The sequence below is a fragment of the Okeania sp. SIO2F5 genome (assembly GCF_010692685.1).
GTDB classification, from domain to species: domain Bacteria; phylum Cyanobacteriota; class Cyanobacteriia; order Cyanobacteriales; family Microcoleaceae; genus Okeania; species Okeania hirsuta.
Genome location: NZ_JAAHGU010000035.1, coordinates 1 through 57658, shown reverse-complemented (window position 1 = coordinate 57658; position 57658 = coordinate 1). Strand labels below are relative to the sequence as shown.

General features: G+C 37.0%; 41 protein-coding genes, 2 tRNA genes and 1 pseudogene. 22 read left to right on the top strand and 22 right to left on the bottom strand.

Translation table 11 applies throughout. The features are described from left to right. Nucleotides 1-243: 243 nt before the first annotated feature. Both rph and F6K27_RS14165 read left to right on the top strand, forming a co-directional pair. Nucleotides 244-972, top strand: a complete 729-nt coding sequence (gene rph, locus F6K27_RS14170) for a ribonuclease PH (RefSeq protein ID WP_124145236.1) — start codon at nt 244-246, stop codon at nt 970-972. 130 nt (nt 973-1102) lie between these two features. After that, entirely contained in the window at nt 1103-1276 is a 174-nt protein-coding gene (locus F6K27_RS14165; protein ID WP_287276711.1) for a hypothetical protein, read from the top strand. Between the two features lie 116 nt (nt 1277-1392). On the opposite strand, the gene F6K27_RS14160 is transcribed toward F6K27_RS14165, so the two are convergent. From F6K27_RS14160 to F6K27_RS14150, 3 genes are all read right to left on the bottom strand, one after another. After that, entirely contained in the window at nt 1393-2040 is a 648-nt protein-coding gene (locus F6K27_RS14160; protein WP_287284484.1) for a tellurite resistance TerB family protein, read from the bottom strand. Nucleotides 2041-2551: 511 nt separating this feature from the next. After that, nucleotides 2552-3733 (bottom strand): aldo/keto reductase, encoded by a 1182-nt coding sequence (locus F6K27_RS14155; protein ID WP_353735985.1) that lies wholly within the window; start codon nt 3731-3733, stop codon nt 2552-2554. Nucleotides 3734-3756: 23 nt separating this feature from the next. Continuing rightward, nucleotides 3757-4257: an AP2 domain-containing protein gene (locus F6K27_RS14150; protein ID WP_124147515.1), complete on the bottom strand. Its 501-nt coding sequence runs from the start codon at nt 4255-4257 to the stop codon at nt 3757-3759. Nucleotides 4258-5459: 1202 nt separating this feature from the next. On the opposite strand from F6K27_RS14150, the gene F6K27_RS14145 reads away from it, so the two are divergent. Then, nucleotides 5460-5612, top strand: coding sequence for a hypothetical protein (locus F6K27_RS14145; protein WP_287276708.1), 153 nt, complete (start codon nt 5460-5462; stop codon nt 5610-5612). 562 nt (nt 5613-6174) lie between these two features. Here the strand turns inward: F6K27_RS14145 and F6K27_RS14140 are convergent. Continuing rightward, nucleotides 6175-7572: a TldD/PmbA family protein gene (locus tag F6K27_RS14140; RefSeq protein WP_287276707.1), complete on the bottom strand. Its 1398-nt coding sequence runs from the start codon at nt 7570-7572 to the stop codon at nt 6175-6177. 249 nt (nt 7573-7821) lie between these two features. Here F6K27_RS14140 and F6K27_RS14135 point away from each other — a divergent pair, with 249 nt between their 5' ends. The 3 genes from F6K27_RS14135 to F6K27_RS14125 all read left to right on the top strand — a co-directional run bounded on the left by F6K27_RS14135 (nt 7822) and on the right by F6K27_RS14125 (nt 11568). Further along, on the top strand, nt 7822-8151 hold the full coding sequence (locus tag F6K27_RS14135; protein WP_287276706.1) for a hypothetical protein: 330 nt from the start codon (nt 7822-7824) through the stop codon (nt 8149-8151). Between the two features lie 99 nt (nt 8152-8250). Next, on the top strand, nt 8251-8766 hold the full coding sequence (locus F6K27_RS14130; RefSeq protein WP_287276705.1) for a DUF1361 domain-containing protein: 516 nt from the start codon (nt 8251-8253) through the stop codon (nt 8764-8766). Nucleotides 8767-9582: 816 nt separating this feature from the next. After that, nucleotides 9583-11568: an ABC transporter ATP-binding protein/permease gene (locus tag F6K27_RS14125; protein WP_287276704.1), complete on the top strand. Its 1986-nt coding sequence runs from the start codon at nt 9583-9585 to the stop codon at nt 11566-11568. Nucleotides 11569-12048: 480 nt separating this feature from the next. Here the strand turns inward: F6K27_RS14125 and F6K27_RS14120 are convergent, their stop codons facing one another. From F6K27_RS14120 to F6K27_RS14110, 3 genes are all read right to left on the bottom strand, one after another. Next, a complete protein-coding gene (locus F6K27_RS14120; RefSeq protein WP_124145909.1) occupies nt 12049-12903 on the bottom strand; it encodes a carbohydrate ABC transporter permease in 855 nt (284 codons plus the stop codon). 145 nt (nt 12904-13048) lie between these two features. Next, a complete protein-coding gene (locus F6K27_RS14115) occupies nt 13049-13933 on the bottom strand; it encodes a carbohydrate ABC transporter permease (protein ID WP_124145908.1) in 885 nt (294 codons plus the stop codon). Nucleotides 13934-14307: 374 nt separating this feature from the next. Continuing rightward, a complete protein-coding gene (locus F6K27_RS14110; protein WP_124145907.1) occupies nt 14308-15459 on the bottom strand; it encodes an ABC transporter substrate-binding protein in 1152 nt (383 codons plus the stop codon). A gap of 372 nt (nt 15460-15831) precedes the next feature. On the opposite strand from F6K27_RS14110, the gene F6K27_RS14105 reads away from it, so the two are divergent. The 3 genes and pseudogenes from F6K27_RS14105 to pbpC all read left to right on the top strand — a co-directional run bounded on the left by F6K27_RS14105 (nt 15832) and on the right by pbpC (nt 19614). Further along, on the top strand, nt 15832-16083 hold the full coding sequence (locus F6K27_RS14105; RefSeq protein ID WP_287276703.1) for a BrnT family toxin: 252 nt from the start codon (nt 15832-15834) through the stop codon (nt 16081-16083). A gap of 305 nt (nt 16084-16388) precedes the next feature. Continuing rightward, nucleotides 16389-16963 (top strand): annotated as a pseudogene (locus F6K27_RS14100) (Uma2 family endonuclease). Between the two features lie 239 nt (nt 16964-17202). Then, a complete protein-coding gene (pbpC, locus tag F6K27_RS14095) occupies nt 17203-19614 on the top strand; it encodes a penicillin-binding protein 1C (RefSeq protein WP_287276702.1) in 2412 nt (803 codons plus the stop codon). A gap of 367 nt (nt 19615-19981) precedes the next feature. Here the strand turns inward: pbpC and F6K27_RS14090 are convergent, their stop codons facing one another. Next, nucleotides 19982-20845, bottom strand: a complete 864-nt coding sequence (locus F6K27_RS14090) for a DUF72 domain-containing protein (RefSeq protein ID WP_287276701.1) — start codon at nt 20843-20845, stop codon at nt 19982-19984. 297 nt (nt 20846-21142) lie between these two features. Beyond that, on the bottom strand, nt 21143-21943 hold the full coding sequence (gene cpdA / locus F6K27_RS14085) for a 3',5'-cyclic-AMP phosphodiesterase (RefSeq protein WP_287276700.1): 801 nt from the start codon (nt 21941-21943) through the stop codon (nt 21143-21145). Between the two features lie 269 nt (nt 21944-22212). On the opposite strand from cpdA, the gene F6K27_RS14080 reads away from it, so the two are divergent. Together F6K27_RS14080 and pruA are read left to right on the top strand one after the other, a co-directional pair. Next, nucleotides 22213-22284 (top strand) — tRNA-Cys (locus F6K27_RS14080). 819 nt (nt 22285-23103) lie between these two features. Next, nucleotides 23104-26082 carry an L-glutamate gamma-semialdehyde dehydrogenase gene (gene pruA, locus F6K27_RS14075; RefSeq protein ID WP_287276699.1) on the top strand — a complete coding sequence of 993 codons (2979 nt, stop codon included), beginning with the start codon at nt 23104-23106 and terminating at the stop codon, nt 26080-26082. Between the two features lie 793 nt (nt 26083-26875). On the opposite strand, the gene F6K27_RS14070 is transcribed toward pruA, so the two are convergent. From F6K27_RS14070 to F6K27_RS14060, 3 genes are all read right to left on the bottom strand, one after another. Continuing rightward, a complete protein-coding gene (locus F6K27_RS14070) occupies nt 26876-28900 on the bottom strand; it encodes a tetratricopeptide repeat protein (RefSeq protein WP_287276697.1) in 2025 nt (674 codons plus the stop codon). A gap of 185 nt (nt 28901-29085) precedes the next feature. After that, nucleotides 29086-29451, bottom strand: coding sequence for a four helix bundle protein (locus F6K27_RS14065; protein WP_192901150.1), 366 nt, complete (start codon nt 29449-29451; stop codon nt 29086-29088). 198 nt (nt 29452-29649) lie between these two features. Beyond that, nucleotides 29650-30951, bottom strand: a complete 1302-nt coding sequence (locus F6K27_RS14060) for an AAA-like domain-containing protein (RefSeq protein WP_287276696.1) — start codon at nt 30949-30951, stop codon at nt 29650-29652. Between the two features lie 858 nt (nt 30952-31809). Here F6K27_RS14060 and F6K27_RS14055 point away from each other — a divergent pair. From F6K27_RS14055 to F6K27_RS14045, 3 genes are all read left to right on the top strand, one after another. Continuing rightward, entirely contained in the window at nt 31810-33846 is a 2037-nt protein-coding gene (locus F6K27_RS14055; protein WP_287276695.1) for a DUF6851 domain-containing protein, read from the top strand. Between the two features lie 793 nt (nt 33847-34639). Then, a complete protein-coding gene (locus F6K27_RS14050; RefSeq protein ID WP_287276693.1) occupies nt 34640-35170 on the top strand; it encodes a ferric reductase-like transmembrane domain-containing protein in 531 nt (176 codons plus the stop codon). Between the two features lie 195 nt (nt 35171-35365). Then, on the top strand, nt 35366-36754 hold the full coding sequence (locus F6K27_RS14045; RefSeq protein ID WP_287276692.1) for a WD40 repeat domain-containing protein: 1389 nt from the start codon (nt 35366-35368) through the stop codon (nt 36752-36754). 30 nt (nt 36755-36784) lie between these two features. Here the strand turns inward: F6K27_RS14045 and F6K27_RS14040 are convergent, their stop codons facing one another. Both F6K27_RS14040 and F6K27_RS14035 read right to left on the bottom strand, forming a co-directional pair. Continuing rightward, nucleotides 36785-37459, bottom strand: coding sequence for a discoidin domain-containing protein (locus F6K27_RS14040; RefSeq protein WP_287276691.1), 675 nt, complete (start codon nt 37457-37459; stop codon nt 36785-36787). A 139-nt stretch (nt 37460-37598) separates the two neighbouring features. Continuing rightward, nucleotides 37599-38648, bottom strand: coding sequence for a low specificity L-threonine aldolase (locus tag F6K27_RS14035; RefSeq protein ID WP_287276714.1), 1050 nt, complete (start codon nt 38646-38648; stop codon nt 37599-37601). A gap of 871 nt (nt 38649-39519) precedes the next feature. Here F6K27_RS14035 and F6K27_RS14030 point away from each other — a divergent pair. Continuing rightward, nucleotides 39520-40008 (top strand): GNAT family N-acetyltransferase, encoded by a 489-nt coding sequence (locus tag F6K27_RS14030; RefSeq protein WP_287276690.1) that lies wholly within the window; start codon nt 39520-39522, stop codon nt 40006-40008. A gap of 397 nt (nt 40009-40405) precedes the next feature. On the opposite strand, the gene F6K27_RS14025 is transcribed toward F6K27_RS14030, so the two are convergent. The 6 genes from F6K27_RS14025 to F6K27_RS14000 all read right to left on the bottom strand — a co-directional run bounded on the left by F6K27_RS14025 (nt 40406) and on the right by F6K27_RS14000 (nt 46595). Beyond that, a complete protein-coding gene (locus tag F6K27_RS14025; protein ID WP_287276688.1) occupies nt 40406-41353 on the bottom strand; it encodes a sensor histidine kinase KdpD in 948 nt (315 codons plus the stop codon). 34 nt (nt 41354-41387) lie between these two features. After that, nucleotides 41388-41975: an L-threonylcarbamoyladenylate synthase gene (locus F6K27_RS14020; RefSeq protein ID WP_287276687.1), complete on the bottom strand. Its 588-nt coding sequence runs from the start codon at nt 41973-41975 to the stop codon at nt 41388-41390. A gap of 95 nt (nt 41976-42070) precedes the next feature. Beyond that, the gene (gene prmC, locus F6K27_RS14015; protein WP_287276686.1) at nt 42071-42976 is read right to left on the bottom strand and encodes a peptide chain release factor N(5)-glutamine methyltransferase; all 906 of its coding nucleotides are present in this window, start codon (nt 42974-42976) and stop codon (nt 42071-42073) included. A gap of 35 nt (nt 42977-43011) precedes the next feature. After that, nucleotides 43012-43761, bottom strand: coding sequence for a Tic22 family protein (locus tag F6K27_RS14010; protein ID WP_287276685.1), 750 nt, complete (start codon nt 43759-43761; stop codon nt 43012-43014). A 1807-nt stretch (nt 43762-45568) separates the two neighbouring features. Then, nucleotides 45569-45642, bottom strand: a tRNA-Pro gene (locus F6K27_RS14005). 401 nt (nt 45643-46043) lie between these two features. Beyond that, nucleotides 46044-46595 carry a GNAT family N-acetyltransferase gene (locus tag F6K27_RS14000; RefSeq protein WP_124146087.1) on the bottom strand — a complete coding sequence of 184 codons (552 nt, stop codon included), beginning with the start codon at nt 46593-46595 and terminating at the stop codon, nt 46044-46046. A 73-nt stretch (nt 46596-46668) separates the two neighbouring features. On the opposite strand from F6K27_RS14000, the gene F6K27_RS13995 reads away from it, so the two are divergent. The 3 genes from F6K27_RS13995 to F6K27_RS13985 all read left to right on the top strand — a co-directional run bounded on the left by F6K27_RS13995 (nt 46669) and on the right by F6K27_RS13985 (nt 49159). Beyond that, nucleotides 46669-47394 carry a hypothetical protein gene (locus F6K27_RS13995; protein ID WP_287276684.1) on the top strand — a complete coding sequence of 242 codons (726 nt, stop codon included), beginning with the start codon at nt 46669-46671 and terminating at the stop codon, nt 47392-47394. A 744-nt stretch (nt 47395-48138) separates the two neighbouring features. Next, nucleotides 48139-48984: an alpha/beta fold hydrolase gene (locus tag F6K27_RS13990; protein ID WP_287276683.1), complete on the top strand. Its 846-nt coding sequence runs from the start codon at nt 48139-48141 to the stop codon at nt 48982-48984. A 7-nt stretch (nt 48985-48991) separates the two neighbouring features. Then, a complete protein-coding gene (locus F6K27_RS13985; RefSeq protein ID WP_287276682.1) occupies nt 48992-49159 on the top strand; it encodes a hypothetical protein in 168 nt (55 codons plus the stop codon). 248 nt (nt 49160-49407) lie between these two features. Here the strand turns inward: F6K27_RS13985 and F6K27_RS13980 are convergent, their stop codons facing one another. Both F6K27_RS13980 and tsaD read right to left on the bottom strand, forming a co-directional pair. Next, nucleotides 49408-49932 carry a GNAT family N-acetyltransferase gene (locus F6K27_RS13980; RefSeq protein ID WP_287276680.1) on the bottom strand — a complete coding sequence of 175 codons (525 nt, stop codon included), beginning with the start codon at nt 49930-49932 and terminating at the stop codon, nt 49408-49410. Between the two features lie 780 nt (nt 49933-50712). After that, a complete protein-coding gene (gene tsaD, locus F6K27_RS13975) occupies nt 50713-51774 on the bottom strand; it encodes a tRNA (adenosine(37)-N6)-threonylcarbamoyltransferase complex transferase subunit TsaD (RefSeq protein ID WP_287276679.1) in 1062 nt (353 codons plus the stop codon). A gap of 143 nt (nt 51775-51917) precedes the next feature. Here tsaD and F6K27_RS13970 point away from each other — a divergent pair, with 143 nt between their 5' ends. The 4 genes from F6K27_RS13970 to F6K27_RS13955 all read left to right on the top strand — a co-directional run bounded on the left by F6K27_RS13970 (nt 51918) and on the right by F6K27_RS13955 (nt 56689). Continuing rightward, the gene (locus F6K27_RS13970) at nt 51918-52406 is read left to right on the top strand and encodes a Photosystem I reaction center subunit III (RefSeq protein ID WP_287276678.1); all 489 of its coding nucleotides are present in this window, start codon (nt 51918-51920) and stop codon (nt 52404-52406) included. Nucleotides 52407-52553: 147 nt separating this feature from the next. Beyond that, entirely contained in the window at nt 52554-52679 is a 126-nt protein-coding gene (psaJ, locus tag F6K27_RS13965) for a photosystem I reaction center subunit IX (RefSeq protein ID WP_124143070.1), read from the top strand. 734 nt (nt 52680-53413) lie between these two features. Further along, on the top strand, nt 53414-54226 hold the full coding sequence (locus tag F6K27_RS13960) for a carbon-nitrogen hydrolase family protein (protein WP_287276677.1): 813 nt from the start codon (nt 53414-53416) through the stop codon (nt 54224-54226). A gap of 1044 nt (nt 54227-55270) precedes the next feature. Next, nucleotides 55271-56689: a cation:proton antiporter gene (locus F6K27_RS13955; protein WP_375339710.1), complete on the top strand. Its 1419-nt coding sequence runs from the start codon at nt 55271-55273 to the stop codon at nt 56687-56689. Nucleotides 56690-57658 lie beyond the last annotated feature (969 nt).

Here is a 57658-nt window from a genome sequence, read left to right as displayed (position 1 = left end):
AGTTGTGATGAAGGATACAATATATATAGGACTACCATATTATTTGGCGTTGCACAGTGACGAATGATTTGATATTTTTGATAGAATTGGATTGTGGATTAATCAATTGCTAGAATGATTAATTAATGGTTATTTTTAGTCAAAATCTAAACCAATTTTTGGCAATATCATTCCATAATGTGCAACCCCGAATTTTTCAGTAATTCTCAGTAGTTTATTAATTAATCAATTTTATAGATATCTATGTCTTGGCAACGTCCTGATGGCAGACAACCAGAGCAATTGCGTCCTGTCAGTTTTGAATTAGATTATACTAAATTTGCTACCAGTTCTGTTTTAACTAAGTGTGGCGAGACAAAGGTACTTTGCACTGTCACTATCCAACCAGGAGTACCTAAGTTTTTGGCAGACACGGGACAAGGTTGGTTAACTGCTGAATATAGAATGTTACCTGGTGCAACTCCCCAACGCCAACAAAGAGAATTTATGAAACTTTCTGGACGCACTCAAGAAATTCAAAGGTTGATCGGACGTAGTTTGAGAGCATCTCTGGATATGAATTTATTAGGGGAACGCACTATTATTGTAGATGCTGATGTTTTGCAAGCAGATGCGGGTACTCGTACTACTTCTATTACTGGGGGGTTTGTAGCAGTGGCGAATGCTATTAATAAGTTGATGCAGCAAGGAGAGTTGGAGCGATCGCCTATTTTGCATCAGGTTGCTGCTGTGTCAGTAGGGTTATTGGAGGGGAAAGAATTTTTGGATTTGAATTACACTGAAGATGTAGCGGCAGAAATTGATTTTAATGTGGTGATGAATGATAAACCTGCTTTAATTGAAGTTCAGGGAACGGCAGAAACAGGTAGCTTTAGTCGTACTCAACTTAATCAAATTTTAGATTTAGCAGAAGCAGGAATTCAAGAGTTATTTGTAGCTCAACGTCAAGCTATTTCCAATTCGGTAGTATAGATATTGCATAGTAGAGAGCTTCTGAAAAGAGGGAAATTGAGGGACAATTCTTACTCCTACCTCATCTAAATTCCCCATTTTTCCTTACTTCTGACTCCTACCAGAATACTTTATTCCGCAAACCCTAATTATGATGATTTACGACAAATTTAGGGTAGATATATCAGTCGCTACTATAGTTAGAACATCGGGTAATTATGATGATTTACGACGCGAGCAAGATGCTCGCACTAATTGTAAAACACCAACAAGTCGGTTGCTATATATCTTGAGTTTTTACACAAACACAGGGCAACAGACATGATATTATTCCAAGCTCAGTGGACATAATGTTATTTCAAGTTCAGTAGCATCAGCATAATAAATAGTGCGAGCATCTTGCTCGCAATTAATGAAGAGGGAATAATATCATGTCCGCATTTAGAGCATCCAAGGTGGAGCTTCTTCCAATTCCATTTCTATTTGAGCTTCATCTCGAGTTTCATCAATATTAAGTATAACTAACTCGTTATCTGGGGTGCGGATTTTTATATTTAGCGATCTTAAACCTGTAGTTGAATTAATATAGCCTTCGTATTTAGATCCTATAGGTAATTCTGATAAAATTTCCTCTATTTTTTCAATTAATTTTTCAGAATTACGATAATACTTTGTTGCATCTGCAACTATTTTATTCACCTTTTGCTGACTAATTTTTAGAGTACTAGCTAACTCCAGCACAAAACTATTTTCTTCTTCTGTTACTTTATCATCTGCTATTGCAATTTTTACTGCTAAATCAAAAGCATTTTCTATTTCTTTTTCATCTTGAAGTGCTTGTTTCGCTGCCGAAAATAATGCTTCGTTTTTTTCTGTACGAATAATCCTTAAAACTTTTTCTCTAGCTGCATCAACTTCTTTAGCGTTAAATCCTTTTCTTAGTAAAAAACCCTCTAAAACTTCTACTTCATTCATATCAATATCACCATCAACTGCCATGACCATTAAACCAATAGCAAAGATAGCTTCATTAGGGGTTAATTCCTCTGAACATTTTACTTGACTGTTAAAAATATGTTCATACGACATAGATTTTCTTGAGACTATCAAATTTTAATTATATATGGATATATTTAACAATTAATTATTAATTATTAATTATTACCTCTCCTTGAAAAGAAGAGGATCGACTTAAAGGAAAATTTTTTCTCTCTTGGTCGATGGTCGGCCAGCGAGGAGACCCGAAGAGTGACAGAGCCGCTCCGAATATCGCCATCCCACCCTACGGGAAGCTGCGCTAACGACCGCTTGTTTCTCCTTTAAAGGAGAGCCTTTAAACCTTAATTATTCGGTAATCAGTAAAGAATTTGTCATTTCAGTTATTCAGTACCGACCGCTAAGGTCAAAGGCTTGAAATACTAAAGTTTACTTTTTTCATAGCCTGGAAAAGAGAGACTAGAAACCATCTTTTTTGGTCAAAAATTTAAAATTATAGATAACTAATTCAAGTCTAAAACTATTAGCACTTTTACTTACTCCGATATTAATTCCAAAATATTTTTTACACAATCAAAATAAACTGCTATAAATAAACTAATTTTTAACTTTTAGACAAACGTTCCACTGGCTTTCCTCCTAATAATTTATGAGCATCTTGAAGAATATCCGGAATTTTTTCGGCATGGGGACTATTGGCCAGGCATTTGCTCAGGTCATATTTTTCTAATTCTTCAGCATTTGCACCAGGAAACCAGTGGCTACCATTACCCAATAAGTTATAGCGCATTTTACTGTATTCGACCATATCGTAGGCGATCGCTAGATTTCTTAACCATAAAATCACAGGGATATTGATATTTCCAGGAGTCTCTTCTAGAGAGGGCAAACCAATGTCCCAGGTTTTGAACCAATTTTCTCCTAGTTGAGCGATCGCTTCTTGCTCTAGTCTTGCCAATATTGATGGTAATATCTCATCAGCTCGATCTAACAATTCAATTGTTTTGAGATGTTCGTCAAAATCTGTTGGTTGTGATGCACCCACACTCAATGTATGCACTTGAGGATGACTCAAACAAAATAGATCGTTAAATACTATCGGGCTGAGTGGAGAGCATAAATCTAATAATTTCTGTGGTGGTTGATACAGTTTACCTCCTTTATCAGAGGGGCTAATAATAAATACTCCCATATCAAAGCGATTAGCAGCCTCTATTGCTGGCAAATTATTTTGATTAATGTAGTACCAGTGTAAGTTAACATAGTCAAATTCATTTGTTTCTATAGTTTTAACTATGACATCAGTCGGCCCGTGAGTAGAAAAACCAATAAATCTGACTTTGCCCTGTATTTGTAATTTTCTCGCCACATCCAGACAACCTCCTGGCCTAATTGAGTAATGGAGTAGTTCTAATGTATTAATCCCATGTATGCCTAGCAAATCAATATATTCTAGTTGCAAAAATTGGAGCGACTGCTGTAACTTACTTTGGAATTCTTGAGGATCGGCGCTTGGGCTAACTTTTGTCTGGACAATCAGTTTTTCCCGTGGTAGCTTGGGTAAAATTTCTCCAAGCTGCATCTCGGATGTACCATAACCACGAGCGGTTTCTATGTGGTTAATTCCGCATTCTAGGGAGCGACGAATTGTATTTTCTAAGTTTTGTTGATTATTTGGTGGGATTTGATTTTTTGGCACATCTTGCCATTTATATTGATACCTCATTCCACCGCAGGAAAATACTGGCATTGGTAATTCTGTTCGCCCAAAGCGTCGATACTGCATCATTATTAATAATCTTTCTGAAGTTACATTGAGGGATCTTCTACTACTTCTATATTATTCATGGTAAAATTAGTTCTGGCTAGGGACCCGTAATATTTTCTTGCTGCTTCGTCATAAGCAACAGCCGCATCTTTTTCTACATCAAAGCGACCTAAACGTATTTGTTTTTTGTACACTTTGATTTCAGCAATCCATTTTCGTTTATCTTTACACCAGTACACTCCCCGATATTTAGATGAATGTTTGACGCTAGGTCTCCTGTGCATTCGCGCACTTCCTTTGACTAGGCGTAAATTCTCTCGTCGATTATCTAGTTTGTTGTGATTAATATGATAAACAGATACACCCATAGGAGCGTCCATAATCACTCTGTGCATATAAACTGTGGTTCTTTTGCCATCTTTCTTGATTGTTCTGGCAGCAAAACCATCTATCAAATACCATTTATGTTTTGATAATTCCTCATAATCTTGTTCATCAACTATTACTACCTGTCCTCTGGTAATCAAGATTTCTTTTGACATTTTTTCGGCCTTCTTATTAAATTAATAAAGTTATTATTCTCCCTTGTTTATCTGAATTAAGAGAGTAGAATACAAAACATTTGAGGCCAGTACGGAGTATGTATGTTTTTTAGAACATTTTATTTAACTTTTTATCTCTCTAGCTACAGCTAGATTATTTTGTCTGACTGCACCCCATTTGTCATTAATAGATCAACACAAATTGATTTATTTTTTTCATTGTCTATGTCTATAAGTTGATAAGTTTAAGTTATGACTCTTATGGTCAATTTTTTTGTTTAGTGAATCTTTATTGTATTTATTCTTTAGTAGGTGTAGTTTGATTTTCTTTGTTTATCACCCCCCGAATTATAGCTACTTTTAACCTGTCTATAAGTTTTTGCTACTAATTAAGACTTCATCTATAAAATCAATGATAATCCCACCTTAAATTTTTTGCCACTTTCTAGAAATAAATTAAGTAAATTAGCGGAGTCATAGAATGATATTTCACGAAAGTAGAAATATCCTAAACTTCTATTGATAGTCTCTATAGCCTTTCTAGATTGATGTTCAATCAATAGGAGTTTAAAGTTGGCTACTGTCGATTAGGTTGTATAAATTATTCTTCAGATACTATAGCACAGATAAGGAGGATGAAGCATGGTTAAGTCTATTACTTTATGAGTAATCAAAGCATCTATAACCCCTTTTTCCTGAAGTTTTTGATTTATAAATATTTTTAAAAAAAAAAAATAGATTTATTCTAAATGTAGAACATGGTAAATTTTGGGCGCTATGTATCAAATTGTAAATTAGCTCAAAAGTTTATATTGATTGCCTTTAGGGTTTTTTTGATTAAAAATGCAACGTCTTTTTTCTAGCCTGCTCTACTTAGGTAAGAATAAAAAGTTATTAATTTGAAAAAAATCATTTCATAAAGTTATATGGAATAGCATAATGCAAATAAATATTCTCAAAAACAAGAACTTTCAAAACTCATAGGAAAGTTATTACAACAAGCAGGTTTAATCACATGAAACCAAGTATAATAAATTTTGCAATATCAACGTAGTAACTATCACCTAAGATTTGGATAAATTGCTGTAATGTGGAGAATAACTAATCAATAAACTGTAGATTTATTCGTATACATATTTGCTCAACTAATTACGGATAATCATAAAAAAACAGTTGGTGAGTATCTGAAATTAGCAAAATTATTGAATGAGAAACAAATATATTCTATCTTGGTAGAACAGAGTCAAACAAATTTACGTTTTGGAGAGGTCGCAGTACAAAAAGGATGGGTGAGGCAAGAAACAATTGATTTTGTATTGCGGTACATTCAAGGTGAATTTATTCCTGCTGTATAAAGCTAAACAGTTTTTTGATTCAGTGAAGTACATAACTTCTGCTTTTTGCTTTTATCTCTGTTTTGTCACTTTCGGAGAGGGCGATATTTACATCTGTTACAGGTTGGACATATTTTATATTTTCTATTAGGAAATAAAGTAGCGATAGAACTCCGTTCCGCTGACATGATCGCTCTCTAGAGAATAGGTCTGAAACTTAGAAATTACAAGTCTTTTCCAAGAAGGATATGTCATATTTGACTATATTTTTATGAACTATCTGTACTCTACTCTCAATAAACATCTGGCTAAAAAAAATAGACTTTTTGTAGAAGTAGGCAATAGCTCATCTGCTCCAGAAGGCAAAGGGAAAGAAACTTTATGAGATAAAAACACAAAAAATGAGGCATTGCTGAGGGATGGGATGAATATAAGTAGGTGGACATCCGGCCGGCCCGAAAATATAAGAAATGGGCAAGATACCTATTCCACAAAACTATTAAAATCATCCTGCATTTATGCAACGCCAAAATGCTATCCACATATAACTTCCGGAGATATCTAATAAACACTTTTGTTCTGCTCAATGTCCTCCAACTACTACATTTTTAATCATCAAGTGGGGACTGCCAATACTTACAGGCAAAGGTGCTTGACCTGCTTTACCACAACTACCACTATTGTAAGTAGAATCATTACCGATCGCTTCAATATCTTTGAGAGTTTGAAATACATTCCCTGTCAAAGTAATATTACTGACAGCTTCAGCAATTTTTCCATTGCGAATCATATAACCTTCTGCGGCAGTAAATGTAAACATTTCTCCGTTTGTTTGGCCACCTAGACTGCCGATGGCATAAACCCCTAGATCGATATCTTTAATTATTTCCTCAACAGGGCGATCGCCTGTTTCAATCGCTGTATTAGTCATCCTGACAATAGGTGGATACATTGCATTTATAGCTCTAGCATTTCCTGTAGGTGTTTCTCTCATTTTTCCAGAAGTTTCTCGATTATGCAGACGAGTTGTTAATACTCCATTTTTGATTAAATATTTACGCTGTCCAGGAACACCTTCATCATCATATTTGATAGAACCACTTAAACCATCAATAGTGGCATCATCTACTACATTCAAGTTTTCTATACCTATTGGTTTACCTAATTTTAGTAATTCTTCCATCTGGGGGTTTTCATAAATAGAGTCTGCCTCAGAAAGATGACCAAAAGCTTCGTGAATAAATACACCTGCCATATAAGGGTCTAACAATACAGTATATTGTCCACCTTTAACGGGTTTTGCCTCTAGTTGACGGATGGCCTGTTCTGCTGCCCCGATAACTTGGTTATCAATGTCGCAGAGAGTGTGATAATCTGTACGAGAACTGATATATTTGATGCCCTGTTTAACTAAACTGCCTACTCCACAAGCAATGGCTCTGAATTTGCTATTGACATCTAGGCGTTCTTGTGCTATGCAACTTCCGATAGAATTGACAAAATAAGTAATAGCAAAGCGATCGCGATAACTGACATTTGTGGTCTGAATTCGAGGATCGAAGTGTAGCAATAATTGATTGTAGGTTTCAATTAATTGTCGCTTTTCTTCTAAAGATATGTCACGGGGGTCGCGGCCAAATTTGACTGCTACATAATCTTGAATAGGTTCAATGGGAGCTAGTTGAGTATTTTCTTTTCCTATTAAATAAGCGTGAGAAATTGCTTCTTCGATTCTATTTGATAGTTCTGAAATATTGTTGAAAGTAACGAAACTCCATCCTCCTTTGTGGCAAGTACGAATACTTCCGGCAAGGGAAAAATGAGAGTTAATTGTATTTAATTGTAGGGCAGAAAATGAAATAGTAGTTGATTCACTTTGTTCTAGGCGAATTTCTAGATAATCGACATGATTACTGTAATTATAAATTTTATTTTGTAATTGCTCTAGAAGAGAATTATTTTTTGTGAGTTTTGTAGTCATTATCTATTTTTATGCTGATATTATTTGTTATTGAATCAAATAAATTTGATGAAAGTTTGTAGTTATTATTCACTTTCTTACTTGAAAATGTTACTGCTGGCTTATAGTAGCTCGTTCGGATATTATTTATATATAATAATAAATGTTTGTATGAAACACCAGTGGAACCTAATTAGAGAATACCTGAAAATCTTAATTTCATCTTAGTTAGGATTGTAGAATACTTGTACATACATTTTTGAGTTATGAATGAAAGCTGAAATAATCAATGTAATAAACACAGCTTGGCAATTTCTAGAAGGTAATAGCAGATTCATGTCTTGGAATCTATTTTTAGCTTTATTTCCTTTGGCCATGAGTTTTTGGTTGTTTTCCAAACCTCGCTCCATTTTTATACGATGGGGAGTTTTATTACTATTGGGCGCTACTTTATTACCAAATATAAATAGAGTTATGGCCTATGGCAGTAAATTGAATATTGAAGTGGCGATCGCTATTACTTTAGTATTAATAATTTTAGGTATATGTTTATTACGTCGTCCCCAGCATTCTTCTTTATCATTTTCTTTGTGGGTTTAATACCCCACCGTCAACGGGGGTGTTCAAAATTACTTGGGATTCTAACCCCAAGTAATTTTCCTCCTGTCTCCTGTCTCCTGTCTCCTGTCTCCTTCTTCAATGTGGTGGTTTTGTTTATTTATTTTTATCGCTTTTTTACCTAATACTCCTTATGTATTAACTGATATTATTCATCTCGATCAAGATATTCGTCAAAGTAATTCTGTATGGGTTTTGACTTTAGCAGTAGTTCCCCAATATTTGTTATTTATGTTTATTGGGTTTGAAGCTTATGTTCTTTCTTTAATTAATTTGGGGTACTATTTACAGCGACAAAGTTGGAGTAATTTTATTCTGGGAATAGAGTTAATTATTCATTGTCTTTCTGCTATTGGTATTTATCTGGGAAGGTTCAAACGTTTTAATAGTTGGGATATAATTACTAATCCTGATGCTTTGATAAAAAGTGTTTATAGGGATATGTTTAGTCAACGTTCTATCTTAGTAATACTTATTACTTTTATAGTTATTTTTAGTTTGTATTGGCTAATGAAATTAGTAACTTTAGCTCTACTGCAAAAATATCAAATAAATCGTAAGCATTCAGCTAGCTCGCAGTCAGTTATCAGCAATTAATAATGAATAATTACTTCTCAGGTTAGGTCTGGAGACTTTGACAGTAACTTTTTATTCTTTCCTCAATTTCAAAGATTGCTTTTACTTTTGGCAAAATTAATAGCTGATAGCTAATAGCTAATAGCTGACCGCTATTTGCACAGCATTCCGCAGGAAATGCTGAAAATAAATCAAGAAGAAGAAAAAAAATCTAGAGCTTCACCAAAATTTTAGTCAGGTATTTCAGTGTTGAAATTGACTATATTATTTTGCGAGAAAATTCAAATACTGAATACAGTAAATTTAGAGTAATATTTCAACCTTTTTATAATTGAATTTATTTTGAACTTAAACCAAAAATATAGGTAATGAAGTATCTAGGAAAGACTAAAGTTTATGTAGTTAACATTTGATTTTTATTCAAAATTGAAGCAAGTCATTTCAGTTATCAGTTATCAGTAGCTCTACCTGTTTGTGCAGCATTCCGCAGGAAAGTCAGAGGCTGGAAATATTGAACTTTATTTTCTCTTGGTCGATTGGATATGGGGCAGGTTTCCTCGCCATCCCACCCTACGGGAAGCTGCGCTAACGACCGCTTTTTCATCCCCTTGAAAGGAGAGGCTTGAGACCTTATTTTTTGGTTAAAAAAACTATTAACTTTTAGGAAATTTCATTACTTATTTGGGAAATATAAGTAGCTTTAATTAGCAATATATGGGCATGGTTTAAATCCTTTATCACCCTGTTTTTTTTGATTTTTTATATATATCACCATGTATTTACAGATGAAAAATTATAGGTTATAATCTATATTAGTTAACTGTTAGAAAATCAAACATGAATAAATTTAACAATAAACTTTGGAATAGTTTTTTGCAGATTGCTCAACCGTATTTTTATCCACTAGAACCGGGGGGAAACAAAGTCTTTTTAGGATTATTATTTCTGCTTTTAATGTTTTTATTTGCTGCTGTTTTTTTAGTTGTTAGTTTGATTTGCTTGGTTAATGAAGCTATATTTGGTCAGTCATTTAATAGTATTGCTCCTGGTTTAGTCAATACAATTCACAATATTATTAATTCGCACTGGATATTTGTTATTGCTTTAATGGTTGTCGTTCCTGCCATTGGTTTTTGGTACTATAAAAAACAGCTTATCCCACGTTGGCAGCCTTGGGCATTGTTAAGTTTGTTACTATTATTATCTCTGTCAGTTAGTGGTTTAAATGTAATTATTAGCTATGTAGGCAACTTTTTTACAACTGCATTATCTGAAAAAGACCAACCTACATTTTGGCGGTTCTTATATGTTTATGCTGGGGTTTTTATTGTTGGTACTCCTATAGTTGTTATTTACACGTATACAAGGCAAAAACTAGGACTTTACTGGCGAGAGTGGATGACAAATAAGTTTCTAAATAACTACTTAGAAAATAGGTCATATTATGAAATAGATTCAAAGGGGAAAATTGATAATCCAGACCAAAGAATTGCAGAGGATATTAAATCTTTCACTAACCAAAGTTTATTTTTTCTCCTCACAATTCTCAACTCAATAATTGACGTTATTTCCTTCACAGGAATTCTGTGGTCAATATCAATACCACTCTCAATATTTCTTATTATTTATGCTGTGGCAGGAACATTAGTAGCAGTAATTTTTGGCAGAAAATTAATTCCTTTAAATTTCTACCAACTCAAACGAGAAGCAGACTTTCGTTATGGATTAGTTCATATCCGCGACCATGCCGAATCAATTGCTTTTTATCGAGGAGAAGAGCAAGAATTATCTCAAATTAGACAAAGATTTACTCAGGTTTTTAATAATTTTAATTTGCTGATTGGGTGGCAAAGAAATGTAGATTACTTTACTACAGGTTATCGATATGCAGTAATTATTTTGCCTTCTTTAATTATGGCTCCTATTTATTTTGCAGGTGAGATTAAATTTGGAGATATTAGTCAGGCAGGTTTTGCCTTTAGTCAGGTTTTAGGAGCTTTTTCTTTAGTAGTTAGTCAAATCGACAACTTAACTAATTTTGCGGCTGGTATTAACCGTTTGGATAAATTTAGAGAAACATTAGAAGATACTAGAAAAGTATCAGAAGTAGGAACTAGAGAAATTGATGTAACAGAAAGTTCTAGATTAGCGTTAGAAAATATTACTTTAAATACTCCTTTAAATCACGAAGAAATTAATGAAAGTCAAAAGACTCTGGTGAAAAATTTATCAGTAGCAGTAAAGTCAGGTCAAGGATTATTAATTGTCGGAAAAAGTGGAGCAGGTAAAAGTTCTTTATTAAGAGGAATAGCAGGTTTATGGACATCGGGTACGGGTCGTTTAGTACGCCCGAATTTGGAGGAAATATTATTTCTACCTCAGCGCCCTTATATGATTTTAGGAAGTTTACGAGAACAGTTGTTATACCCTCAAGTTAACCAAGATTTTGATGAGTATGAATTAAGAAAAATTTTGAAATTGGTTAACTTAGAAGATTTACCAGATAGATTAGATGGTTTTGATGTGGAGTTACCATGGGAAAATGTTTTATCTTTGGGAGAGCAACAACGTTTAGCCTTTGCAAGACTATTATTAATTAAGCCCAATTATGCAATTTTAGATGAAGCTACCAGCGCTTTAGACCTACAAAATGAAGCGGAACTTTATGAAAAATTACAAGCAACTCAAACAACATTTGTCAGTGTAGGACATCGTTTAAGTTTGTTGAAATATCATCAACAAGTTTTAGAATTAACAGGTGATGCTAATTGGCGAGTATTATCAGCAGAAGATTATCAAGCAGAAGCTAGTTCATTTAATTAATAAAGGAAGAAGGAAGAAGAAAGAAGGAAGAAGGAATAAATCTTTAACCTTTGGTATGAATACTGTTGATATCGTTTGTATAAAAACTATATTCTGCACTTCAAAATGTAGGATTAAAAATCAGGATTCAGGAAAAAACTAGAGTTAGGAAATATCTACTTTTTCCTGATTTCAAATTTTTTTACTTCTTAATACCAAGCGTGAAAAAAGAATGTTACAAATAGTTTCGCTCCTTTAGAGGTGAAATAATTTCCTGAAATTACTGTCGTGTCAAAGTTTTGAGTCCTAAAAATATTACTTTTAACTTTTAACTTCCGTGAAATGGTTCAAAAAATTAGTATTTTAGGCACATAGTTGCGCAGAATAATCAAGGGATTATTCTTCCTCGTACCTCCTCTATAATTCCCATTTCTCCTGTCTCCTGTCTCCAGTATAGCTGTCTCCTACCCTTACCCATAAGACTTTTTCAGCAAACCCTACCTACCCTTTGACAGCTCCTGCAGTAATACCTTGAACAATTCGACGTTGAGCTATTAATACCAAAATTAACAAAGGAAATGTGCCTATTACTGTTGCAGCAGCAATTGGTCCGTAGGGAATTTCAAATACAGAAGTACCCCCTATCTGAGCAACGGCAACGGGAATAGTGTACATTTCGGAACGAGTAATAAAAGTCAGAGCAAAAATAAACTCATTCCAGGCAAAAATAAAGGTTAAAATTCCTGTGGTTACTAATGCTGGAATTGTTAGAGGTAAGACGATATTCCACAACATAGAAATTGTGTTGTAACCATCTATTTTGGCTGAGTCTTCTAAATCTTTTGGTAACTGTTGGAAAAAACTTCTTAAGACCAGAATTGTCAGGGGTAAATTTATCCCAGTGTAAGGAATAATTAGGGAGATATAGTTATTACCTAAACCAAGAGACTTAATAATTTCTAACAGACCCAAAAATAATAATACATAGGGAAACAGACTGACTATTAAAACGCAGGCAATAATGATATTTTCTCCAGGGAGTTTTAACCGTGCCAAAGTATAAGCAGCAGGCGCTCCTATTCCTAGACAAATAACTGTTGAAATAATAGACACAAAAGCACTATTAAAAACATAGCGGAGAAAACCCAAACCCAAACTAAGATAGTGGTCAAAAGTTAATTGGTTGGGAGCGGGGAAATAGATATTAGGAACTGCTGATATTGCCTCATTTGTTTTGAAAGAAGTTAGTAATTGCCATAAAACAGGAGCTAGGAAAAATATGACAATTAACACCACACTTACCCATAGAATTATTCTGTCTGTTTTGATTGATGATCGATTTTTTAATATAGACATTTTTGATTCCTCATTCAAAAACTTGTTTATCACTTATTATCCAAATATCATATATAGCACTACGAATTTAGGTTAGGACATTTATAAATTCTCAAACTCAGTCAGATATTACTTTTGACTTTTGACTTTTGAATTGCGCGTAGTGCTATAACTTCCGCGTAGCGGTACTAGCGATCGCTACGGCAAGAATTAATAGTAGAAATGTTACTACTACTAAAGAAGCTCCATAACCAAAGTCTAAATAACGTCTAATAGTGGCATATATATAGATAGAAACAGTTTCTGTTTTTCCAGCAGGTCCACCTCCAGTCATTACTTGTACCAGGTCAAAAGTACCAAATGCTTGAGCAAATCTGAATAACAAAGCAATTACTATTTGTGGGATTAATAATGGGATTGTAATTTGTCGAAAACTTTGAATAGAGTTAGCACCATCAATAGCATGAGCTTCGTATAAATCAGAAGAAATAGATTGTAATCCTGCTAATAAAATGATGGCTATAAAAGGCGTTGTTTTCCAAACATCAGCAATAATCATTGCTAACATTGCTCTGAATGGGTCGCCTAACCAAGTAATATTAGTTTGAATTAATCCTAAACGGAAAAGTAGGTCATTAACTATGCCAAATTGGTCATTAAAAATCCATGCCCAAGCTAATCCCATAACTGCGGTTGGTAATGACCAAGGAATGAGACTAACAGTACGAACAAAACCTCGTCCTCGGAATGATTTATCTAAGATAAGAGCGATACTCATTCCTAATATTAATTCTAGAAAAATGGAGATGGTTGTAAATATTGTGGTGTTCCATAAACTTTGCCAAAAACGACCATCATTTAACATTCGACTGTAGTTTGTTAAGCCGGAAAAAATAGGTTTTAATTCAGTACCTAAATTTTCTGTGAATAGACTTAGCAAAAAAGCTCGACCAATGGGATAAACAAATACGAATAGCAATACTAGAATAGCTGGTAAAATCAAGAGCCATCCTGTTAATTTTTCTCTTTTTTCAATTGTGTTTATTGTCATTAATTTATACTGTTTTTGAGCAATAAGTTGGGAATAACTAATAGCTTTTTGTCACTGGATTACACAGCTAATACCATTTCTGAATAATAATGCTATATTTGATGACCATCTTTCCACTCCCTACCTCCCCACTACAAAGAGCAAACTTCAAGTATCATTTTAGTTATATAGGTTCAAAATAGGAGTATCTTTAATTCTAAAAATAGCTCCAAAATTATAATTATCTTTGCCGTTATGGGTTTAATATCAAATCTGCTTAATTCGGTATAAAAAAATGTTCCATCTGAGCGCCATTGCCAAATCTTTCTCAATATTCCCCTCCTGGGAGGGGTTAGGGGTGGGTCCCCACCTCCCCACACTGCCCATCTCCTTCTTCAAGTTCCTAACAAAGCACGAGTTTCTGCTGCGGCACCTTTCATTGCTAATTCTGGAGTACGGGAACCAGTTAGGGCAGCGCTAAGATAACGTTGTAAAATATCTGAAGCTTGAGCATATTGAGCAATGGGAGGACGTAAAACAGAATTTTCAACTACTGGAAATAAGTTTGGTAAGTAAGGAAATTCTGCTACTAGAATCTTGTCATTAAAAAGTGATTTTCTGGCAGGAACAAGACCTGTTTCTAAAATCAACTTACGTTGAACTTCTGGTTTGTTGAAGTATTGAATAACTTCCCATGCTTCCTCTGGATGTTTTGTACTTTTAACTATTCCTAACCCCCATCCACCTGAACAAGCTCCACTTTCTTTTCCTGAAGCATGAACCATTGGTTTAATAGCAAAATTTCCGGCTATTTCGGATTTTGATGCTAATGGATATACATAAGGCCAATTGCGCAGAAAAACTGTCTTACCACTTTGGAATAAACGACGGGTTTCTTCTTCTGCATAAGTTGTTACTCCAGGAGGAGAAATTCCTGCGGTAATAGTTGTGCGTAAAAAGTCTACTGCTTCTATCGCTTCTGGTCGATCTAATCCTACTTCATTTGTTTCTGAATTTACCCAAAAACCTCCATAACCTTTGAGAATTTCGATAAACATTGCGGATAAACCTTCATATTGTTTACCTTGCCAAAGGTATCCCCATTCAACTAATCCTTGCTGTTGTAATTCTTGTGATATTTTGATTAGCTCCTCAAAGGTATTAGGAGGTTCAAATCCACCTTTTTTTAATAAGTCCGTGCGATAATAAAGCATTCCTCCATTAGAGATTAATGGCATCCAATAAAGTTTATTTTTGTAAGTTCCTCCTTCTATATCTCCTGACAAATATGTTTCTTCTAATTGTTGTTTATCAATTTTTTCAGAAAGGTCTTGTAACCAGTTAGCAGCAGCAAATTTTGGCACCCAAACTGTATCCATATAAGCTAGATCATATGGTGAATCTCCTAGTAAAAAAGAGGATGTATAAAGGTCTTCTACTAAATTAGTATCGTTAGGAGCTTTGACAATTTCTAAGTTAATATTTGGGTGACTTTTGTTAAAGTCTATTTGAATTGGTTCTAATTGAGTAGCTGTGATAGCTGACATTAATACTTGGATAGTTACAGGTTTTTCCTGGGTAAGTGCAGGTGAAATTGAGCTATATAAAATACCCAGAAAAGTTGCTAAAATTAAAATGGTTATTTGGAATTTTTTTTTAGTCTAATTATCAGGAATTTTAACCAGCCATTAACTTTGGGTTTTAGTTTTTCTAGAGTAGGGTTGAAAAATTTAGTATGTTTCATTATTTTGGTAAATTAAAGAGTGAAAAATGGCTTCTAGTTTTTAATAAAAGAGTTGACTAAAAAGAAATTTTGACTATATTTATCTAACTATAAGCTATTAGAAAATGACATTAGTAAATAAAGCAAGATTTTCTATTATAATAGACTTGTACTTAATTTACGATGATACATTGCTTTGGATTATAACTTTGATTGGAATCAGGCCAAAGAAAAACAAAATATTCGCAAACATCAATTAAATTTTCGTTTGGCATCAACTGTTTTCCGCGATCCTTATCAATTAACAATCTACGATGAAGAACATAGTCAAGATGAAGATAGATGGATTACTATGGGCTTAGATGAAACAGGTATTTTAAGGGTTGTTATCCATACCTTTAAAGAAATCAATAAATTCTCCTATCTAAATTCGGATTATTTCAGCTAGTAAAGCTACTTTAACTGAAACTCAAGTTTATCAAAAGAGGCAATTCTGAAATCAGAATACGATTTTTCCCAAGCAGAACAAGGCAAGTTTTACCATCCCGATGCTAAGTTTCATTACTCCATTTATCTCGAACCAGATATCGAACAATTTATCACTAAAATTGCTGAACAGAGAAAAATTGACGTACAAATTTTAGTCTATGAATGGTTGAGAAATCATATTAAAAATATGACTATCGAGTAAAATCATTCTTCCAAAGCATCCCAAAGTTCAGACATCTATATAATACTTCTATCTCTCAAACCATGATTGCTAACCAAAACACAAATTACATTCCTCCTGAAGAATATCTCACAGAAGAAGAACTCAGTCCCGTCAAACACGAATATATTGATGGACAAGTATACGCAATGGCCGGTGCTAGTGATGCTCATGTGACTATTTCCCTCAACCTAGCTTCAGCATTAAGAAATTATCTGCGAGGTAGTGGTTGTCGCGTCTATATGTCGGATATGAAAGCTCATATAGAAACTACCAATACATTCTATTATCCTGATGTTATGGTAACTTGCGACGCCAGAGATAAAGCTTTGCCAAATCATAAAAAATATCCTTGTTTAATAGTGGAAGTTTTATCCGAAAGCACAGAAGCATTAGAACGCGGTGACAAATTTGCCAATTATCAGCAATTACCAACCTTGCAAGAATACGTTTAATTAACCAAAAACGCCAGCGTTTAGAATGTTTCCGTCGTAATGCTGAAGGTCTTTGGGTATTACACACTTACACTCAAAGCAGTGAAATTCTCCTGGCAAGCATTGACTTTCGGACTAGCATTGATAGTTTGTATGAAGATGTCACTTTTGGAGAAATTCCGTAGTTTTTTTTCTAATTCTACCACATCAAAACTTTGATAAAAAACTTACCAATTATTTTGTTTTTCCAACTCTGCTCTGAAGATAAAAACTGGGGTTAGTGGACCGACACATCTAAAATGGTGCGTTACGATAGATTCTTAAATGCTTTTCATAGTCTAAAATTTAGCCATCTAAGGCACCCTACAAATTTTGCTTTTTTCAAATTGGTATGATCTGAAAATGGCTGATAATAAAACTTGTTATGATAAAAATCACCAAACACATATCAAAAAATATTAAACAAAAATGGCAGCAAACCAAACCAAGGTCTAAATTTATTCTGAGTTTTGTACTATTGTGCTTGAGTATCAGATCGCTCCCTCTGTTTGCCCCCATTCGTCCTCAAGACATAGCTCAAAACCAACAAACCCTAGAATTTATCGACCGCAACGGTTTGCCACTCGGAACCATCCTTACCCGCGACCAAGAAAATACAGTAGTCGTCCCCCTAGATAAAATCTCACCTCTATTTATCAACGCCATCATCGCAGCGGAAGACAAAAGATATTATCAACATGGCGCTCTAGACATCAAAGCAATAGGGCGATCGCTCCTCGAAGCTATCCAAGCAAAACAAATAGTCAGTGGAGCTTCCACTATCACCATGCAACTTGCCCGAATGTTGGAACCCACACCCCGCACCTTCGGCAATAAAATTCGGGAAATTTGGCTATCTTGGCGTATCACAGCAGGTATGAACAAAAATCAAATCCTGCAAGCATATATCAACCGCTTACCTATGGGAGGAAATATCTATGGCGTAGAAGCAGCATCCCGCGCTTATTTTGGCATCTCAGCTACGGACCTCAACCTTGCCCAAGCTACTATTCTCGCTGCCTTACCAAACGACCCCACTGACCTCAACCCTTACTATAATTGGAGTCTCCTCAAACAACGTCAAATTTACATTCTGAAGCGCATGGTTGAAGACAATTATATTACCAGTGCTGAAGCTGAAAAAGCGCTTGCGGAAAAAATAACTCTACAACCAAAAAATCAAGGTATTATTGCTGCGCCACACTTTATATTTTGGTTATCTCAAAATCAATCCACTGCCATAAATCAAAACTTATCTACAACAACTACTCCTACAGTTATTCGTACTACTATTGACCGACCTTTACAACAATTTGTTACTACCCAAGTCCAACAAGTAATTCAAAATCTTACCCCTTATAATGTGCATCATGCTGCTGCAATTATAATTAATAATCAGACTGGAGAAGTATTAGCTTATGTCGGTTCTCCAGATTATTTTAATACTCAAAAAATGGGTAGTAATGATGGAGTACAAGCACTACGTCAACCAGGTTCAACTTTAAAGCCTTTTTTATATCAATTAGCATTAGAAAATCAAGTAATTAATCCGAATACTATTTTGCCAGACGTACCGACATATTATGCAATTCCTGGAGCCAAACTTTATAGTCCTACTAACTATAATCAAGATAGATTTTTAGGACCTGTTATTGTGAGAGTTGCTTTAGCAAATTCTCTAAATATTCCGACAGTAAGAGTCTTAGAAAAAGTAGGATTAGAGCAATTTTTAAACCGTCTACATCAATTAGGTTTTAAACATTTACAAGCCTCACCAGAACATTATGGTTTAGGCTTAAGTTTAGGCAGTGGGGAAGTCAGTTTATGGGAGTTGGCAAAAGCTTATTCAATTATGGCAAGACAAGGAGAAGTTATTCCTGTCGTTACAACTATTCCTAGTAAAACTTCCCCACTTTTTCAACATAAAAAAAATCAAGACATCTCCCTACTACCTAAAGCAAAATCTGAATGGATGTTAATCGCAAATATGTTAAGTGATACTCATGCAAGAGCAGCAGAATTTGGAGTGAATTCGGCTTTAAATTTGCCATTTCCAGCAGCAGTAAAAACTGGTACTTCTTCAGATTTTCGTGATACTTGGACAGTGGGTTTTACTAATGATTATACTGTGGCGGTTTGGGTGGGTAATTTTAGCGGGGAATCTATGGTGCAAATATCAGGAGTGATGGGTGCTGCGCCTTTATGGAATAGGATTATGTTACATTTGCACGAAAAGAAGGAACCGACAGCTTTTCCACCGCCAAAAAATATGGTTCAACGCCCGGTTTGTACAATTTCTGGGTTGCGTCCGAAATCTGATTGTCCGTCGGTAATAACGGAGTATTTTTATCCAGAAAAATTGGCAGAATATGAGCATTTATCTGATAATTATTCGGTGGAAAATTTGCCTGATGAATATAATGAATGGTTGGCAAAACAGAGTAAATCTAGTTTGGTTTCTGGTGAGTTAAAAATTTTGTTTCCTCAAGAAGATGATTATTTTTTAATGGATGATGTTGGAGGAGAGAAAAAATTAGAATTTAAGTTGGCGAACTCACGGGAAAATTCTGTGGAATGGTGGTTGAATGGAGAGAAATTAGCTGTTAATTCTGATAATTCTTTATTTTGGAAATTATCTCCCGGTAAATGGACTTTAGAAGTGCGTTCAGCAGATATTATAGACCGAGTGAATTTTGAAGTGCAATTGCCGAATAAGTCTCCTTATAATGGGTTTTCTATTCGTATAAGGAGTCAGGAGTCAGGAGTCAGGAGTCAGGAGTCAGGAGGAAAAAAGTAAGGAAGAGCAAGGGTGAATATCTACTTGAAGAAGGAGACAGGAGACAGGAGACAGGAGACAGGAGGAAAATTACATGGGGATAGTCAACGAAGGGCCGCTCCGCGTCTACGCTCCCCCAAGTAATGCGTGAACACGACCGTTGACGGTGGGGTATTAAACCCACAAAGAAAATGATAAAATTGAATTTTTTTCAATCCTAAAAGCCTTCTTCCTTAACCTTACCTTACAATACTGATATTACCGGACTTGATATAGCAGTCGAAGCAAAGGACGCAGACAGATAAAAAGCTTAAAACTCAGACAAAGCAAGACTTTTCCTTCTTCCTTCTTCCTTCTGCTATATAACATCAGCAACTCTCAGAAAAAATCACCATAAACTTAACTGAGTAGGCGACTGATTAAGTAAATTCCAAGGCAGGGATGGAATAGGAATTTTTGCTATTTCTAATAACTGTTGAAAATGACGTGCTGTACTAGGCGATCGCTCTTCTTCAGGGCAATGAATAAAAAAGTAAATTGTGATATCTTGACCTAACCATTGCTCAATTTGAGTTACCCATTCTGTGAAGAAAATTTGATTTACCGACAACTGAGGGTGAGAAATAAATCTCACAATGGTAAATGGAGCAGTCAACGTCAACTGTAAAGGTAAATTGGGTTTACGGTTTTGAGACCGCAACTGGGGGTTATCCTTACCAGTGTAGACAGGACGCGAGTCTAGCAAAACTTTCCCCACACTCAGTTGTTTGAGAAGACTATTTAACTGTTGAGCTTGAGAGTCTTCAAACCAGTCAGGATGGCGAACTTCCAAAGCTAAAGGTATCCGGTCTCGTGGCCAAGCTTGCAAAAATTCTGCGAGGTCATCAAATGAAGAGGGGCCGTAACTCGGCGGTAACTGAGCAAAAAATACACCCAGGCGATCGCCCAAAGGTTGCATCTGTTTGAGGAAGTCTAAAGCATCCGGGATAAAAGGTTTTAATAATCCATTATGAGTTATGTTGCGTGGTAGTTTTAGGCAAAATTGAAATCCAGGAGGCGTTTGTATTGCCCACTTCGTCACAGTCTCTGGTTTAGGGGTAGCATAAAATGTAGTGTTACCTTCAACGGTAGTGAAACGGCGACTGTAGAGATAGAGAAACTCAGAAGGAGAACTTTTGGGAGGATAAAACTCTCCCACCCAAGGTTTAAATGCCCAAACAGCGCACCCAAGAAAGAATTTTTTTTGAGTCATTTGAAGAAGGTTTTAGGTTGTAGATTAATTATTTAATATAGAATCCAGTTATACAGTATATGTTCATAATTCTATAATTACTTCAATCTCCGCATCTCCTCATCCACTTTTCCCAATTTAGATCCCTTCTTCTCTCCTTAGATAACTAAAACCCCTTCTTCCTTCTTCAATTACTAATAGACATCTCCAAACATAAAAAATAAAATCAATTATCATACAGAGATTATCAATTATTTCCCCTCCTGGGAGGGGGAGGGGCGAGGGGTGGGTTCCCTATTCCCTCTTTTCTGGAGATATCTAATATCCACTAGCTGCCATATCACATTCATAAATATAGTTAATCCTTTCAATTTTGGTAGTATAATTTCCATCAGGATATAAGGTAAGTAATCGTAATCCAGGTGGTTGTTTATCTAGAAAAAATTTATAATTTCCTGGTTCAAATTGAATACAAGTAGAAGGAGTTGATAAATAATGAATACCATTTATTTCCTTGGCAAATTCTTGATGAATATGACCAGACAAAACAATTTTTACTTGTGGATAACGATTAATTATACTTAAGAAATTTTCTGGGTTATGCAGAAGAATTTTATCCATCCATTCGGAATTAATTTTTACAGGAGGATGATGCAAAGCAATTAAAACTGGTTTATTTCCAGTCATTTTAATGTTATATTCTAACCACTCTAAACTTTCTGGAGAAATTTCACCATAAACACATCCAGGCACATTGGTATTTAGTAAAAAAAAGTTCCATCCACCCATTTCAAAAGATTTTTTCGCAGAAATAGGAGCAGAACTTAATACCCGTTCCATTGTGGGTAAATTATCGTGGTTTCCTGCTATCCAGTAAGTAGGAATGTTCAGAGGACTCAGTAAAGATGCTAAACGTTGATATGATTGAGAAGTTTCATCTTGGGAAAGGTCTCCAGTAAGTAGTAGTACATCTGGTTGAGGTTGCAACTGTTTGAGTTTCTCCAAGACTTTCACAAAAGATCTTTCCGTGGGAACTCCATACATTTTTCCCTGAATAGAGTCTGCAAATAGATGGGTATCGGTGATTTGAGCAACAAGCACAGGAGGTTGGAAAATCATTGTTACTGAGGAAATTTTGTGATAAGTGATACAGCAGTAAGGAAGAAGCAAGGAGGAAAAATCTTAGGTTGCCTAAGTTTTAAGTTTTAACCTTTTATCTGTCCTAACCTTTCCTGATACTGCTATCAGAGCCTTAAATTATTAAAATAGCTTCAAATATTTGTCCACAGTGCAATTCAAAACATCAATTTAAGTGATGTAGATCACATTTATCCTTGAACTTGCCATATATTTGTGGATGGTGTATTATAATAATTAAAGGTAATAATGGCGGCATGGCCAAGTGGTAAGGCAAGGGTCTGCAAAATCCTCATCCCCCAGTTCGAATCTGGGTGCCGCCTTTGAATATACTGATCCTAACGGAGACGTTGGGCAAACGGATCGAATTCAGTAGCGAATGGTTCTTGGCCTTTACTGATTACTTATTCAAGATTGATTCGCCAAACTAACTTAGGTTTGGCTTTGTTATTCTTAAGTTATATAGAATCCGGTTATACAGTATATGTTTATAATTCTATCCATACTTCAATATTAAATCGGACCATCTCCCCACCTCCTTATCTCTCCCAACTATATAATAAGTATTCAACTGGATTTGATATTATTTCTGCTTTGAGGAGAGGCTCATTCTCAATGAAAATCCAGATTTGATGTGACTAATCATCAAGTGTTATTAACTGGTCAATTAAGAAGAATAAAACTAGTAAAATTTAACATAAATAATTATTTTTCAAGAAACCTTCTCTACAAAATATATGGGGTTGCACATTCTGAAATGATATTGCCAAAAATTAGTTTAGACTTTGACTAAAAAGAACCTAATATCAATCATTCTAGCAATTGATTAATCCAAAATCCTGTTCATCAAACATCTAAAATCATTCGTCACTATGCAACGCCAAATATATTGTCAGATTAAATGATAATATTTAGATAAGTATAAAGTAACGGAAACAGGCTCATAAAAACACTAACTTCAAAGAAATTTTAGTGATAAATACCGAAATTATAGCAGTTTTCATTAACATAGAATACAGATATTTTTGGCTGAAAGTCAGAAGGCAGGAGGCAGAAGGCAGAAATTTTGTAGTCTAACTTTGTGAAAATGGCTATAATCCGATACACTTACTCAATTGATTCAACCACACATTGTCAAAAAAATGGTCGCACAAATACCTAATAGCAACTACGAAACTCAAACCCAAGAAATAGCAAAACAACTCCTAGCAGCAACTCAAGAAAAAAACAGTTCCTGGCTAGGCAAACTGCAAAATCAAATGCGGTGGGATGATAAACTCCTAGACTGGGCAATGGCGAACCCTGGTTTGCGAGTACAACTATTTCGCTTTATTGACTGTTTGCCAGCATTACACAGTAAACCAGAAATAGCTGCTCACCTCCAAGAATACCTGACTACCGAAGAAGTCGAACTGCCAGAAGCTCTCAAAAAACTCCTCAACTTCGCTAACCCAGACTCAGTCCCCGGTCAACTCGCAGCTACCACCGTTGCACCCGCAGTCGAAACCCTCGCTCATAAATACATTGCCGGGGAAAACATCAAACAAATAATCAAAACCCTAGAAAAACTACGGAAAGAAAAAATGTGCTTCACCGTAGACTTACTAGGAGAAGCAGTAATTACTGAAACTGAAGCACAATCATATTTAGACCGTTATCTAGAACTGATGACTCAGCTCTCTCAAGCAGCTAAAAACTGGTCGTCAGTACCCCAGATAGACGAAGTAGAAGGCGAACAACTACCACGAGTACAGGTATCAGTAAAACTTACAGCATTTTATTCCCAGTTTGACCCCCTAGATGCTAAAGGCAGTCAGGAACGGGTGAGCGGACGCGTCCGTACCCTACTGCGACGTGCAAAAGAACTAGGTGTAGCAGTTCACTTTGACATGGAACAATATAGCTACAAAGACCTAACTATAGCTATTCTCAAAGAACTGTTGATGGAGGAAGAATTCCGCAACCGCACTGACATCGGCGTTACTATCCAAGCATATCTACGGGATAGCGAAAAAGACCTGCAAGGAATCATTGACTGGGCAAAACTCCGGGGTTATCCTGTCACCGTCCGACTGGTTAAAGGTGCATATTGGGACCAAGAAAGTATCATAGCTTTACAAAACGACTGGCCGCAACCAGTTTTCAACGATAAACCAGAAACCGATGCCAATTTTGAACAGCTGACTCAGATGATGTTAGAAAATCATCAATATATCTATTCAGCTATCGGTAGTCATAACGTTCGTTCCCAGGCCAGAGCGATCGCCATTGCCAAAGAATTAAAAGTACCTAAACGTTGCTTCGAGATGCAAGTTCTCTACGGTATGGGCGACCAAATAGCTAAAGCATTAGTGGACAAAGGTTATCGCATCAGAGTTTACTGTCCCTACGGCGACCTACTACCAGGAATGGCATATTTAATTCGTCGTCTCCTGGAAAATACAGCCAACAGTTCATTCCTCAGACAAAGTTCAGAAAATGTGCCCGTTGAAGAATTGTTAGCGCCTCCCACTACTAACGGCAAAACAACAATTCACGATATTGTTAAACCTGTTTTTCCCAATGCTGCTGATAGCGACTATGCTGATGCTGCTCAACGAGAACAAGCTTATAATGCTATTGCTCAAGTACGACTAAAGTTGGGACAAACATATCTCCCACTGATCGACGGCGAATACATACAGACCGAGCAAATAGTAGATTCCGTTAACCCATCAAACCCGAAAGAGGTAGTCGGGAAAATTGGTTTAATGTCTGTAGAACAAGCAGAACAAGCAATTCAAGCAGCTAAAGCAGCATTTCCTAGTTGGCGGAAAACACCTGTTACAGAGCGAGCGGGGATATTACGAAAAGCGGCCGACCTAATGGAAAAACGCCGTCACGAACTTTCAGCATGGATGGTATTAGAAGTTGGGAAACCCCTCAACCAATGTAATGCGGAAGTTTCTGAGGCAATTGATTTTTGTCGCTACTATGCTGATGAAATGGAAAGGTTAGACCAAGGTTATAAATATGATGTCGCTGGAGAAACTGACCGTTATTATTATCAACCTCGTGGTATTTCTTTGGTAATTTCGCCTTGGAATTTTCCTCTAGCTATTCCTACAGGAATGACTGTTTCATCTTTGGTGACTGGAAACTGTACTTTGTTGAAACCAGCAGAAGTTTCATCAGTTATTGCTTCCAAGATTGCTGAAATATTAGTAGAAGCTGGTTTTCCCAAGAGAGTATTTCAATTTGTGCCAGGAAAAGGTTCGACAGTGGGTGATTTTATGGTGAAACATCCAGATGTTAATAGTATTACTTTTACTGGTTCTCAGGAAGTTGGTTGTCAAATTTATGCAGAGGCGGCAATTTTACGCCCTGGGCAAAAGCACTTGAAGCGGGTTATTGCTGAGATGGGTGGTAAGAATGCGATTATTGTTGATGAGAGTGCAGACTTAGACCAAGCAGTTGCTGGTGTAGTGTATTCTGCTTTTGGTTATAGCGGACAAAAATGTTCTGCTTGTTCCCGGGTTGTGGTTTTGGCATCAATTTATGAAGCTTTTGTGAATCGTTTGGTGGAGGCTACGCGATCGCTCAATATTGGAGATGCGGAGAAACCAAGTACACAAGTTGGTCCGGTGATTGATGCTAAGGCACAAAAACGGATTAAGGAATATATTGAGCAAGGTAAGCAGGAAAATGAAGTTGCCCTGGAGATGGCAGCGCCAGATGATGGTTATTTTGTTGGTCCGGTGGTATTTAAGGATGTGTCACCCACGGCAACTATTGCCCAAGAGGAAATATTTGGTCCGGTGTTGGCGGTGATGAAAGCGCAAAGTTTTTCAGAAGCATTGGAAATTGCTAATGGTACAAATTTTGCTTTGACTGGTGGGTTGTATTCTCGTACTCCTTCTCATATCGAACAGGCAAAAGCAGAATTTGAAGTGGGGAATTTGTATATTAATCGTGGAATTACAGGAGCGATCGTTTCCCGGCAGCCATTTGGTGGGTTTAAGTTGTCTGGTGTTGGGTCGAAAGCTGGAGGACCTGATTATCTATTGCAATTTTTGGAACCACGCACGATAACTGAGAATGTGCAACGGCAAGGTTTTGCTCCTATTGAGGGCGTGCAGTAGCTTACTATGTGTGGAGTGTGGCAGGTGTAGGGAGTGTGGGGAGATGGGGAGATGGGGAGATGATATCAAATCCGAGGGAATTGGACATAAAAAAATTCTCCAATCCTCATAACTACTAAACCTTTGTGATTCTTTTTCCTCCTGAGGACTGAGGACTGATATCATGTCCGGTTGAATACTTAAATAATTAGGCAAGAGACAGGATACAGGAGATAGGAGATAGGATACAGGAGATAGGGAAAAAAGTGTTTTCATCACTATAGTCATTCCAGTTAAGATTGAGACAAGGGTTTCTTACCTTGAAAGAGTTTCAGCTAAAAAAGTGTTCCAGTCTTATTCAGAATGACTATAATTATCCGGACATGGTATGACTCCTTCTGAGTTAACCAATCTATAACTGTTTAACCAAATTTGATATGAGGAGATGGGAAGATAAAGACAGATTTGCCAATGGCGCTCAGATGGAACATTTTTTTGACCCAGGACTTACGCACGGACACTAAATCGAGTGATGGCGTCATTCGGAGCTTTGCGGAGCGCAAATGCCATTTGCCCCTCCCTATATATGGCGTTTTAAAGGTTAATTTGCGTAAGTCCTGATACCTAATTAAACGGATTTGATATCAAATGGCGCACATTGCGTTATTCACTTTTATATCAGGTCTCATTAATTAGACGTAAATATTAATGATCTTCATAAATTATCTTGAGAATCTATCAAATTTCCCCCTACTCCTTACTTCCTACTCCCTACTACCAAGATGTACCTCATCCACTAGAAAACTGCTGTAAGTCAATGCTCCCTAATATCCAAAGCACGTTGTTGAAAAAGTTCAGCTTCTTTATACTTTCCTTGCTCATAATAGAGATCTGCTAAATTCTTCAGACTGTGTGCAACATTACGATGCTTTACACCAAAGGTTTTTTCATTGATAGTCAAAGCACGTTCCAACAATAATTCTGCTTCTGCGTACCTTCCTTGCTCAGAGTAGATTTGTGCCAAATTGTACAGACTGTGTACAATATGAGGGTGGTCTGTACCCAAAGCTTTCTCATTGATAGTTAAAACACGCTGCAAAATAGGTTCCGCTTTTGTATATTTTCCTTGGGAATAGTAGAGTGCTGCCAAGTTGTTGAGACTATCTTCGATGTCGGGATGGTCTGTACCCAAAGCTTTCTCATTGATAGCTAAAGCACTATGCAATAGTGGTTCTGCATCTTTGTACTCTTCTTGAGAGTAGAATTGTGCCAATTTTTTGAGATTTTTCCCCTCGGCAAATCTATGATGTGATGAGCGTCGGCGATCGCCTCGTCTACGAAACCTAGGTGGCGGAGGTTGTTTGTCAGGTTGTGACAGTGGCCATAAGCTGAGAGCATCATCAGGTCTATGATGTGGTGGTTTGCGACCGCCTCGTCCATCAAACCTGGGTGGTGGTAGTTGCCGATCGCCTCGTCCATCAAACCTGGGTGGTGGTGGTCGCCGATCGCCTCGTTCATCAAATCTGGGTGGTGGTGGTTTGCGACCGCCTCGTTCATCAAACCTAGGTGGTGGTGGTTTGCGATCGGTGAGGGGAATTTGACTCTGCATCAAGCGATCGGAATCATGTAATTCAAGTTTTTGTTGCCGCCATCCCAAAGCAAGTAAACTAATAACTCCTCCCCAAATTAAACTAGGATAAACAAAACGCATCCACATTTTTTTAGGAGTCTGTTTATCCCGATCTTTTGCTAAAATTGCCAACTGTTCCTCAATCCAATTTAGATTAAAAATTGTCCGATAAATTTTGTTAAAAACAACTAATCTATCTTGTTTTTTTACAACTATTCCTGACAAACGTAGTACCATTTGTATTCGACTTTCATCAGTTTTAACTCCTCCCCGCAGCAGAATTTTTCTATATAGTCTAAGTAATTCAGGTGTAAGTTGATTTTGACTAAGTAAATGATGCCGAATATATGTTAAATGAGTGGGATAATCTTTTTCTTGCCAATATGTCAAAATATGTTCTTCTACTAACTTATCAATATCCGGCTCAGTGCTATCTGTATGATCGACAATAATTTGACAAAGTTTCTGAGTTAAAAATGGTTGACCTCCAGTCCAATCGAAAACTCGCCGTAAAACAATTTCCGGCTCTTCTACTATTCCTATTAATCCCTGAGTTAAATTTTTTCCTTCTTGAAAATTTAATGCTGTTAATTCAATGGGATGACCAATATTAAAAGGAGTATGTCTTCCATCTCTAATTAAATCTTCTGGAGTTGCTACTCCAAAAAAACAAAAAATCAGCCGATGATAATCAGAATTTTCATCCTCAGCTCGGCGATTATAACAAGAGCGAATAAAAGCTAAAAATTCATTTTTAAAGGGTAAATTTACCAGTAAATCAATTTCATCCAGAAAAATATAGATTTTTTCAGTGGAAAAATTCACAAATAAAATCTCTTCAATAAACCTAGCCAAACGCTGAATATTTGTCAAACTTTGATAACCTTGAATCCAGTCTTGATAATTAATGCTATAAGCTAAACCAAATCCCCGAAATAGTTCTTCTAAAAAACCATCATACCAAGATTGTTTTTGAATAGAAAAATCACCTAATCTACTCATATCTATTGCTGCACATTTACAACCTTGAGACCGTAATTTTTTCATCACTTTTACCCGCAAACTAGATTTACCCATTTGACGAGCATTAAACACATAACAATATTCTCCACTTTGCAGTTTTTCATATAATTCTGCATCTTGTTTTCTCATTACATAAGTAGGGTCATTAGCGGATAAACCCCCACCACTTAATTTATAACTAACCATAATATTTTAAGAAGGAGACAGGAGACAGGAGTCAGGAGACAGGAGGGAGGAAGAGGGAGTAAGAAGGAGACAGGACTTACGCAAATTCACTTTGAAAGCGCCATATGTAGGGGCGAATGCCATTCGCCCTCACTCTATTTAGTTTCCGTAGGAGACAGGAGGAAGAAAGAGTAGGAATTAGGAGATTATTTGCGTTGTTCAATTGCGTTTATATATGAATCTAATAGTTTACTTACTTCTTCTAGATCCAGTAGAAGTTTTGAAGTATCTCCGTATCCAAGGTCATTTGCCAGAATTAGGTAATACCGACTTTCTTCTAATGAACCTTGTGCAATATTCAAAAATCGGATTTTATCTGCTAGACCCTTTTTTCTAAAGCCTTCTACTATATTAGCTGGTACTGATACGGATGCTCGCCTTAACTGACTTGTTAATCCATAGGTTTCTGTTTTTGGGAAATTGCTGCTAAAACCATAGACATCTAAAACAAGTTGATGTGCTTTTTGCCAAACTATTAAATCTCGAAAGTTTTTAGCAGGTTCTCTTTTCATTCTGACTCCTGATTCCATCTTCAAACTACGCTCCAAAAAGCATCATTCTAACTCCTAACTTCCAAAAAGCCAACTCCTGACTTCTAACTCCTTCTTCCAACTCCTGTCTCCTGTCTCCTGACTCCTTCTTCCAACTCCTGTCTCCTGTCTCCTATCTCCTGACTCCTTCTTCCATCTCCTGTCTCCTGACTCCTTCTTTTATCCCAACCGTTCCTGAAAATATTGTCGATATAACTGACAACGAGGTTCAGCATCATCACCTTTAATTGTAATTAATCCCATAGCTTCTAATTGATGTAATTCTCGATTTTTATTGGGTAAACGTACTGGAGAATTACTTTGTAAGATTTTGTGAAAAACTGCTTTAATATTTGTCTTTTCTAATATTGTTTCTAAATGTCTACTTAAATGTTCTTGATAAATTCCGCTTTCAGTAGGAGCATATTTTAATAGTTCTGTAATGGTTAATTCATCCTGAGACATTTTGTACAATCCTAATCTGATTAAATAAGGATGTCCTCCCACCATTGACATTAAAGGAGCAACTACTCCTGACTCTAGTTGATGTAAGTACGCTAACTGAGTTACCTGCTCTAATGTAAATTCTTTTAACTCTATAGGTAAACCAACATTAAAAGGAGATTGATAAATATTTAATTTGCCATGATATTCTGTGGAATAAGCAATTATCATTCGTAGATTTTCCCAAATTTCTAAGTTATTGCTTTCTTCATACCAACTCCTTAACATGGCAAAAAAATCTTTAGATATTTCTGGATAGTTAAAAATTTCATCCACTTCATCTAAGAGTAATACTACTTCTTGCTCTAAATGATAGAGTAGTGCTTCAAATTCTTGAGTGCAAGATATTTTAGCATTGTGATTATCCCAAATTTTCCAGCTTTGACTATCAGTAAACCGACTTTTGATATTTTTGTTAAATGCTTTCAGAAAATTATTAATATTACTGATATTTTCTGGTTCAATTAGGCTATCAAATCTGAGATAAATCGGAATATAGTTGTTATTATTTGCTTTTGCTTGTATCCTCCGCAACAGAGAAGTTTTACCCATTTGTTTTGGTGCTTTTATTCTCACTAGCGAACCAGGTTCTTCTATTTTTTCATAACATTCAGACTCAATAGAACAACGTTTAATTCGATAACGTTCTATATAAAAAGGAGAGTCTTGTTTTTCTGGTCTACCAGGAATAATAATTTTGTTAGTCTTAAAACCATAGTCAGCTCTTAACTGAGGATCAACTAAGTTTGATTGATATTTGCTGAATGTTTCCAATAAAAATTCCCTAAATGAACTATGATTCTTGGGTAGATTAAATTTGGTAGCGATCGCTTTTAATTTTTTCCCTACATTTGATGTATCCCATTTCATTGACTGAGCAATTTGTTCATATTTATTACCTGCTAAAAATAAACTTAATGTTTTTACTTCATCATCTGCCAAGCTAGAGTAAATGTGTTCAAAAATTTGTTGATTCATCAATTTTATTTTTAAATTTGACTAAAATTAATGTAAGCATTCAGCCGTCAGCTATCAGCTATCAGCTATTGCTTTTAGTTAGTAATAAAAGCTTTCTTATATTATATCCAGAGAATTAACGAAAAAAAAATTTTTGTTTTACGAGCTTTAATTATAACTATGCCTTTTAATTTGGATAAATTAAGTTTTACTAAGGTTGTTTAAATCAAGATAACTTAACAAAGATTAGAAAGTCAAGATTAACATTAATAAGATTAAAATTACAGCCAATATATTTTTCGGCGTTGCATAAATGCGGGATGATTTTAATAGTTTTGTGGAATGGGCATCTTGCCCGTTCCTGATATTTTCCCGTTCCTGATATTTTCACCGCAGACAGGGACAGGCAGGATGCCTGCCCCCACTGGAAATACATTCTTTTAATTCTATAAAGCTGATAGCTGACCACTGAATGCTTACTCTAAGAGAAACCTTGACTACTGGATAAAATGTGAATCATATTTTCAGGTACATTCCTTACTATCTGCTGAATGTGAAAATATTTTCACATTGATGAGGATTAATTCATTTTTCTAGTTAGTGAAGATGTAACCTGAAATTTACTGTCATTTATTCCCCATTTGAAATTTAGCTGAATTAAGATTATTTGTAAAGGGAAGAAAGATAATTTTAATCCAAGATAATAGCTTTTAGATTAGAATAAGTTAAGAAAAAATCATTAACTTGCCATTGTCCCAAAAATATCCCTTGTCTGATAGCTGATTATTTCACAGCTTGACTACTAGAAAATCATCATCAAGCAAAATAATTGCTTTCCTAATTCCCCTTTCACAATAATCAGAAATACAAACAAAAAAGATGAACTCATTATTAGAAGATCAGCAAAACTTTGACTCCGAAGATACTAATAATAACATCAATCTCACCCTCGATCCGGAAACTCAACTCGTAACAGTAGATGACTCTTCACCAAGTATTTCCGTTTTATGGGACCGAGCAGTACAACAAGCAGTTATCAATACTTCCCCAGGTCCAACCATTGCTTCCCGTGCTTATGCGATCGTACACACAGCTATCTACGATGCTTGGAGTGCTTACGACCCATTAGCAGTAGGAACTCAATTAGAAGATGACCTACAACGTCCCCTTTCAGAAAACACCGATGCCAACAAAACTGAAGCCATGAGTTTTGCTGCTTATCGAGTACTGTCAGAATTATTTCCCACTGAGACAGAACTTTTCAACGAATTGATGGCTGAACTTGGCTACGATCCTAACAACACAACCACCGATACTACTACTCCTGCTGGCATTGGTAACGTTGCCGCTGAAGCACTATTAACATTCCGTCGAAACGATGGCTCAAATCAACTAGGAAATGACCCCAATGGTGACGGTACTCCCTACTCCGACATCAGCGACTATGAACCAAGTAATCCCATTGGAGACCCCATTGACATCGAACTATGGACTCCCGAAACAATTCCCATTGATGCTGAACCCGGTGAGGAAGAGCGAGTGCAAACATTTCTCACTCCTCAGTGGGGTGATGTCATACCTTTTAGTCTCGCTTCAGGTGATATATTTCGACCAACAGCACCAGAACCATTCTTGCTAGTAGATGGTGAAGTAGACTTGGAAGCACGCACAATTACTCTAGCAGACGGTTCAGTTATCGAAATTACTCCAGATATTATTGGTACTATTATTAATCCTGCATTCATTGAGCAAACAGAAGAAGTTATCGCAATTAGTGCTAACCTCACAGACGAGCAAAAATTAGTTGCAGAATTTTGGGAAGATGGCGGTGGTACATCCTTCCCTCCAGGAACTTGGATGACTTTCGGCCAATTTGTCTCAGCTAGAGATGACAATACATTAGATGAGGATGTCAAACTCTTCTTTAATTTGGGCAACGCAGTATTTGATGCCGGAATTGCCACTTGGGAATCTAAAACTTTTTATGACTATGCTCGTCCGGTACGAACAGTAAGGGAACTAGGAGAACTAGGGTTAATTGGGGAGTTTAATGCAGAGCTTGGTGGTTTTGCCATCGATGCTTGGGCAGGTCCTGGAGAAGGCACTCAAACTATTTTGGCTACTGATTTTCTCACCTATCAAACTCCTGGTAGTGACCCTTCACCTCCTTTCGCTGAATATGTATCTGGTCATAGTACCTTCAGTGCTGCTGCTGCTGAAATTCTCCAACTTTTTACTGGTAGCGATGATTTTGGTGCTTCGATAACTTTTCAAGCTGGTGAGTCTCGTTTTGAACCTGGTGTGACACCAGAAGAACCTATAACTTTAGAGTGGGAAACTTTTAGTGAAGCTGCTGATGAAGCTGGTATTTCTCGTCTTTATGGTGGTATTCACTTTGAAGATGGCGACCTCAATGGTAGAGCGTTGGGGCAACAGATAGCGGAAAGTGTCTGGCAAGAAACTCAGTTAGCGATCGCTCCTAATGTCACTATCGGTACAGATGAGGATGATGATTTAATCGGGACAACTGCAAATAATCTCATGTACGGAAATAGGGGTGATGATATCATCCAAAGTTTAGATGGTAACGACTTGCTTCATGGAGGCAAAGGTGACGATCTACTTGATGGTGGTCTAGGAGATGATATTATTGGTGGTCAGACCGGTGATGATATTCTCACTGGTGGACTCGGTGGGGATATGTTTGAGTTCGGGTTTGGTGATGGTGACAATATTATCACTGATTTTGAAGATGGAATAGATGTCATTGGTTTAGAGGATGGTTTGAGTTTCGAGCAGTTGACAATTTCTCAGATAGGAAATGACACTCGCATTAGTACTGAACGACTTTCTATTACATTGCAGGATGTACAGGACAGCGCGATCGGCATTGATGATTTTCTTGAGATTGTTTGAGTAATATCATTAGGAGTCAGAAGTCAGGAGTCAGGAGTCAGGAGAAGAGAGAATCACTTTGATGAGCGTAGTTATGAAAATTGGAGAATTTTTTTATCATTTTCTTTGTGGGTTTAATACCCCACCGTCAACGGGGGTGTTCACGCATTACTTGGGGGAGCGAATCCCCATGTAATTTTCCTCCTGTCTCCTGTCTCCTGTCTCCTGTCTCCTTCTTCAAGTCCAATTCCCCCGGATTTGATATCATTTCAGTTATCAATACCTTCTTCCTACTACTATAAAAGCTTTGCAATTTTATAGTTCAGGACTTACCCATGAGGCACGAAAAACAGGGATTTGAGATTGCTTTCCTATGGGTCGCAATGACGAAAAGACCTTGTACTTTGTAAGTCCTATAGTTTTTGGCAAACTCCATATCTCAAAATGAATGAGGTTTTACTTTGACACATAGTATTTTGACAAATTTATGAAAATATGATACCAGGTACTAGAAAAAATAAGGAGATACTATGTTATATTATCAAAACTTACGCATGAGCTACGAAAAACTAGGATTTGAGATTGCTATCCGTTCCTGACTGCTGCGCAAACCCTGTCGGTCGCTGCGGACGAAAATACGTTGTACTGCATAAGTCCTAATTATGTCCGGATAAGAGCGTGATCAAAAAACTTTCTCCTTCTTCTACTGTTCTTCCTCTTCCTTATTCCATCTCCTGACTCCTGTCTCCTGTCTCCTGACTCCTTCTTCCATCTCCTGACTCCTCCGTCGTTTATTTATAAATATTCAACCAACATGATATTAGATACAGCACCACTTGCTAACTACTTAGGTTTATTCGGATTAATATGCTATATCCTCACTTTACTACCAACAATTTTGAGGATTGTTTTTCCCACAACCAAAAAAACAGAACTTCCTAAATTTTTATTGAAATATCGTCGTCAAATAGGTGTAATTGCTTTTTTATTTGCTCTTGGTCATGGAGTTTTGCTACTTAGCAAAAGAAACTTTGATGTTTTTGATTCCCAAACATATTCGATATATGGAACAGGAATAGTGACTTTAATTATTTTCACACTCCTAACAATCACTTCTAATGATTGGAGTATAAAAAAAATGAAGAAAAATTGGAAGAAATTACATCAATTGACATATTTTGCCATGTTTATTTTAGTCTGGCACGTCATATATACAATGTGGGGTCATTGGAGTCATATCACCCCATTAGGAGTAATCGGAATTACTGGCACCACAATTTTATTTATTGCTAGAAAACTGATAGAGCGCAATAAAAAATCAGTAAAAATAAAAGCCGAAAATTAAACCAAAAGTAAAAATTAATCATAGCATTTCTCAGGCTAGTGAGGTACTTTTATCTTTCTTCCCTGTTGCCTATTGCCTATTGCCTGTTGCCTGTTGCCTGTTGCCTATTGCCTAAAACCTAGAATCTTGTACCTCACCAGTATGGCAATTGCTATATCAACTTTTCCAAATTAAGAAATCTCACAATTAAAATCTATGCTAACCCCACAACAGTTCCGTAAATATGCCACAATAATATCAGCAACTACTATAACAAATCTTGGTGGGTTGTGGTTGTGGCGATCGCTTTCAACACCAACTACAAACTTGACTCAAGAACCAGAAAAAACAACTCTACCCTCCCTTACTCTTTCCGGACACAAAGGATGGGTATATGCAGTTGCTATTAGTCCAGATGGCAAAACCATGGCCAGCAGCGGTTATGATGGCACGATCAAAATTTGGAACTTCAGCAATGGTCAGTTGCTGAATACCATAGATGCTCACAAAGATGCCATCGAATCTCTTGCCATTAGTTCAGATGGAAAAGTCCTCGCTAGTGGCAGTTGGGATAACCGCATCAAACTTTGGCATCTTGTCAACGGCAAACTCATTCAAACCCTCGAAGGTCATACCGATGATGTGAAAGCTATAGCTATTAGCGTTGATGGTCAGACTCTTGCTAGCGGAAGTTATGATGGCACAATCAAAATTTGGAATCTTAAAACTGGATCTGTTGAGCGGAATTTTAAACATTCCAGTCCCATTACATCTCTCGCTTTTAGTTCTGATGGAGAAATGCTTGCTAGTGGCAGTAAAAATGGTCAAATTCAAACTTGGCAAGTGAATACAGGTAAACAACTCCACTCATTAGCAGCACATAAAAACACCATTTGGGCGATCGCTTTTAGTCCCGATGGCAAAATCCTTGCTAGTGGGAGTCAAGACCAAAAAGTTAAGTTATGGCAGGTAGAAACTGGTCAACTTCTATGCACTCTAGACGGACATGACAAAGCAGTTTTATCTGTTGCCTTTAGTCCCGATAGTCAGACTCTTGCTAGTAGTAGTTACGACAAAAAAATTCATCTGTGGGATGTAGATACAGAAGAAATACTAGAAACATTTAAAGGTCATGCTAAACCTGTTTGGTCTGTAAATTTTAGCCCTGATGGACAAACTCTTGCCAGTGGGGGTGCCGATAGCACAATTAAACTTTGGTCTATGTCTGCTTTGAGTAATAAACAGTTACAGAATACAACTGCCTCATCTGCTGTGGTAGAAGTTGTTGCGTCAGAGATTACCGATCAAGCTAAGTTAGAAGAGTTAAACCAAAAATTGTATGACCGAATTGACCAAAGTTGGCAACAAACACCAGTATGGTACGAAGATTTAGTTTTTTGCATCACAGTTAATGTTGATGGAGCGATCGCCAAATTAGAAACTATGAATGAACCTGCTAATAAGTATGCAGAGCAAACACCTTTACCCAAGTTATTCAATACTGCTAAATCTGAAATTACTGAGCAGAAGTCTGTTGCTTTATTCCGAGTAGTGATGACTCCAACAGGTGTACTTGAGGTTAGTCCTTGGTCTGGTTGGTTATAGTGGAAGTTGCTTTCAATTGAGGCTGTAAACCTATTTTTCTTGCTTCTGTTTGCCCTTGAGGGAAGTAGCACCAAAAGCACCTACTGCTAATAAACCTAGTAGAAAAGTAGGTTCAGGTACAGACTCAGCAGTCTCAGCAGTAGCAAAAGCAACTTCGCCGATAGCACAAACATTTGGATCACAGGCTGTTATCTCAAATTGGACGAATTGTGCATTAACAACTGAGCCGAAATCAATGACTTCTGCAGGATAGTCAGTATTGGGTGGATTATCGATCGGAGAGACTCCACTCAAAACAGTAGAGAAATTCATTCCATCATTGGAAGACAATATATTGAAAGAGAAAATCCCGGCACCCTCCTCGTTCCAAAGAGCAAGGCGGTCAATAGCCAAAACACTACCGAGATCGTAGGTTACAGTTTGGGATGCCCCTTGAAAATTAGTGAACCATTCGTTACCAGAGAAGAGGATACTGTGTATCGGATTTAGGCCGAGATAAGCATCAAAATCATCTACGCCACTCGTAAATCCAATACTGAGACCTGATTGGTCAATAGTGTTGCCAATTTCGCCACCAGGTGTAAACTCTGAAGTTGCTGTTGCACCTACTGGACTGACGATCAAAGCAGCCTTAGCTTGGTCAATACCTACCAGCATAGTTAAACCTAATGTTACACCAGCAGCAATGGAAAGCTTTTTCGACATGATTAAATCTCCTTAGAAAATTTATTAAATTTATTTTTATTGCCTACAACATTAATCTACCCTTCCACCCCGATTTATGCAACCCCTTTATGCTCAACTTTGCAGAATCTTTAATTTTTCAGAAAATATACGGAGATTTCTATTCCGTCACATTAACTACAGAATGAGACCGAACACTTTCCAAAAAAGCATCTACATCCTCATCCCTAGTATTAAAAGTAGTTACAAGTCGAATGATGGGTAAAGTTCCCTCCTGCCAAACATAAAACTGAAAACCATCCGCTCTCAAACCTGTCACCACAGACTCAGGAATTTCTACAAAAATTTCATTTGCCTCCACTGGATGACATAACCTGACTGAAGGAAACTTGACCAAACCTTGCGCTAATTTTGTAGCCATCTGATTAGCATTACTGGCATTTTTCAACCATAGATCATCAGTAATATAAGCTTCTAACTGAGCTGACAAATATCGCATTTTTGAGAATAAATGCCCACTGCGTTTGCGACGGTAGCCAAATGTTTTTGCTAATTCTTGATTAAAAAAGACCACTGCCTCCGCTGCCATCGCTCCATTTTTAGTGGCTCCAAAACACAATACATCCACCCCCACTCGCCAAGTTATATCTGCTGGGGCACAACCCAAACTAACAACAGCATTAGCAAAACGCGCTCCATCCATATGTAGATAAAGATTGCGATCATGAGTTAACTTTGCTATTTCAGCTATATCTTCTGGTAAATAAACTGTTCCCGCTTCTGTCGCTTGGGTAATACTAACTGCTGCTGGTTGAACATGATGCACTATACCAATACCAGCTTTTTCTAATGCCGTTGCTAAGTCAGAAGGATTAATTTGAGCATCTGTACCACTGAGCGTCACCAGTTTCGCACCACCCGTATAAAATTCTGGGGCACCACATTCATCTACATTAATATGAGATTCAGCATGACAATAAATAGCTCCATAAGGAGGAGCGATCGCTGATAAAGCAAGAGCATTAGCAGCGGAACCCGTAGCAACAGGGAAAATTATCACAGGAGCTTCAAATAATTTTGATAATTTAGCTTCCAAGCGTTGAGTATATTCATCTGCACCATAAGGCATTGCAGACCCTTCATTAGCAGCTATCACAGCAGCCATAATTTCTGGACATATTTCAGTAACATTATCACTACAAAAGTTCATATTTCCCATATTGTTAACTTGATTTTGCTAAAGGACTAAAAAAATTGGCGTTGCTAAATAAATGTATGATTTCACAGGAGTCAGGAGTCGTCGGAGCAGATGGCCATATAGCCTGACGGCATGGACTTCGCAATTGCGCCCCTACATGATATCAGTAGGTACAAAGGAGTTTTTCGGTGACTAAGATAGTGGAACTTACACCCTCGTAGAGTCTATATTTACCTGAATAACGCAGCACCAAATATTAATTACTGCTGATCAATAGACATCTCCGGAAACTAAGTTTTTGTCCAGGTCTGACAAGGGTCTGAGATTAATTATCGCAGAGGTATAATGGTTATTATTAATTATATATAGTAAAAATTACACACAAAAAAAACTTTTCATATAAAATTATAGCTAATTCAATTTGTTATCAAATCTTGACATAACTAAGAAAAAACATCTTCTTAGTATATTGATAATTAGAAAAAAGAATGATACTATACAAAATAGTTAAGAAATAAACCTCAACTATTACTAGCTTTCAAAATTTGGAGGTAAGTAAAATAATCTACAATCAAAACAGCACTCAAAAAATATCAAATAACCTGAATATATTTATTAGTTTTATTTCTGTTTGAACGGAAAAAAGCTGATATAAAAGATAAAGATACAAATTAGTCCAAAAATCTATTCAATAGAAACAAAAATAGGCAAAAGTAAAAATTATTTATCAAAATAATTGGGTCTAAAACCCCGCCTTGATTAGCGAAATATTTTTGGAGGGTTGCTCACACATCCCCGTGACAAAAATAACTTCTGATTTCTGACTTCTAACTTCTGACTTCGTTAATGACTCCTATTGAAATTTATAGAGAACTGACTAAACATGAAAAACACTACCAGAGATTATCGTCATATACAATTCTGCGAAGGTAACTCAAAAGTAGATATTGCCCAACTGGTGGCTTTATTTGATTCCGCAGCAGTATGGGCAAAAAATAGAAAAATAGAAGATTTAGAAATAGCCATTGCAAACAGCAACCCAGTCGTGAGTGTATGGGATAGTCAAAAAATGATAGGTTTTGGTCGTGCTACATCAGACTGCGTATACAGAGGTACAATTTGGGACATAGTCATTCACCCAAACTATCAAGGTGGAGGACTAGGACGCAAATTAGTGCAAACAATTTTAAGTAATCCACGAATGTGCCATGTAGAACGAGTCTACCTAATGACAACCTACCAACAGGATTTCTACAAACGCATAGGATTTCAATACAACCAAAACACAACAATGATATTGCACAATCAACCAATGGAAGGAGAAATAGAATTAACAACTAGGAACAAAGCATTACTACTTGCTCAAAAGTAATATCATGTCCGGTTGAACAGTGATAAATAAATAACTACGGAGGAGTCAGGAGTCAACCCACCCCCGCCCCTCCCAGGAGGGGAGTCAGGAGTCAGGAGGGTTTGCTGAATAAATCTGAAAGTATTGATAAATAAAGGCATTAGCCTTTTTGGGGTTCAAAAAAGCGCCAGCTTTTCGGTGCCAAGAGCTGCAAAAAGCTAGTATTTTGGGCTGACTATGGTAGAAAAATCATTCTTACAATTCTTACTCCTACCTCCTTGCTCCTGTCTTCCCCTCCTGGGAGGGGGAGGGGCGAGGGGTGGGTTTTCTCCTGTCTCCTGTCTCCTGTCTCCTGTCTACTATCCCTACTAAAAGACTTTTTCAGCAAACCCTAAGTAATTAAGATTAATATCATACACTAATTCACCAACGCCGAACTCTCATTGTTTTCTATACTCATAGGAATAGAACATTGAGTCCGGTTAAAATCAGACTCCTTACCATCAGAAGGTGTTGCCAATACCTCTAAACGTCCATTCATTATTCCTAACAAAGTTTGATTCATTAACAACCTCATACCAGGAGAAAGCTGAAAATCACAACTCACAACCTTTTCTGTTTTCTCCTCATGACTCTGTTTGAGTAAATCCCAAGACTCACTCCACGCACTAACTGGACGTTGATCGTCAATCCAGATATTAACATAACCAGATTCTTGTGCGGGATGAACAGAAACATTAATACTGCCTTCATTCATTTCGGCGATCGCAGTATCAACTAAACCAATCAAAACCTGCTTCAGACGAGACTCATCCGCCAAAACATAAATATTAGGGTCTGGAGGTAATATCTTCAAACGAATACTACGGTTAGCAGCTTGTAAACAAGTTAAATCATCCACCGCCTCTAACACTTTACTAAGCTGAAGCGGTTCTATTTTAAGTTTTTCAGTACCATGCTCGGTTTTAGCAACATCAATAATTCGATCAAGTAGTTCCAAAGTTTTTAACGCAGAATTATACGCTTGGTTAGCAAATTCACGTTCCTCTTCCGGGTTATCAGCTAAATCAAAAATAATTAACTGTAGCGTACTAATCATACTATTCATCGGCGATCGCAACTCATGAGAAGTTCGAGCCAAAAAACCAGCCTTAAACTTACTCATTTCCGATGCCATCTGGTATGCAAGTTGAGTCTGTTTCAGTTGCTCTAAAAGTTCTTCTAGTGGATCTAAATTAGATACTTCAGGTGATGACACCACAGAAGGTGTTGACAAGTTCTCAGTTTTTTGCCTCAACCATAACCTGCCGCCTATTAGTCCAAACCCTAATCCTAATGCCAAGAATAAAAAATCGTTCCATCCCATGGGAATAAAAATATTAAAAAATATAACCGTACCCTTAAAATTTTAACTTGACCGCTCCCTGACGCAGGATTTCCCAACAACTAATTTCGTTCCACTTAGCAACAGTAGAAGGCACTCCAGAAGCCAAGATTATCTCCTGTTCGTGGGACAATACTAAAACATCTGGAAATTGAGCATTAATTTCAGCCATTCGACCCAGGGGAGGTTGACCTGAGAAATTAGCACTTGTAGTAGCCAAAGGCCCTGTTTGAGCCATAATTTCCCTAGCAATATCACAATTAGGTATCCTGATTCCAATAGTAGTTGGGTCAAAAGGGTTCATTTCTCTAGGAACTATTTCCGAAGCTGGCAGCACCAAAGTTAAAGGTCCAGGCCAATACTTCTGAGCAACCTCTTGCCATAACTGCAACTCTTCATTACTTCCTCGAACATAAGGCCACAAAGATGCGGGAGTTGCCCCCATCAAAATCAAAGGTTTATCTAGACTACGACGTTTTGCTTGAAAAATTAAATCTGCTTTTTGAGGCAGAGCCGCTAATGCTGGTACAGTATCGGTGGGAAAGCTAACTAGATTAGCAGAGATAGCCCCTTTAATTAGAGTCTCAATAGATACTAAACTCATTTTTATTTTTTTATTTTTAATTTTGAAGACGTTTATCAATTTTGGTATTTCCGACAATAAAAACCTTCAATCATTAGAGCTGAATAAAATGATAATTACTTCAAATAAGCCATAGCAAACCGAGCAACACCCTCAAGATCCGGAAAAATCTCAACCTGACAATAAGCTCCATCATCTTTCAACATTTCAGCAACCTGATCCGCTTGTCCATCCATCATCTCCACCAACCAAACACCACCAGAAACTAAATATAGTGGAGCTGTTTCAATCAAAAATCTAATACAGTCTAGGCCATCAATACCACCATCAAGAGCAAGATGAGGCTCATGTTTCCTGACTTCTGGTTGCAAAGTAGAAACCATATCGCTAGGAATATAAGGAGGGTTAGCCACCATTCCACTCACTTTACCTCGCAAATGCTCCAATGGTTCCCACCAAGAACCTTGACAAAAATTTATCTTGTTCCCTAAACCCAATTTTGTCCCATTCTGTCTAGCAATAGCTAAAGCTTCTGGACTACAATCCACAGCATAAATAGAAGCTTCTGTCAATACTTCTGCCAACCCAAAAGCAATCGCTCCACTGCCAGTTCCCAGATCCACCCAATTTCCTTGTTGAAGATGGGAAACACTATTAGTAGCTGCTACAACCAGATCGATTAAACACTCTGTTTCTGGCCTTGGTATCAAAACCCCAAAACCCACCTCCAAAGAAAAATTCCGCCAATAAGTAACCCCTATTAAATATTGAAGCGGAACCTTTTCATTTAAACGTCTATACCAAAGATTATTCAACTCAACTAAAGAAAGCCTCATTGAAATATTAGGCCAATCTTTAAAAGACTCTAAACGAAGCGTTAATCGATCTAGTCCAGCAAATTCTTGCAACAACCAATCAACCTCAGCAACATAGATACCTGCCTTTAAACCATCACTCTGAGCACTGCGATACCATTGCCAAAGGTCTAGACCTGAAACTACACACTCCGAAGAAAAGTCCATTAATCGCGATCGCTTAAAATTGAAATTTTAATTTATTAATTACCAGATTGTTTTAACTGTTGTACAAACTCCAAAGACTCCCTTGGAGGAATAAAAATAATTTTTTCTAAGAAAGGATCGTCATCTTTCTCCAGGGCCTTAATTACACCTTCAAGATTCACAACTTCAATTTTCACAGAAGAAAAAACATCAGGTTGTTGAGTCTTAGCTCGCTCCAACATTCCCTGCAAATCTTCCTTATTAAAAAACATAGGAATAACTTGTTGTTCCCCACGTTGAATAGTTAAATATCCACCATCAGGCCCACCTTTAGCCATAAATAAAGGTACTCCATTGAACTGGTTAACATCCTGACCATTTTGCTCAAGTAAAATCTTCGCAGATTCAACCTGCCTTCTAATTGGAACATAAGCAAACTGTAGCTTTTGCCCATTATTCTGGCTAGATTGACTCATTTCATAAACTTCACCTAGAGATACAGGCACAACTTTAACTGTAGCTGCCAAATCAGGATTTTCTCCTTTTAATTTTTCTACAAAAGCATCTGCATCACTCTTACTAATAAAAACCCCTGCCACAGAAGAATTTTCATTACCTTCTTTTTTGATAGAAGCTACAAGAGGAGAGCCATTTTGATCGGTTATTGTAAATACAGGCACAGGAGTTAACTTCTGCAAGACTTCTTCTGCAGATAGCGCTAATGCAGACATATCTTTGACAGAAGGTCTTATCAAAGTGCTAGTTACTATTCCTAACACTACACTTAGGCGAATTAATGATTTCATAGGTTCTCCAAATTATTTAAAATAATGCAGCAAAAATAAAAGTTATGAACATCAAATAACTTACAGATAGACATGATATTTTCATGTTAATTTGTTCCATAAGCCACTAATAAACATGATTTAATCTTTTTAAGATTTAACTATCACATCAATCATCAAAATATTTATTCCATAGTTTACTAAGATATCCTGATTTTTTTACCGTCTTAAAAACATATTTAGCTGTTATTAATTAATAATCCAATAAAATCATTATTTTTGGAAAAATTAAATTATGGAATTGAGCCATTACTTGATCTCAAAAAGTATTTTAATTAATCATAAAAATAGTTTAATTTTATGCTTTGAATTTCACTGAATTATAAATTTTACGAAAATTGTTATTTTAGATAAAAGCTAATCTATGATTAATTTACTAATGTGGTAAATTGAGAACCATAGGAGTATGATTGATGGAAAAACAGTTATAACTGTAGCTGATTATAACACAATTTTTTCATTTGCTTAAGCTAACAATAAATAAAAACATAGTGGTTTACAGATACTTAAGACATAGTCTTTCTCCTAAAGGAGGGTTAAATTATAAATTATTCAATTCTAGGTTAAGCTATCGACTAAAATTCAAAATTTTTTGCCTCATCCAACGGAATGTATAGATTAATTTTCAAAACTATAACTACATTGAGAATAGGAAAGCATGTAGCTATTAGCGTTCAGCACTCAGCTTTTTAACAAACGAGGGAGTGTATCTGTTTATATAACCCATTTGGTATTAATGTCTGCGACCCGCTTTTTTTTTACCAGGAGTCAGGAGGACTGAGTCAGGAGATGGAGAGAAGACATAAGGGAAAAGGCAGATGTGAACCAGCGTCTCGCCATGGGAAGGCCGACCAAGAGAAGGGAACGGGCACCAAGCAGATTGAAAAATACTCTCTACTTCCCTATATCCCCGTCTTCCCATATCTTTTCTTTTTAAATAGATATCAAATGGGTTCTATAGTTGTTTTAATTTGAGTAGACTACAAAGACTAAGTAACTGTGCAAAATTAATTTAATATTTTGGACCTAAGGAACATAGTATATGATTGAAAATAGAGACCAGGGAACAGCGAAAAGTTATAAATCTATTTAATAAGCCGGACTTAGCTCACTAGAATATTAGCCTAGTGACTTTTGAAAACTTATAGCAATGAGCGCTCAGGTATTTACAATGTCCAGCTCAAAGTGCAGTAAGCGAAAAGGTGTACAAAAAATAATGTGTAAATATGCCAGCGCACATTGCTATATCTACTAACTATTAGACATCTGGTAAAAATCCAAAATCAAATCAATTATCGTACAGAAATTATCAGTTATTTCCCCCTCCATACCTATTCCCTATTCCCTATTCCCTCTTTTCTGGAGATGTCTATTGGGATTTATAGCAATAGTTAGTAGATTAGGACTTATGCAGATGATGATCCCAATAAGGGAAAATGTTTTTCCCACTGTTACCAATTTATTATTCCCTGCTATAGACAAAAATCAGGCAAAAAAAGTCCTTAAATCTATACAAACAGAGGTTTTGATCTCAAAAAGGTATAAATCCAGTAGCGATAAGGATTTTAGCCATTTTTATGGCTTTGACATTTTTTCCTTGCCTGGACTGACTGTTCCTAGGTCATGCTACGCAAACAGCTACTTTATATCAGATCAGCAAGGTATAGCCGGGGTAGACAAGATGCCCAAAAAAGTTTTATTTAAATTTCTGTGCTTCAGGGTGAGGTTTTAAATGTTTATACCTAATTTATCTGTAATTCTGTAATTATCGGGATGACAGGATTTGAACCTGCGACATCCTGCTCCCAAAGCAGGCGCGCTACCAAACTGCGCTACATCCCGGTTGAACTATAAACTTATTATAGCTCAATTTTCACAAGTTGTGCAAAAAAATTCAAAAAAAATTTTACACCAAACAAATTTGCCCATATATTCAGGAAATTTTTAGGAACAAAAATCCTTGAATCATTATCTCTAGATTTTAGATTCTACAGGAGCATCGCACTAGAAATAATATACCAATTGAGTTTTTACAGGGGACAAATTTAAAGTATCCTCAAAACTTAGATACTAATTAAGGCCTTTAAGCTACCCATATAAACCTTCTTGACTAACTAATAATACATTCTGCATACATTTAAATAAGTTAAAAGTGAGAAAAATGCCCATGCTAAAAAAATCTAAATTCTAGATTTATTAGAATATTATTTGGTTAATCATAATTTTGATCCAGCCAAAAACAGCTAATCTGGATACCAGAACATTCCTTTAATTCCCTCTGGGTCAGAGATAAAACCTAAGTTGTGGTAAAAATCAACAACATGAGGGTCAGCAAATAAGGTAATGTTGCTGATATCCTCGCTACGAAGTTTTTTGATGATGTACTTCATCAATGCTTTCCCCAAGCCCTTGCCTTGGACATCAGGATGAACAACTACATCCCAAAGAGTGGCATTAAAAGCATGGTCTGATGTTGCTCTGGCAAAGCCAATCAGTCTTTTTTGACTGCCTCGCATCTGCCACATAGAGACAACAAGAAAACTATGTTGAATGGCCTTTTTTACTTTGCGTAATGGGCGGCGAGACCAACCAACAGCATTACAGAGTTCTTCGAGTTCATATATATCTATGTCTCGATCTGTACTAAAAAATATACGTCCATTACTTCTATTAGGTGAACGAACAGCTTGAGAAGAAGCCTTTCCTTCCCCAATAGTAGTGTATCCCTCATAATCTGGATTTTGAGGGTGAGATGTTGGCTCAGAGCCACTAAACAAATTTTTCCAAAAACCCATGCAGGCGTGGTTAAGTTAGTAGAAGTTGGATGACATTATTAGATAGTATATATCCCGTTCCCTCTCTTCGATTATGGCTCCGGGTTTAAAATCATCAACACTAGAACTGCTAAAGCGCTTCAACCGAGCGTTTCCACAGTTTTATGAGCAATTTGTAAGTAGTGATATCCAACTGCAAAATTTGAAGTTAGCATATCAACTGTATAAAAGTAAACAAGCTGTAATAGAACTAAAACCAGAAGGCAGCAAAAGTGCCCTGCACTTTACCTACCGAAATCAATCATTTTTGCTCAGTGATATTTTTGGGGTCTTAGCTGCCTATGGACTAACTATTCATAGCCTCAGTCTTTATGGACAAATTTACCCACCGATGTTGGTCTTTATCAAATTACTAATATCTCGGGGGGGCAAAGCACTGACAGAGAAAACCTCAGAAAATGTTTGTCGCGCCATCCAAGAATCACTGGCAGGCCGTTTCGAGGTAGAAGAAATGTTAGCTGTAGAATTTAATTTAGATAGTGGTTTAGAAGAAGTAGCGACAGAATTTTATGTCGATCCTGTATTTCATCTACCAGCACTATTGATTGAAGCAGATAATCAACCAGGTCTATTCTATAAAGTTATGTATGCCATCTGGCAAGAAGATTTGTTAGTAGTTAACGCCAACCTATTAGTTTGGCGTGGGCGAACTCGTCTTATTCTTTATCTTTTGGGGCCAAATGAAAGTTTGATTCCAGAATACTTAGGCCAAAAAATTGCTGAAGGTATGCGACAAAGATTGATGGGAGAAAGATACTAATGTGTAGAAATTAAACATGAAGTGGTGAAAGAAATTATTACCGAAATTACCAAAGGTAAAAATAACAACCAAAAAGGCAAAAGGAATCTAAATACAGCAGATTTCATCAGGCGTGAGTATCCAGTGCGGACTTCTTGCCTGTTATGGGAACATCTGTTAGGGGAGCTTTGAGTTAGCAAACGTTAATATTTGTATCTCATGTACAACCGAATCTGCTGTATCAGAATTCTGTACTCTAATCCAGGAATTAAAACACCCTGGCTCTCTTTAACCAAAGCTGTGTTGTACGTGGAGTTGACATACTCCACTCCCTGAAGTGACCGTCTCTGGGAAAAGTGGGAAAAACATTTCTCTCTTTTATGTCCTAACTTACCTATAGGAATTACCCAAAAAACAAAATTATAGGCCATTTGTAGGGGTTGACGGCCGTTAACCCCTATTATTAAGTCTATCCATTACCCACATCCTACCTCCTCTATAATTCCCATTTATCCTGACTTGGTCTTCCTGATTCCTAAATCCTACCCTCACTCATAAGACTTTTTCAGCAAACCCTAATCGGAAAATTTTAGTAAATTTCAGTGTTTCCCTATTCCCTAATCTCCCGTTCTCCCTAAATCATTAATATACTATACTTTGAAACAGCCCTGCCCTCCTGGGAGGGGTTAGGGGTGGGTCTCCATCTGCCCATCTCCCCACACTCCCCATCTCCCCACACTTGTCAATTCAGGATAAGATACAAATATGGCAACTATAGATATCCAAGGGGTTCCACACGCCTACGAATTGACAAACCCCACAAAATCCCCCCATGTGCTTATTTTTATACATGGCTGGCTCTTAAGCCGTAACTACTGGCAGCCTTTAATCCAAAGACTTTCACCAGATTACCAATGTTTATCTTACGATTTGCGCGGATTCGGTGATTCTCAAATCCACTCAACCCAAAAAAAATTAGTTTTCAACTACAGTCCCGCAGCTTATGTAGAAGACCTGACAATATTATTACAGAAACTCAATATATCTAGTGCCTGGCTCATTGGCCACTCTTTAGGAGGCACAATTGCCTTGTTAGGAGCGAATAGAATGTTCGATATTATCAAGGCAGTGGTCTGTATCAACTCTGGTGGTGGAATTTACATTAAAGAAGAATTTGAACGATTTAGGTTTGCAGGGGCACAACTTATCAAATTTCGTCCTAGTTGGCTATCTTATTTGCCTCTGACAGACTTAATGTTTACAAGAACTCAAGTGGCCACACCAATCTCTCGTAAATGGGGACGACAACGATTAACTGATTTTCTTGGAGCATCTTATGAAGCAGCTCTGGGGACACTATTAGACTCCACTACAGAATCAGAAGTTCATAACCTTCCACTGGTAGTCTCAAAATTGAAGCAACCTGTTTATTTTATTGCTGGAGCAAAAGACCAAATAATGGCTCCTAAATATGTAAAACATTTAGCTAGTTTTCACTGGATGTTTCAAGGCAACGGTAGAAATGTCCTAGAAATTCCTGAATGTGGTCATCTAGCAATGTTAGAAAAGCCTAATGCTGTAGCGGCTCATATCCGAAGTCTTTTGCAATAATTAGGGTTTGCTCAAAAAGTCTTTTGGTAAGGATAGGAGTCAGGAGTCAGGTGAAATGGGAATTGTGGAGGAGATAGTGGGAATGAATTATCACTTGATTTTTCTGCCCTTGCCTACTCAAAATGCTAATTCTTTGAGCTTTTTGGATATATCTAATTTCTTATTTACTGAATAATTAATAATTAATAATTGTTAATTAAATAATTTAAGTTAAAAGCCGACCCTTTCAAGGGAAAAAAAGCGGTCGTTAGCGTAGCTTCCCGAAGGGTGGGATGGCGTTTGCTATCGCAAAGCTGCGCTAACAGCGGAGCGGGTCTGCAAGAACGGGTCTCCTCGCCATATCCAATCGACCAAGAGAAGAAATAATATTTCCTGATATTCAATCAAGAATGGTTAAAATCCGAGGTAATTATCCATTATCCATTATCCATTATCGAATCCTATCATTTTTTTTGCTTCCTCAATATGAAGTCCAAGAATTACAACATCTCGCTTCATACCATCTAAATTAGCCACTTTTGGTAAATAGCCCCAACGTTGAAAGCCAAACTTATCAAATAACTTTAAACTAGGTTGGTTATGAGCAAATATAAAACCCAGTAAAGTATTAATTCCTAATTTAGGACTGTAAAAAATTGCCTCTGAAAGTAATTTTTTCCCTATTCCTTTACCTTTATATTCAGGAGCAATATATATGCTCACTTCTGCTGTAGCTTTGTATGCAGCTCTGCCATAAAAAGACTGAAAACTCAGCCACCCAACAATTTTTTCGTCTAATTCTATAACCCAAATTGGACGACTATCAGGTTTGTGTTCTTGATACCAAGAAATGCGACTTTCAACAGATATACATTCTATATCTCCAGTAGCAATACGACTAGGAATTGAAGCGTTATAAATTTCTACAATTACATCTAAATCTTTTTCTTCAGCGTTTCTAATTTTCATTACCTATGTAGCAGTCTTAATTTTAAATTGTGCAGAAAATATTTTGGAATTATAAGGATAAGCATTCAGCCATTACCTTCATAGGCAAATCAAATTTCAATTAGTCTTGAAAGAGTAAAGTCCAATTCTCAAATGGGTAAAAGCAAATCCTAAGACCTTAGTTATGAATAGCTAAGGTGTCTTCTTATTTACGTTCAAAAGCTGTTTGCGCAGCATGACAAACAGAAACGCTGATAGCTAATAGCTGTTTGCGCAACATTCCGCAGGAAATGCTGACAACTTAGGAACAGAGAACAGTTAAATTTTCTTACCTTAACTTAATAGTAAGTATTTACACATTTTTGAGGGATAAACTCTATATATAGTGTGGCACTATAGTTTTAAATTACTATATATAGTATTAGTATCAATCCTGATAGTCCTATCAAGTCATATACTTGCCACCTGACCTGCCAAATTCTGAGTCCTGACTTATGAACTTATGACCAAAAAATTAGGTCAATAGCTCCTCTTTTGAGGGATAAACTCTATATATAGTGTGGCACTATAGTTTTAAATTACTATATATAGTATTAGTATCAATCCTGATAGTCCTATTAAGTCATATACTTGCCACCTAACCTGCCAAATTCTGAGTCCTGACTTGTGAACTTATGACCAAAAAATTAGGTCAATCGCTTCCCCTGGGATAGGGAATGAAAAAAATAAACTTCAGTATTTCAAGGCTTTAGTTTCAGCCAGAGATACTGATAACTGAAATGACTACTCTAATAGCTCAACTCAGTGAAATTTGTATAATTCCATCACATCTTTTATAGCCATTCGAGAACTAGCTCCTAAGTTCAGAGATGAAATGTGGCCTCTACTCAGATGGTCAGCCGCTGCACAACCAATCATAGCCGCATTATCTGTACAGAATTTGAGGGGAGGAAATAGTACCTGTAAATTATTCTTACTTGCTGCCATACTTAAGTTTTGTCGCAACCCACTATTTGCAGCTACACCTCCACCAATAGCAATTGTATTTAAGCCATAATCTAACGCACAGGCGATCGCTCTTTTTGTTAACCCCTTCGCTACAGTTTCCTGAAAGCTAGCTGCAATGTCCTTAGTTATTGAAGACTCAGGTAATAATTCATGGCCTTCTGTTTCCAATTTTTGAATTAATCGCAACACAGCAGTTTTTAGTCCACTGAAACTACAATCATAGGGGTGATAGCCACCTTCAGGTAAAGAAATTTTCCCTTCAGGTAGAGAAAAAGCCGATCTATTACCCTCTGCTGCCAATTTATCAATTATGGGGCCTCCCGGATAGCCAAGTTTCAATAATCTAGCCACCTTATCAAAAGCTTCTCCTGCAGCATCATCCCTTGTTTGGCCTAATGTTTCATAAACACCACAATCTTTGACATAAATTAAACTTGTATGGCCTCCAGAAACCAACAAACAGAGAAAAGGTGGTTTTAATTCTGGTTGACTAAGATAAGTCGCGTAAATATGACCTTCTAAATGATGCACTCCCACAAATGGCTTTTTATGGACAATAGCCAAGGTTTTCGCTGCCGTTATTCCCACTAACAAAGCGCCAACCAAACCAGGGGCACAAGTAGCTCCAATACCATCAATATCTGGCCAATCTAAATCTACCTCTGTAAAAGCCTGAGCGATCGCCTGATTGATTATTTCTAAATGTTGGCGTGAAGCTATTTCTGGCACCACACCTCCATAAAAGCTGTGAATATTAATTTGTGACTTTACAATATTACTTAAAACTTGACGATTCTTAACAATTGCCACAGATGTTTCATCACAACTTGTTTCTATAGCTAAAATAGTTGTCATTGACTGATAAATTTATAGAAATAGCTTGATTACTGTCAGCTTCAAATTTATCATTTCCATTAAGAAAATCTTTACTTTCAGCTTAATTTAGCTACAGAAGTATGGGTAATTGTCAACACTTTGTAATAAAAGGAAACAATTTTATGAGACGATTGTTGGCTTTAGTTTTAGCCATAAGTCTTTGGGCAACTGCTGCATCAGCAGCATCAGCATATAACTTGGTGCCATGTTCAGAATCACCTGCTTTTCAGGCACGAGCTGAATATGCTCGCCCTACTACCGCCGATCCAGAATCTGGTAAGAAACGATTTGAACGTTATTCACAAGCACTTTGTGGAGAAGACGGACTACCTCATTTAATAGTAGATGGTAGTCTGGACCGTGCTGGAGATTTCCTCATTCCTAGCGTTTTATTCCTATATATTACAGGTTGGATTGGTTGGGCTGGCCGTTCCTATCTACAAGCAATCAAATCTGAGAAAAATCCAGAGGAAAAAGAGATTGTTATCGACGTTCCTTTAGCAATCCAAAAAATGCTAGGTGCAGCTCTATGGCCAGTGTTAGCATTAAAAGAATTTAGCTCTGGTAAAATGTTTGCTGAAGAAAACGAAATTACTGTTTCCCCACGCTAAAACATTAACTAAGGAATTAATAAAAACTAAGTAATTGTAATTAGTATAAAAATACTAATTACTAACTGCCAAAAGTCCCAAAACAATGTTTTTTAACATTGTCTAAACAATACCTGATTTGACAATCAGTTTTTAGGAGAAATATTCATGCAAGACCTACTTAAGTATCTATCAACAGCCCCAGTTCTGGCTGCAGCCTGGATGATTATCACAGCCGGAATTTTAATTGAGTTTAATCGTTTTTTCCCAGACTTACTTTTCCACCCAATGTAAAAGCCAAAAAGTTAACTCAGACTTATCTGGATTAATCTAAAGTCTGAAACAAAATGTAGATTAAATTCTGAATCAATATTCAGATGAAAAATAGTGGTTAATTCAGAAATCACAATTCTAGACTAATAGTCCGTCAAGCAAAAAATGATGAGTATGTTGAGTATCAAAGCCTTATAAATAAGTGTTATTGAGAAATAGTAACTTATTAAATATAACTTGATAGACTACTATAGCTGAAAATCTGATTTCTGAAACCACTCTAAAATTTAGCTGTTGCCAACTCAGTTATCATCTTGTCTTGAATAAAAAAGGAGCTTAAGCTGAAGGTTGAGAAATAAAGGTGATAAATGGGTAAACAACGTAAGCATTCAGCTATTAGTAGTGATGGAAGAAGGCAGCTATGCTGTTTGCGTAGCATGACCTAGGAAAGGGAAAATTGCTTATAAATTTAAACCCCAAAAAATTTTAAGCACTGTTTAGATGGTGGGGTATTAAACCCGCTACAAAAAAAGTAATTACTTCTCAAATTTGGAAAGGGGACTCATGGCAGTAACTTTATTATTCAAACTCAATTTTTCAATTGCTTTGACCTTCCCCAAAATTAATTGCTGATAGCTAATAGCTGACTGCTGAATGCTGACTAAACAACTACCTTTAGATCGGCGAATGAATTTGGTATAAATAATAAGGCAAACATCAAAAAGTTCCAACATAATAGCTGAAAAACAGACTTAATGAAATCCTATCTCGCAGCAGCAATATCAATGACAAGTGTGCCTGACTTGTCAAAAAATCTAGCACAGGCAGAAGAATTAATAGACTTAGCAGTCCGTCAAGGCGCAGAGTTAGTTACCTTGCCTGAAAATTTTCCCTTTTTAGGTGAAGAAAAAGAAAAAATTGACCAAGCAGAAGCGATCGCTACAGAAAGTGAAAAATTTCTCAAAACAACGGCTCAAAAATTCCAAATCACAATTCTAGGAGGTGGGTATGCAGTACCTACAAAAGATGGCAAAGTTTATAACGTTGCATCCCTAATAGATTCTAATGGCCAAGAAGTAGGTAGGTATGAAAAAGCACATTTATTTGACGTTAACTTGCCTGACGGTAATACCTACCGAGAATCAAACACTGTTAAAGCAGGAGTCAAGTTACCTTCAGTCTATTCATCAAAAGATTATGGTAATTTAGGCATATCAGTATGCTATGATGTAAGATTTCCTGAGCTATACAGACATCTCTCAAATGCCGGGGCTGAAGTCATATTCGTACCAGCGGCCTTCACTGCATATACAGGAAAAGACCACTGGCAAGTATTACTCCAAGCACGAGCAATAGAAAATACCTGCTATATCATTGCTCCAGCTCAAACAGGCAACCACTATGGCAGAAGACAAACTCATGGCCATGCAATGATAATTGACCCTTGGGGTTTAATTTTGGCAGATACTGAAGATAAACCAGGAGTAGCAATTGCAGAAATTAACCCATCCAGATTAGAACAAGTTCGTAGACAAATGCCATCCCTACAACATCGGGTATTTACTTGAAGTAGCAATCAGCACTCAGCACTTCAGGCATCAGCTTCTCAAGGCGTTTAATGAGGGATTAAAACCCCCATAAAAGGCGCACCACTAATTTTTCAAATAAGCGTGGGGGACTTAAACCCTTGAATTTTTAGCGCTCCAGCTAAATGCTGGCAAGTTGAGCATTCCAGAACAGAAAAGCTGATGCCTATTTAAAAAGGACTTCCTACGGAATGCGACCCAAACTCAAACAGCAGTTCAGCAGTTCAGCGGTCAGCTTTGCCCGGAAAGCGGAATTCCGGAACGGAGCAACCCAAGCTTTTCAGTCCGGACTGCTCCGCAAACAGATACCATTACATATGCACTACCTTTTTAGGATGAAGCGCTCGAGGGCAAGCTCTAGCTGAAGCGCTAGTTAATTCTACCTTGACAAACGTTGCATATAACCCACATTCGGCACTTCAATTTGTAACATAAAAATTAGTATAGAATCTGTAGTTTGCTTAAGTATTTATACTATATAAATTATCTTCATTTACCTCTATCGGGAGTCAAATTCTCAGTTAAATATTAAGCATAAATACTTACTGAATCGTTGACTCCTATTGACCACTATAATTTTCTTCTTAATACATGACTTTTGAATTTTGACTGTCTTGAGTGCCTCTTACATTCTGGAGGCAATGTGTGCGGAACCATTTCCACAGTTTAGCGCCGTAGGAAACCTAGCCAATTAGCACTCGATGCATAACTTATATTTTTATGCTACGTTTTGTCGTGCGGAATGTAGGATATAACGTCCCTACCTACTCTCCTACTCCCTCCCATACTCAGGATACGGATTAAAAAATTTTTGAGAAATGGTATAATTCCGGTCTAAAACTTTTTCAGGGACTTTCCAAAAATTTCCCATATTCTTTATTTCAAGTTAGATAGATATTTACGATACATTTTAGATAGTTAGATATTTTTTATATATACTCACCAAAAAATATTTTTATAATAAAAGATTAGCGATCCGTGCCTAAAGTCCTGTTACATTAAGTCAAGATGATTTAGAAAAACTTAATGTTTAGTTCAATGGTAGGGTTTAATTTTTTGAATGAATTTTTCCTATTTCCTTTATCAGGCAAACTTCAACCGATACTAGCAACAGCGACAGAAACAGAAGTAGAACCAGCAATGGTAGTTGCAGGAGTCCTTTTGAGCCTAGTGGCAATTTATATAGCCAGCAAAGCAGGGGGCGAATTTTTTAACTGGCTAGGTTTTCCACCAGTATTAGGTGAACTAGTAGGAGGTGTAGTTATAGGTATTTCCGCCCTAAACCTGGTAATCTTTCCAGAAAGTGGGGCAGATAGTTCCACATCGGTAGTTATCAGTATTTTAGAAGCAACAGCAGGTTTAGCCCCTGACGCTGCGGAAGCTACATTTCAAGTCCAAAGTGAAGTCCTCGAAGTTCTATCCGAACTGGGGGTGATCATTTTGTTATTTGAAATTGGCCTAGAATCCAACATTAGAGACTTAATGCAAGTGGGTATTCAGTCCCTAATTGTCGCAATTGTGGGAGTAACATTACCATTTGTCGCTGGTACAGCAGGAATGATGATGATATTCCATGTCTCAGCAGTACCAGCAATTTTTGCAGGAGCAGCTCTTACAGCAACCAGTATTGGCATTACTTCCAGGGTACTAGCAGAAATTAACCGCCTCAATACTCAAGAAGGTCAAATTATTTTGGGTGCTGCTGTTATAGATGATGTTTTAGGTATTATTATCCTGGCAGTAGTAGCAAGTTTAGCAAAAACTGGCGAAGTCGATGTAGTCAATGCGATCTATCTCATCATCAGTGCCAGTGTATTTTTGGTAGGTGCAATATTGTTAGGTCGCTTCTTTAATGACACCTTTGTTTTCTTTGGTGAAAAATTTAAAACTCGTGGACGAGCAGTTATTCCAGCTTTGACGATCGCATTATTTATGTCCTACATTGGTACAGCGATCCATTTGGAAGCCATATTGGGAGCTTTTGCCGCAGGATTGGTTTTAGATAACTTGGATCAAACAGAGGTAGGTAGAGAATTAGAAGAACTAATTCGTCCTATTTCTGATGTCGTCGTTCCCATTTTCTTCGTCACAGTGGGGACAAAAACCAATCTTGGAGTTCTCAACCCAGCTATTCCGACTAACCGTGAAGGTTTAGTTATTGCGATCTTCTTAATAGTTGTTGCTATTGTGGGTAAGGTTGCCTGCGGTTTTAGTGTCTTTGGTTTGGATAACATTAACCGTTTAGCTGTTGGTGTTGGTATGGTGCCACGGGGTGAAGTTGGTTTGGTTTTTGCCTCAGTTGGTTCTGCTAGTGGCGCTTTATCCCCTGCTTTGGATGTAGCAATTATTCTTATGGTTATAATTACAACATTCTTAGCGCCTCCCTTGCTGCGAGTCGTGTTCGGAGAAGGAGAAGCAGAAGAAGTAACTGAAACTTCTGGGTAGTTATTTGCAAAAGGTAGAAGGTTAATTTTTAGATGGCTTTTCTATAACTCATAACCTTTATAGAACCCATTTGAGATCTATTTAACAAAGAGATAGGGACTCACCCCTAACCCCTCCCAGGAGGGGAATGTGGGGAGATGGGGAGATAGAAGCAAATTTCAACCTGCTTGGTGTACTATAGCAATGTGCGCTCAGGTATTTACAATGTCCAGCTCAAAGTGCAGTAAGCGAACAGGTGTACAAAAAATAATGTGTAAATATGCCAGCGCACATTGCTATACCTGCTGCGCTATCGGGCGGTGAGTGCAGTACGCCCTTCAGGTTCCCGTCTGTGGGCGAAACCTGCCTCCCCCACCCCATAGGTGCCCCGCCGAATTGAAGCAACTGCCCTACGCAAAGCTTCTCTGTTAGCGTAGGTCCTCCGGAGAAGGAAAGAAATACCCGAAGGGCCAGGGGTTTCATTCACTTTTGGCCTTATTCTCGTTCCTGAATCTCCTGACTTCACCACCGACTAAGTTCTGAGGACGGCAGTCAAAAGCACATACCCCCTGCAAAGATACGATCAGGGATTCTATATAATAAATCCAAAACTTTCCCAAAATCTACATTTTTTATGGCTCCCAAGTATAAATTAGGGAGGTATTTTTTTATAGTATCAAGTTTTATTCATTAGACTTAATCAAAATTCTTGTCAATTCTCAAGAGAATCTTTCAAAATTCGGCGTTGCTGATTCTGGGTATGATTTGATAATTTTGTATTTGGGATTTTTTATTTTGGATGGTTTGAACTACTTGTTAATATTAACTGTTCCCAGATCCGGTGTTCCCAGATCAGGTGTTCCCTATAGAACCCCTAACCGTATCTTCATATAAATATCAAGTTTTTTTGACTAGGAGACAGCTATACTGGAGACAGGAGACAGAAGGTAAGAGAGAAAAGGTTAAGAGGGAAGATTTGGGGAGAGATAA

Excerpts from the sequence above, each read along its gene's own strand:
- F6K27_RS14050 (WP_287276693.1), top strand. The coding sequence starts at position 34,640 with ATGATATTAGATACAGCACCACTTGCTAACTACTTAGGTTTATTCGGA.
- F6K27_RS14020 (WP_287276687.1), bottom strand. The coding sequence starts at position 41,975 with ATGAGTTTAGTATCTATTGAGACTCTAATTAAAGGGGCTATCTCTGCT.
- F6K27_RS14070 (WP_287276697.1), bottom strand. The coding sequence starts at position 28,900 with ATGGTTAGTTATAAATTAAGTGGTGGGGGTTTATCCGCTAATGACCCT.
- F6K27_RS14010 (WP_287276685.1), bottom strand. The coding sequence starts at position 43,761 with ATGAAATCATTAATTCGCCTAAGTGTAGTGTTAGGAATAGTAACTAGC.
- psaJ (WP_124143070.1), top strand. The coding sequence starts at position 52,554 with ATGCAAGACCTACTTAAGTATCTATCAACAGCCCCAGTTCTGGCTGCA.
- F6K27_RS14025 (WP_287276688.1), bottom strand. The coding sequence starts at position 41,353 with ATGGGATGGAACGATTTTTTATTCTTGGCATTAGGATTAGGGTTTGGA.
- pruA (WP_287276699.1), top strand. The coding sequence starts at position 23,104 with ATGGTCGCACAAATACCTAATAGCAACTACGAAACTCAAACCCAAGAA.
- prmC (WP_287276686.1), bottom strand. The coding sequence starts at position 42,976 with ATGGACTTTTCTTCGGAGTGTGTAGTTTCAGGTCTAGACCTTTGGCAA.
- F6K27_RS14055 (WP_287276695.1), top strand. The coding sequence starts at position 31,810 with ATGAACTCATTATTAGAAGATCAGCAAAACTTTGACTCCGAAGATACT.
- F6K27_RS13970 (WP_287276678.1), top strand. The coding sequence starts at position 51,918 with ATGAGACGATTGTTGGCTTTAGTTTTAGCCATAAGTCTTTGGGCAACT.
- F6K27_RS14125 (WP_287276704.1), top strand. The coding sequence starts at position 9,583 with ATGAATAAATTTAACAATAAACTTTGGAATAGTTTTTTGCAGATTGCT.
- F6K27_RS13990 (WP_287276683.1), top strand. The coding sequence starts at position 48,139 with ATGGCAACTATAGATATCCAAGGGGTTCCACACGCCTACGAATTGACA.
- F6K27_RS14155 (WP_353735985.1), bottom strand. The coding sequence starts at position 3,733 with ATGCAGTATCGACGCTTTGGGCGAACAGAATTACCAATGCCAGTATTT.
- F6K27_RS14110 (WP_124145907.1), bottom strand. The coding sequence starts at position 15,459 with ATGTCAGCTATCACAGCTACTCAATTAGAACCAATTCAAATAGACTTT.
- F6K27_RS14045 (WP_287276692.1), top strand. The coding sequence starts at position 35,366 with ATGCTAACCCCACAACAGTTCCGTAAATATGCCACAATAATATCAGCA.
- F6K27_RS14035 (WP_287276714.1), bottom strand. The coding sequence starts at position 38,648 with ATGAACTTTTGTAGTGATAATGTTACTGAAATATGTCCAGAAATTATG.
- F6K27_RS14150 (WP_124147515.1), bottom strand. The coding sequence starts at position 4,257 with ATGTCAAAAGAAATCTTGATTACCAGAGGACAGGTAGTAATAGTTGAT.
- F6K27_RS14060 (WP_287276696.1), bottom strand. The coding sequence starts at position 30,951 with ATGAATCAACAAATTTTTGAACACATTTACTCTAGCTTGGCAGATGAT.
- F6K27_RS14165 (WP_287276711.1), top strand. The coding sequence starts at position 1,103 with ATGATGATTTACGACAAATTTAGGGTAGATATATCAGTCGCTACTATA.
- F6K27_RS13995 (WP_287276684.1), top strand. The coding sequence starts at position 46,669 with ATGGCTCCGGGTTTAAAATCATCAACACTAGAACTGCTAAAGCGCTTC.
- F6K27_RS14115 (WP_124145908.1), bottom strand. The coding sequence starts at position 13,933 with ATGACAATAAACACAATTGAAAAAAGAGAAAAATTAACAGGATGGCTC.
- F6K27_RS14120 (WP_124145909.1), bottom strand. The coding sequence starts at position 12,903 with ATGTCTATATTAAAAAATCGATCATCAATCAAAACAGACAGAATAATT.
- F6K27_RS14130 (WP_287276705.1), top strand. The coding sequence starts at position 8,251 with ATGTGGTGGTTTTGTTTATTTATTTTTATCGCTTTTTTACCTAATACT.
- F6K27_RS13955 (WP_375339710.1), top strand. The coding sequence starts at position 55,271 with ATGTTTAGTTCAATGGTAGGGTTTAATTTTTTGAATGAATTTTTCCTA.
- F6K27_RS14000 (WP_124146087.1), bottom strand. The coding sequence starts at position 46,595 with ATGGGTTTTTGGAAAAATTTGTTTAGTGGCTCTGAGCCAACATCTCAC.
- F6K27_RS14135 (WP_287276706.1), top strand. The coding sequence starts at position 7,822 with ATGAAAGCTGAAATAATCAATGTAATAAACACAGCTTGGCAATTTCTA.
- tsaD (WP_287276679.1), bottom strand. The coding sequence starts at position 51,774 with ATGACAACTATTTTAGCTATAGAAACAAGTTGTGATGAAACATCTGTG.
- rph (WP_124145236.1), top strand. The coding sequence starts at position 244 with ATGTCTTGGCAACGTCCTGATGGCAGACAACCAGAGCAATTGCGTCCT.
- pbpC (WP_287276702.1), top strand. The coding sequence starts at position 17,203 with ATGATAAAAATCACCAAACACATATCAAAAAATATTAAACAAAAATGG.
- F6K27_RS14090 (WP_287276701.1), bottom strand. The coding sequence starts at position 20,845 with ATGACTCAAAAAAAATTCTTTCTTGGGTGCGCTGTTTGGGCATTTAAA.
- F6K27_RS14140 (WP_287276707.1), bottom strand. The coding sequence starts at position 7,572 with ATGACTACAAAACTCACAAAAAATAATTCTCTTCTAGAGCAATTACAA.
- F6K27_RS13960 (WP_287276677.1), top strand. The coding sequence starts at position 53,414 with ATGAAATCCTATCTCGCAGCAGCAATATCAATGACAAGTGTGCCTGAC.
- F6K27_RS14160 (WP_287284484.1), bottom strand. The coding sequence starts at position 2,040 with ATGTCGTATGAACATATTTTTAACAGTCAAGTAAAATGTTCAGAGGAA.
- F6K27_RS14040 (WP_287276691.1), bottom strand. The coding sequence starts at position 37,459 with ATGTCGAAAAAGCTTTCCATTGCTGCTGGTGTAACATTAGGTTTAACT.
- F6K27_RS13980 (WP_287276680.1), bottom strand. The coding sequence starts at position 49,932 with ATGAAAATTAGAAACGCTGAAGAAAAAGATTTAGATGTAATTGTAGAA.
- F6K27_RS14030 (WP_287276690.1), top strand. The coding sequence starts at position 39,520 with ATGAAAAACACTACCAGAGATTATCGTCATATACAATTCTGCGAAGGT.
- cpdA (WP_287276700.1), bottom strand. The coding sequence starts at position 21,943 with ATGATTTTCCAACCTCCTGTGCTTGTTGCTCAAATCACCGATACCCAT.
- F6K27_RS14065 (WP_192901150.1), bottom strand. The coding sequence starts at position 29,451 with ATGAAAAGAGAACCTGCTAAAAACTTTCGAGATTTAATAGTTTGGCAA.